This window comes from Bacillus sp. UNCCL81 (genome assembly GCF_900112535.1).
Classification (GTDB): Bacteria; Bacillota; Bacilli; order Bacillales; family Bacillaceae_G; genus Gottfriedia; species Gottfriedia luciferensis_B.
In genome coordinates, this window is record NZ_FOMF01000007.1 from 187,957 (window position 1) to 245,627 (window position 57,671).

58 protein-coding genes, 2 riboswitches and 1 other annotated feature (2 of these 61 only partly in view) are annotated in these 57,671 nt (G+C 33.1%); of the genes, 26 read left to right on the forward strand and 32 right to left on the reverse strand.

The window, feature by feature from the left end:
* Both BM319_RS16545 and pepV read right to left on the reverse strand, forming a co-directional pair.
* A protein-coding gene (locus BM319_RS16545) for an MFS transporter (RefSeq protein WP_175495631.1) crosses the window boundary here: on the reverse strand, nt 1-442 show its 5' portion. Its footprint begins 746 nt before the window's first position; only the first 442 of its 1,188 coding nucleotides appear in the window; it begins with the start codon at nt 440-442; its stop codon lies beyond the left edge, outside the window.
* 129 nt (nt 443-571) lie between these two features.
* On the reverse strand, nt 572-1,975 hold the full coding sequence (gene pepV / locus BM319_RS16550; protein ID WP_069034720.1) for a dipeptidase PepV: 1,404 nt from the start codon (nt 1,973-1,975) through the stop codon (nt 572-574).
* A 307-nt stretch (nt 1,976-2,282) separates the two neighbouring features.
* Here pepV and BM319_RS16555 point away from each other — a divergent pair, with 307 nt between their 5' ends.
* On the forward strand, nt 2,283-2,483 hold the full coding sequence (locus BM319_RS16555; RefSeq protein ID WP_056473526.1) for a DeoR family transcriptional regulator: 201 nt from the start codon (nt 2,283-2,285) through the stop codon (nt 2,481-2,483).
* Between the two features lie 82 nt (nt 2,484-2,565).
* Here BM319_RS16555 and BM319_RS16560 read toward each other — a convergent pair whose 3' ends face one another.
* Nucleotides 2,566-3,288: a pseudouridine synthase gene (locus BM319_RS16560; protein ID WP_091023712.1), complete on the reverse strand. Its 723-nt coding sequence runs from the start codon at nt 3,286-3,288 to the stop codon at nt 2,566-2,568.
* 204 nt (nt 3,289-3,492) lie between these two features.
* A complete protein-coding gene (locus BM319_RS16565) occupies nt 3,493-5,112 on the reverse strand; it encodes a putative polysaccharide biosynthesis protein (RefSeq protein ID WP_069034722.1) in 1,620 nt (539 codons plus the stop codon).
* A gap of 151 nt (nt 5,113-5,263) precedes the next feature.
* On the opposite strand from BM319_RS16565, the gene BM319_RS16570 reads away from it, so the two are divergent.
* Nucleotides 5,264-6,535, forward strand: coding sequence for a BaiN/RdsA family NAD(P)/FAD-dependent oxidoreductase (locus BM319_RS16570; protein ID WP_069034723.1), 1,272 nt, complete (start codon nt 5,264-5,266; stop codon nt 6,533-6,535).
* Nucleotides 6,536-6,769: 234 nt separating this feature from the next.
* Here the strand turns inward: BM319_RS16570 and BM319_RS16575 are convergent, their stop codons facing one another.
* From BM319_RS16575 to BM319_RS16600, 6 genes are all read right to left on the reverse strand, one after another.
* On the reverse strand, nt 6,770-6,985 hold the full coding sequence (locus BM319_RS16575) for a DUF2553 family protein (protein ID WP_069034724.1): 216 nt from the start codon (nt 6,983-6,985) through the stop codon (nt 6,770-6,772).
* 201 nt (nt 6,986-7,186) lie between these two features.
* On the reverse strand, nt 7,187-7,483 hold the full coding sequence (locus BM319_RS16580; RefSeq protein ID WP_254664613.1) for a rhodanese-like domain-containing protein: 297 nt from the start codon (nt 7,481-7,483) through the stop codon (nt 7,187-7,189).
* Between the two features lie 264 nt (nt 7,484-7,747).
* Entirely contained in the window at nt 7,748-10,165 is a 2,418-nt protein-coding gene (gene leuS / locus BM319_RS16585) for a leucine--tRNA ligase (protein ID WP_069034726.1), read from the reverse strand.
* A gap of 79 nt (nt 10,166-10,244) precedes the next feature.
* Nucleotides 10,245-10,461 (reverse strand) — a binding site (T-box leader).
* A 65-nt stretch (nt 10,462-10,526) separates the two neighbouring features.
* Nucleotides 10,527-11,729, reverse strand: coding sequence for an MDR family MFS transporter (locus tag BM319_RS16590; RefSeq protein ID WP_091023714.1), 1,203 nt, complete (start codon nt 11,727-11,729; stop codon nt 10,527-10,529).
* A gap of 219 nt (nt 11,730-11,948) precedes the next feature.
* Nucleotides 11,949-12,098, reverse strand: coding sequence for a glycogen biosynthesis protein GlgD (locus BM319_RS16595; protein ID WP_254664619.1), 150 nt, complete (start codon nt 12,096-12,098; stop codon nt 11,949-11,951).
* Nucleotides 12,099-12,159: 61 nt separating this feature from the next.
* Nucleotides 12,160-12,423 (reverse strand): DUF2524 family protein, encoded by a 264-nt coding sequence (locus BM319_RS16600; protein ID WP_069034790.1) that lies wholly within the window; start codon nt 12,421-12,423, stop codon nt 12,160-12,162.
* A gap of 193 nt (nt 12,424-12,616) precedes the next feature.
* Here BM319_RS16600 and mnmL point away from each other — a divergent pair, with 193 nt between their 5' ends.
* The 3 genes from mnmL (at nt 12,617) to BM319_RS16615 (ending at nt 14,827) form a co-directional block, all read left to right on the forward strand.
* Entirely contained in the window at nt 12,617-13,579 is a 963-nt protein-coding gene (gene mnmL / locus BM319_RS16605) for a tRNA modification radical SAM protein MnmL/YtqA (protein ID WP_069034729.1), read from the forward strand.
* Nucleotides 13,576-14,151 carry a tRNA 5-(aminomethyl)-2-thiouridylate-methyltransferase MnmM gene (gene mnmM / locus BM319_RS16610; protein ID WP_069034730.1) on the forward strand — a complete coding sequence of 192 codons (576 nt, stop codon included), beginning with the start codon at nt 13,576-13,578 and terminating at the stop codon, nt 14,149-14,151. The genes mnmL and mnmM overlap by 4 nt, the downstream gene beginning before the upstream one ends.
* Nucleotides 14,152-14,350: 199 nt before the next feature.
* On the forward strand, nt 14,351-14,827 hold the full coding sequence (locus BM319_RS16615; protein ID WP_069034731.1) for a hypothetical protein: 477 nt from the start codon (nt 14,351-14,353) through the stop codon (nt 14,825-14,827).
* Nucleotides 14,828-14,909: 82 nt separating this feature from the next.
* Here BM319_RS16615 and BM319_RS24775 read toward each other — a convergent pair whose 3' ends face one another.
* Nucleotides 14,910-15,074, reverse strand: coding sequence for a hypothetical protein (locus BM319_RS24775; protein ID WP_175403519.1), 165 nt, complete (start codon nt 15,072-15,074; stop codon nt 14,910-14,912).
* Between the two features lie 217 nt (nt 15,075-15,291).
* Nucleotides 15,292-15,720, reverse strand: a complete 429-nt coding sequence (locus BM319_RS16620; protein WP_091023716.1) for an RND transporter — start codon at nt 15,718-15,720, stop codon at nt 15,292-15,294.
* A gap of 976 nt (nt 15,721-16,696) precedes the next feature.
* On the opposite strand from BM319_RS16620, the gene BM319_RS16630 reads away from it, so the two are divergent.
* Nucleotides 16,697-17,860 carry a cation:proton antiporter gene (locus BM319_RS16630; RefSeq protein ID WP_069034734.1) on the forward strand — a complete coding sequence of 388 codons (1,164 nt, stop codon included), beginning with the start codon at nt 16,697-16,699 and terminating at the stop codon, nt 17,858-17,860.
* Nucleotides 17,861-17,957: 97 nt separating this feature from the next.
* Here the strand turns inward: BM319_RS16630 and tbcS are convergent, their stop codons facing one another.
* Complete coding sequence (gene tbcS / locus BM319_RS16635) at nt 17,958-19,052, reverse strand: tetraprenyl-beta-curcumene synthase (protein ID WP_069034735.1); 1,095 nt, start codon at nt 19,050-19,052, stop codon at nt 17,958-17,960.
* Nucleotides 19,053-19,205: 153 nt separating this feature from the next.
* On the opposite strand from tbcS, the gene BM319_RS16640 reads away from it, so the two are divergent.
* From BM319_RS16640 to speE, 5 genes are all read left to right on the forward strand, one after another.
* Nucleotides 19,206-19,733 (forward strand): gamma carbonic anhydrase, encoded by a 528-nt coding sequence (locus BM319_RS16640; RefSeq protein WP_069034736.1) that lies wholly within the window; start codon nt 19,206-19,208, stop codon nt 19,731-19,733.
* Nucleotides 19,734-20,069: 336 nt separating this feature from the next.
* Entirely contained in the window at nt 20,070-20,603 is a 534-nt protein-coding gene (locus tag BM319_RS16645) for a phosphatase PAP2 family protein (protein ID WP_069034737.1), read from the forward strand.
* Nucleotides 20,604-20,615: 12 nt separating this feature from the next.
* Nucleotides 20,616-21,767: a glycosyltransferase family 4 protein gene (locus BM319_RS16650; RefSeq protein WP_069034738.1), complete on the forward strand. Its 1,152-nt coding sequence runs from the start codon at nt 20,616-20,618 to the stop codon at nt 21,765-21,767.
* Nucleotides 21,768-21,980: 213 nt separating this feature from the next.
* Nucleotides 21,981-22,817: an adenosylmethionine decarboxylase gene (speD, locus tag BM319_RS16655; RefSeq protein ID WP_069034739.1), complete on the forward strand. Its 837-nt coding sequence runs from the start codon at nt 21,981-21,983 to the stop codon at nt 22,815-22,817.
* The gene (gene speE, locus BM319_RS24925; RefSeq protein WP_217493008.1) at nt 22,814-25,144 is read left to right on the forward strand and encodes a polyamine aminopropyltransferase; all 2,331 of its coding nucleotides are present in this window, start codon (nt 22,814-22,816) and stop codon (nt 25,142-25,144) included. Before speD ends, speE begins: the two co-directional genes overlap by 4 nt.
* A gap of 272 nt (nt 25,145-25,416) precedes the next feature.
* On the opposite strand, the gene BM319_RS16670 is transcribed toward speE, so the two are convergent.
* The 4 genes from BM319_RS16670 to BM319_RS16685 form a co-directional block, all read right to left on the reverse strand.
* Nucleotides 25,417-25,842, reverse strand: a complete 426-nt coding sequence (locus BM319_RS16670; protein WP_069034740.1) for an OsmC family protein — start codon at nt 25,840-25,842, stop codon at nt 25,417-25,419.
* 37 nt (nt 25,843-25,879) lie between these two features.
* Nucleotides 25,880-26,575: a pirin family protein gene (locus BM319_RS16675; RefSeq protein ID WP_069034741.1), complete on the reverse strand. Its 696-nt coding sequence runs from the start codon at nt 26,573-26,575 to the stop codon at nt 25,880-25,882.
* A gap of 200 nt (nt 26,576-26,775) precedes the next feature.
* The gene (gene fosM, locus BM319_RS16680; RefSeq protein WP_069034742.1) at nt 26,776-27,198 is read right to left on the reverse strand and encodes a FosM family fosfomycin resistance protein; all 423 of its coding nucleotides are present in this window, start codon (nt 27,196-27,198) and stop codon (nt 26,776-26,778) included.
* A 3-nt stretch (nt 27,199-27,201) separates the two neighbouring features.
* Complete coding sequence (locus tag BM319_RS16685; RefSeq protein WP_069034743.1) at nt 27,202-28,230, reverse strand: DUF2332 domain-containing protein; 1,029 nt, start codon at nt 28,228-28,230, stop codon at nt 27,202-27,204.
* 128 nt (nt 28,231-28,358) lie between these two features.
* On the opposite strand from BM319_RS16685, the gene BM319_RS16690 reads away from it, so the two are divergent.
* Complete coding sequence (locus tag BM319_RS16690) at nt 28,359-28,868, forward strand: DinB family protein (protein ID WP_254664614.1); 510 nt, start codon at nt 28,359-28,361, stop codon at nt 28,866-28,868.
* Nucleotides 28,869-28,920: 52 nt separating this feature from the next.
* Here the strand turns inward: BM319_RS16690 and BM319_RS16695 are convergent, their stop codons facing one another.
* Nucleotides 28,921-30,228 (reverse strand): amidohydrolase family protein, encoded by a 1,308-nt coding sequence (locus BM319_RS16695; protein ID WP_069034745.1) that lies wholly within the window; start codon nt 30,226-30,228, stop codon nt 28,921-28,923.
* Between the two features lie 73 nt (nt 30,229-30,301).
* A riboswitch (purine riboswitch) is annotated at nt 30,302-30,401 on the reverse strand.
* Between the two features lie 74 nt (nt 30,402-30,475).
* Complete coding sequence (locus tag BM319_RS16700) at nt 30,476-30,931, reverse strand: MarR family winged helix-turn-helix transcriptional regulator (RefSeq protein WP_069034746.1); 456 nt, start codon at nt 30,929-30,931, stop codon at nt 30,476-30,478.
* A gap of 160 nt (nt 30,932-31,091) precedes the next feature.
* Between BM319_RS16700 and BM319_RS16705 the strand changes: the two genes are divergently transcribed.
* Both BM319_RS16705 and BM319_RS24780 read left to right on the forward strand, forming a co-directional pair.
* Complete coding sequence (locus tag BM319_RS16705) at nt 31,092-32,066, forward strand: hypothetical protein (RefSeq protein WP_069034747.1); 975 nt, start codon at nt 31,092-31,094, stop codon at nt 32,064-32,066.
* A 101-nt stretch (nt 32,067-32,167) separates the two neighbouring features.
* Nucleotides 32,168-32,332: a hypothetical protein gene (locus BM319_RS24780; protein ID WP_175403511.1), complete on the forward strand. Its 165-nt coding sequence runs from the start codon at nt 32,168-32,170 to the stop codon at nt 32,330-32,332.
* Nucleotides 32,333-32,431: 99 nt separating this feature from the next.
* Here the strand turns inward: BM319_RS24780 and BM319_RS16710 are convergent, their stop codons facing one another.
* Together BM319_RS16710 and metK are read right to left on the reverse strand one after the other, a co-directional pair.
* Complete coding sequence (locus tag BM319_RS16710) at nt 32,432-33,412, reverse strand: NAD(P)-dependent alcohol dehydrogenase (protein ID WP_091023718.1); 981 nt, start codon at nt 33,410-33,412, stop codon at nt 32,432-32,434.
* Between the two features lie 151 nt (nt 33,413-33,563).
* Nucleotides 33,564-34,760, reverse strand: a complete 1,197-nt coding sequence (gene metK / locus BM319_RS16715) for a methionine adenosyltransferase (RefSeq protein ID WP_069034749.1) — start codon at nt 34,758-34,760, stop codon at nt 33,564-33,566.
* A gap of 209 nt (nt 34,761-34,969) precedes the next feature.
* A riboswitch (SAM riboswitch) is annotated at nt 34,970-35,084 on the reverse strand.
* A 312-nt stretch (nt 35,085-35,396) separates the two neighbouring features.
* Here metK and pckA point away from each other — a divergent pair.
* Nucleotides 35,397-36,983 (forward strand): phosphoenolpyruvate carboxykinase (ATP), encoded by a 1,587-nt coding sequence (pckA, locus tag BM319_RS16720; RefSeq protein WP_091023720.1) that lies wholly within the window; start codon nt 35,397-35,399, stop codon nt 36,981-36,983.
* 198 nt (nt 36,984-37,181) lie between these two features.
* On the forward strand, nt 37,182-37,712 hold the full coding sequence (locus tag BM319_RS16725) for a hypothetical protein (protein ID WP_091023722.1): 531 nt from the start codon (nt 37,182-37,184) through the stop codon (nt 37,710-37,712).
* 48 nt (nt 37,713-37,760) lie between these two features.
* Here BM319_RS16725 and BM319_RS16730 read toward each other — a convergent pair whose 3' ends face one another.
* The gene (locus tag BM319_RS16730) at nt 37,761-38,204 is read right to left on the reverse strand and encodes a carboxymuconolactone decarboxylase family protein (protein ID WP_091023724.1); all 444 of its coding nucleotides are present in this window, start codon (nt 38,202-38,204) and stop codon (nt 37,761-37,763) included.
* A 239-nt stretch (nt 38,205-38,443) separates the two neighbouring features.
* Here BM319_RS16730 and BM319_RS16735 point away from each other — a divergent pair, with 239 nt between their 5' ends.
* From BM319_RS16735 to BM319_RS16750, 4 genes are all read left to right on the forward strand, one after another.
* Nucleotides 38,444-38,932, forward strand: a complete 489-nt coding sequence (locus BM319_RS16735; protein WP_069034753.1) for an RrF2 family transcriptional regulator — start codon at nt 38,444-38,446, stop codon at nt 38,930-38,932.
* A 175-nt stretch (nt 38,933-39,107) separates the two neighbouring features.
* A complete protein-coding gene (locus BM319_RS16740) occupies nt 39,108-40,100 on the forward strand; it encodes an ABC transporter substrate-binding protein (protein WP_439097795.1) in 993 nt (330 codons plus the stop codon).
* 12 nt (nt 40,101-40,112) lie between these two features.
* Nucleotides 40,113-40,877: an ABC transporter ATP-binding protein gene (locus BM319_RS16745; RefSeq protein ID WP_069034755.1), complete on the forward strand. Its 765-nt coding sequence runs from the start codon at nt 40,113-40,115 to the stop codon at nt 40,875-40,877.
* Complete coding sequence (locus tag BM319_RS16750; protein WP_069034756.1) at nt 40,870-41,676, forward strand: ABC transporter permease; 807 nt, start codon at nt 40,870-40,872, stop codon at nt 41,674-41,676. Before BM319_RS16745 ends, BM319_RS16750 begins: the two co-directional genes overlap by 8 nt.
* A gap of 865 nt (nt 41,677-42,541) precedes the next feature.
* Here the strand turns inward: BM319_RS16750 and ytkD are convergent.
* Nucleotides 42,542-43,021, reverse strand: coding sequence for an RNA deprotection pyrophosphohydrolase (gene ytkD, locus BM319_RS16755; RefSeq protein WP_069034757.1), 480 nt, complete (start codon nt 43,019-43,021; stop codon nt 42,542-42,544).
* Nucleotides 43,022-43,187: 166 nt separating this feature from the next.
* Between ytkD and ytzI the strand changes: the two genes are divergently transcribed.
* Together ytzI and yidD are read left to right on the forward strand one after the other, a co-directional pair.
* Nucleotides 43,188-43,334, forward strand: a complete 147-nt coding sequence (ytzI, locus tag BM319_RS16760; protein WP_088013603.1) for a YtzI protein — start codon at nt 43,188-43,190, stop codon at nt 43,332-43,334.
* 24 nt (nt 43,335-43,358) lie between these two features.
* Complete coding sequence (yidD, locus tag BM319_RS16765; RefSeq protein ID WP_069034758.1) at nt 43,359-43,613, forward strand: membrane protein insertion efficiency factor YidD; 255 nt, start codon at nt 43,359-43,361, stop codon at nt 43,611-43,613.
* Nucleotides 43,614-43,646: 33 nt separating this feature from the next.
* On the opposite strand, the gene menC is transcribed toward yidD, so the two are convergent.
* The 6 genes from menC to BM319_RS16795 all read right to left on the reverse strand — a co-directional run bounded on the left by menC (nt 43,647) and on the right by BM319_RS16795 (nt 51,231).
* The gene (gene menC, locus BM319_RS16770) at nt 43,647-44,771 is read right to left on the reverse strand and encodes an o-succinylbenzoate synthase (protein ID WP_069034759.1); all 1,125 of its coding nucleotides are present in this window, start codon (nt 44,769-44,771) and stop codon (nt 43,647-43,649) included.
* Nucleotides 44,772-44,782: 11 nt separating this feature from the next.
* Entirely contained in the window at nt 44,783-46,225 is a 1,443-nt protein-coding gene (locus BM319_RS16775) for an o-succinylbenzoate--CoA ligase (protein WP_091023726.1), read from the reverse strand.
* Nucleotides 46,226-46,434: 209 nt separating this feature from the next.
* Entirely contained in the window at nt 46,435-47,253 is an 819-nt protein-coding gene (gene menB / locus BM319_RS16780) for a 1,4-dihydroxy-2-naphthoyl-CoA synthase (RefSeq protein WP_056473277.1), read from the reverse strand.
* Nucleotides 47,250-48,077, reverse strand: coding sequence for a 2-succinyl-6-hydroxy-2,4-cyclohexadiene-1-carboxylate synthase (gene menH, locus BM319_RS16785; RefSeq protein WP_139226541.1), 828 nt, complete (start codon nt 48,075-48,077; stop codon nt 47,250-47,252). The genes menB and menH overlap by 4 nt, the downstream gene beginning before the upstream one ends.
* Before the next feature lie 18 nt (nt 48,078-48,095).
* Nucleotides 48,096-49,835 carry a 2-succinyl-5-enolpyruvyl-6-hydroxy-3-cyclohexene-1-carboxylic-acid synthase gene (menD, locus tag BM319_RS16790; RefSeq protein ID WP_091023728.1) on the reverse strand — a complete coding sequence of 580 codons (1,740 nt, stop codon included), beginning with the start codon at nt 49,833-49,835 and terminating at the stop codon, nt 48,096-48,098.
* Nucleotides 49,825-51,231, reverse strand: a complete 1,407-nt coding sequence (locus BM319_RS16795) for an isochorismate synthase (RefSeq protein WP_069034762.1) — start codon at nt 51,229-51,231, stop codon at nt 49,825-49,827. Before BM319_RS16795 ends, menD begins: the two co-directional genes overlap by 11 nt.
* 154 nt (nt 51,232-51,385) lie before the next feature.
* Between BM319_RS16795 and BM319_RS16800 the strand changes: the two genes are divergently transcribed.
* The 3 genes from BM319_RS16800 (at nt 51,386) to BM319_RS16810 (ending at nt 53,732) form a co-directional block, all read left to right on the forward strand.
* Complete coding sequence (locus tag BM319_RS16800) at nt 51,386-52,309, forward strand: 1,4-dihydroxy-2-naphthoate polyprenyltransferase (RefSeq protein ID WP_069034763.1); 924 nt, start codon at nt 51,386-51,388, stop codon at nt 52,307-52,309.
* A gap of 100 nt (nt 52,310-52,409) precedes the next feature.
* A complete protein-coding gene (locus BM319_RS16805; RefSeq protein WP_069034764.1) occupies nt 52,410-53,159 on the forward strand; it encodes a TraR/DksA C4-type zinc finger protein in 750 nt (249 codons plus the stop codon).
* 108 nt (nt 53,160-53,267) lie between these two features.
* Nucleotides 53,268-53,732, forward strand: a complete 465-nt coding sequence (locus BM319_RS16810) for a TspO/MBR family protein (protein ID WP_091023730.1) — start codon at nt 53,268-53,270, stop codon at nt 53,730-53,732.
* A 58-nt stretch (nt 53,733-53,790) separates the two neighbouring features.
* On the opposite strand, the gene BM319_RS16815 is transcribed toward BM319_RS16810, so the two are convergent.
* Nucleotides 53,791-53,991, reverse strand: a complete 201-nt coding sequence (locus tag BM319_RS16815) for a cold-shock protein (RefSeq protein ID WP_056473269.1) — start codon at nt 53,989-53,991, stop codon at nt 53,791-53,793.
* A 472-nt stretch (nt 53,992-54,463) separates the two neighbouring features.
* On the opposite strand from BM319_RS16815, the gene BM319_RS16820 reads away from it, so the two are divergent.
* A complete protein-coding gene (locus tag BM319_RS16820; RefSeq protein WP_069034766.1) occupies nt 54,464-55,252 on the forward strand; it encodes a TIGR00266 family protein in 789 nt (262 codons plus the stop codon).
* A gap of 79 nt (nt 55,253-55,331) precedes the next feature.
* Here BM319_RS16820 and BM319_RS16825 read toward each other — a convergent pair whose 3' ends face one another.
* Both BM319_RS16825 and BM319_RS16830 read right to left on the reverse strand, forming a co-directional pair.
* Nucleotides 55,332-56,126: a lipase family protein gene (locus tag BM319_RS16825; protein ID WP_069034767.1), complete on the reverse strand. Its 795-nt coding sequence runs from the start codon at nt 56,124-56,126 to the stop codon at nt 55,332-55,334.
* Between the two features lie 63 nt (nt 56,127-56,189).
* Nucleotides 56,190-57,671: the 3' portion of a glycogen/starch/alpha-glucan phosphorylase gene (locus BM319_RS16830; protein ID WP_069034768.1), read on the reverse strand. It continues 927 nt past the right edge of the window; only the last 1,482 of its 2,409 coding nucleotides appear in the window; the start codon falls outside the window, past its right edge; the stop codon is at nt 56,190-56,192.

The window sequence follows — 57,671 nt, forward strand, 5'->3', positions numbered from 1 at the left end:
CAAAACCAATTGAGCCATATAATCGAATAGCTCCATAATTCCCACCAATTTTTTGGACATAATTCAGAGCAATACTATCTGAAAGAGGAATTAAAGCACTTTGTGTCATTGATAACATGATGACAACAAATAAAAGCATGCCATACGAAGTGATTGTAGAATAGAAAAGTGCAATTACGATTGTGGAGATTTGCGCTATAAGCAACATTTTTTTAGGATTAAGCGTCATGTCACTAACCATACCCCATAGAGGCTGTGAAAAAATAGCAACGATTGGTGTTAGAGACATTAATATTCCAATTTGTGAAGTTGATAAATCCAACACATTTTTAAAGTAAGAAGAAAGTAAAGGCCCTAGTGATCCTATTGCAAAAAATAAACAAAAATAATAGCTCTTAAAAATTAGTAAGATGCTATTTTTACGTGCTTTTAATGTGTTCAAAATTATTCTCAACTCCTAAAATACATAAAAAAGGGGAGGAAATCATCTCCCCTTACTCACTAACCGATAAACGCTCGCTTCACCTTATTGTCTCAATAAATCGGTCGTTTAATCAGTCTAAAACTATCATTACTTAACTAATTCAGCAATTGACTGTGCATAAATTGCAATTGCTTTTAATAAATCATCAATTTCAGCATATTCGTCTTTTTGATGAGCCACTTCCGGTTTCCCTAAGAATAATGGTCCAAAAGCTACACCTGCACTTAATGAACGTGCGTAAGTACCACCACCGATTGTTAACAATGTTGCTTCCTCACCCGTTTGCTCTTCATATACTTTTTGTAAAGTTTGAATTAATGGGTGATCCTTTGGAACATGGTGAGGCTTCGAATTTTTAATTTCATTAAATTCAAAGCTATATTTACTTCCACGTTCAGTAAGTGTTGAAATAACAAAGTCAATATCAGTTGTCACTGGATAACGTAAAGTTAAGCCAAATGAACCACCATTATTTTCTTCGTATTGCATAATTCCTAAATTAATTGTTAAATCACCAGTAATATCATCATTAAACGCAACGCCCATGTTTTTACCGCGAGAGTCACCTTTAAAGTTTTCAACGATAAACTTTAAGAATCGATCAGCATTAACATTAAATTCAAATTGATTTAAAAAGCTTGCTAATGCAATACCCGCATTCTTACCTTTATCAGGTTCCATTCCATGTACTGAAACGCCTTCTACTGCTAAAACTTGGTTTCCATTTTCTTCAGTAACTTCAGCTTTACATCCTAACTCACTAATATGTTTTGTAAATGCTTCTTGATCAAAGTTAGGTCCTGAAACGATAGCTTTTGCATAATCAGGTACCATATTTACTCTTCTACCTGAAGAGAATGAAACTAATTTATATTCACTCTCGTTATCTTCATTTAACTGCACTTGTTTGAAATTAATATCCAATATCCCTTTTTCAGCGTAAATAATCGGGAAATCCGCATCAGGTGCAAAGCCCATTGTTGGCATTTCTTCTTTTTCAAAGTAGTGATCAACACAACGCCATTGGCTTTCTTCATCTGTTCCAAGAATCATACGTACACGTTTATTAATTGGTAAACCTAATTCTTTAACAATCTTCATTGCATAATAAGCAGCCATTGTAGGACCCTTATCATCAATTGCGCCTCGTGCATAAATATTTCCATCTTTAATAATTGCATCAAATGGATCATGAGACCAGCCATCTCCAGCAGGTACAACATCTAAGTGACAAAGAATTCCTACTAGTTCTTCTCCGCTTCCCATTTCTAAGTGACCAGCATATCCATCAACATTTTTTGGAATAAACCCGTCTTTTTCACCTAAATTTAACATGTATGTAAGTGCTTCATTAATACCTTTACCCATAGGTGCTTCTTTTGTAATTGTCGCTTCATCATAAACGCTTTCAATATTAAGAAGTTCAATCGTTTGTTTTAAATAATCTTCTTTACGTTTTAAAACTTCTTCCATCCAATTAATTTGTGTCATAGAAATACCTCCTTTAATATAAATAGTTTAACATCTTTTAAAATTTAAACATAATTTATTCATAAATGGAACGAAAAAAGAAGGAATATGACACTCTTTGTAGAATATATTACCTTAAACTTGCAAAATGATTACGTTTGCGCAAATTTTCATTAAATTTTTGTATTATTTTCATAAATTTCGTTATGAAACTACTGAAAAAGAGTAAAATGAAAATATAAGCTTAACTAGTAATATACTTAACTAACCTGTTATGAAACAATGCGGTAGGTAAAGGAGTGGTTTTTTGAATTCTGGAACTTCTCGAATGCTGACTCGAATTAAAGCCATTTACATGTATATTAGTGAAAATGGCACCGTTTCTACAAAAGACCTAGTGGAGGAGTTTGGTATTACACCTAGAACAATCCAACGAGATTTAAACATTTTAGAGTTTAATAATCTAGTTTATAGTCCAAGTAGGGGAAAATGGGCCGTAACAGGGAAAAAAGTAAAAGCTTCTTCGTAAAAAAAGAAAAACAAAAACCTATGATTGTCTTGTCTGACGTCTAATCAAGGGTTTTTGTTTTTCTTTTGGCTCTCTATTAAATTTATTTCTCTTCGTTAACCGACTTTAATAGGTCAATCTCTTCATCAGTCAATTCTCGATATTCACCTAACTCTAAATCTTCATCTAGCTTTAAAGGACCCATCTCAAGTCTTTTTAAGTAAGTAACTTTCTTTCCTACTGCTTCAAACATTCTTTTCACTTGATGGAATTTACCTTCCATAATAACTAATTCGATCTCAGATTCTTCTCCTGATTTAAGAATTGTTAAATAACCAGGTTTCGTTAAATAACCATCCTCTAGTGTTACGCCTTTTTCAAATGCTTTAATATCAGCTTCAGTTACTACTCCATCAATCGTAGCATAATACTTCTTTGGTACGTGTTTTTTAGGAGAAAGTAATTGATGTGCTAAATAACCATCATTCGTTATTAATAACAATCCTTCAGTATCTTTATCTAAACGTCCAACTGGAAATGGCTCGAAAATGATATCTTCATATTCTAATAATCCGATTACAGTTTCATGCTCCGAATCTTCTGTAGCAGATATAACACCTGGTGGTTTGTTCATCATTAAATAAACAAACTCTTTATACTCTACTACCTCACCATTAACCGTTACAACTTGCTGTTCAATATCAACATGCTCTTTTGGGCTTTTTACAACATTATCTCCAATTTTTACAACACCTTGTTTTAATAAAGACTTTACTTCTTTCCTACTGCCATATCCCATATTGGCTAAAATTTTATCAATTCTCATTCATTAGCACCTTTTCTTTCTAAATAAAAGTTTAAGAAAACTCGCCGATTAGCGAGCTTTTTTAGCGAAGTCAGAGACGTAGTTGCATTTATATTTAATTCTTGAAAATCAGCTTCTACGTCGTTTTCCTCTCCGCTGTCAATTTAAACACTCTTAATGTGTAAAAAAAGGTGAACCACTAAAAAGAAGGTTCACCATATATTTTTATCCTCTTTTTCCAAACTTAAAACGATTCTTTAAACGAGCTCCTAAAATAATTTCAAATAAGTTTAATTTGTACGCAACCCCTAAATAAACAATAGACCCTACAATTGCTCCAATGATGACAAGGAACATTGAAATCATTCGACCATCTTTATAAGTCCACCAGAATCCTAATAAGTATTCTACAGCATAAACCGCTCCGGCCATTAAGCCAGATAAGATAATCATAAAGATAATCCTTCTAAACACTTTATTGAAAGAGAACTGCGCATTTTTACGAATATAATAGAAATTGTATACGATTGAAAATGAATAGCCTAATCCGGTCGCTAATACCGCGCCATATGTTTTAAATGCATAAATTAATGGTACATTTAAAACAATTTTTAATATTACTCCGCCTATTAAACCAATAATCGCATATTTTTGTTTATCTAAACCTTGTAAAATCGCTACATTTACCGTGAAAAGTGAATACAATAAAGCTACTGGAGCATAAAAGCCTAGTATACTTCCACCAAGTGTACTTTTTTGATAAAATGCACTATAAATTGGTTCAGCCAAAACTGAGATACCTACTACAGCAGGAAGAGTTAGGAAGAATACAACCTGGTAGGTTTGGGTAATTTGACTTTGTAGCTTTTTATGATTTTTATTTACGAATGCTTCAGTTATAGCAGGAACAAGTGTTAAACCAAATGCCGTTGCTAATGAAACAGGAATCATAACTAGTTTGTGACTTGTGTATGAAAACATTACATAAGTATTCTCTGCAATATCTTTTAATCCTATTGCTTCCATTGCTCTATTATAAGTAAACTGATCCACTAATTGATATAACGGGATAGCAAGTCCAACAAAGACATATGGAATTGAATAAGAAAATAATTCTTTAAACATTTCTAATTTAGTAGGATAGATTAATCCTTTTGATTTTGGAAGAAGTTCATCTAAATGAACTTTTCGCTTTCTCCAATACCATAGTAAATTTAAAATACCACCTACAGCACCAATTGTAGCTGCAAACGTCGATAACCCTACTGCTTGAGTAATGGTTCCACCCATAACTTTTAGAATGATATAACTTCCAACTAGCGTAAATACAATACGTACAATTTGTTCAATTAACTGGGATACAGTAGTTGGGCCTGTTGATTGATGCCCCTGGAAAAAACCTCTATATAAACTCTGAGAAGGTACTAATATTAATGCAGTACTTACTATTCGCATAACTGAAACTACATCTTCTACACTATTACCTTTTGTATCCTTTGGAATCATAAGAGGTGCAATATAAGGTGCTATGATATATAACGTTAAAAACGAAAATATACCTGTACATATTAGGAGTAGCTGACTTGCATGAAAAAGCCTTCTACTTGTTTCATATTCTTCAATAGCATTGTACTTCGAAACGAACTTTGCTACAGCTAACGGAACACCTGCAGTAGCTATACTGATAAACAAAGTATATGGAACGTAACCATAATTATATAATGCAGACCCTTTTGAACCAACTAACGCATAAAAAGGGAATGTATAAATCATTCCTAGAAATTTTATTAAAAACGTACCAGCAGTTAATATGAAGGTACCTCGTAGCAATTTTGAATCTGACATAAACTGCCTCCTACCAATTCTCGATCAAACTAACTAATCTATCTTACCATATCATATACAAAGAAAAAATTAAAAAATGATAAGAAGTTGGAGCTTACTTGAAATAATGGTAAACTGACTAAAAGAAATTTGTAACGAAAGTAGTGAAATAATGGTTTATGACGTGATTGTAATTGGTGGCGGAACTTCTGGTCTGATGGCTGCAATTAGCGCTGCTGAAAACAAAGCTAAAGTACTTTTACTTGAAAAAGGAACTAAATTAGGACAAAAACTCCTTATATCAGGTGGTGGTCGTTGTAACGTAACAAATCGCTTACCTATAGAGGAAGTTATTAAACATATACCTGGAAATGGCCGATTTTTATATAGTGCATTCTCTATCTATAATAACGAGGATATTATACAGTTTTTTGAAAACATGGGAGTCGCATTAAAAGAAGAGGATCACGGGAGAATGTTTCCTGTATCAAATGACTCAAAATCAGTATTAAATGCATTAATGCAAAAACTAAAAAAACATCATGTAGATATTCAGACCAATCGAACTGTTAAAGACGTACTCTATGAAAATGGTAAAGTAGTCGGAATCATATTGGATGATCGAACAGTCATTCACTCAAAAAGTGTTGTCCTTGCAGTAGGTGGTAAATCTGTTCCACACACAGGATCGACAGGTGATGGATATGCTTGGGCAAAAAAAGCTGGTCATACAATAACTGAACTCTTTCCGACAGAAGTACCTATAACTTCAAGTGAAGATTTTATTCAAAATAAATCACTTCAAGGCCTTGCATTAAGAGACATTGAATTAAGTGTATTAAATCCAAAAGGCAAAAAAGTGATCGCCCATAAAATGGACATGCTTTTTACTCATTTTGGAATTTCGGGCCCTGCCGCACTACGTTGTAGCCAATTTGTATATAAAGTACAACAAAAGTTTAAAACAAAAAATGTATCAGTTGCGATTGATTGTTTCCCAGAGCAAAACGAGGAGTCATTATTTCAAGACGTAAACAGAATTCTAAAAGAAGAACCTAAAAAAGCGATTAAGAACGTTCTTAAAGGTTATGTACCTGAAAGATATTTACTATTTCTGCTTTCAAAATGTGGAATTGATGAGGCAACTCCTTGTAATGAAATTGCTACGATGAAATTAAGAGAGCTTGTCCAATTATTTAAGGGCTTTTCATTTATAGTAAACGGAACTCTTTCAATTGAAAAAGCCTTCGTTACAGGTGGTGGCGTCTCAACAAAGGAAGTTCATCCAAAAGAAATGTCATCTAAAATCATGAATGGCCTTTATTTTTGTGGAGAAATATTAGATATTCACGGTTACACTGGTGGCTATAATATTACCGCTGCTTTGGTAACTGGTAGATTAGCAGGAGCATCAGCTGCGGATTACTCTCAAACTAATTTTTAAGAAATAAACAAAGGACCGAACGAATACATTTTTTCGCTAGGTCCTATAATCTTTACATATCGAAAAGCATAAGGATTGATTCTTAAGAAACTTTATAAAAGTAAAACTGTTATTCGCCAAGCTTATTGCCATAGTTGTATTCGAAAAACAATCAAACTGATTTTCTAGTTTTAACTTATGCTTTTCAATTATTATATTTTTCTTTGGCACAAATCCACCGTCCCTAATTTAAGGTCAAAGGCGAGCGTTCGATTGTTCGTGTTGCAAGTTCACTAATAAATAGAATCGTCCATCCTCTTCAACATACCCATCTGCCAATTGGAAAGATTGTTTTAAGTCTTTAAAGTAAAACTTTCCAATTAAATACTTTGAAGAATACAACTCCATATGCCCATCTTTAAATTTACCAATTATTTTATCGGTAATATCAATTTTTAATGTTTTAGGCAAATCAACCCCCTCCTTTCTAACAAGCAAAGACCTCAATGAAAAAATATATGAGGTTCTACTTTAATATATGTCACAACTCACGTGCTTAATATTCCTTATATTAAAAAACATTAGCCTAAATTAAACCAAATAAATAAAAAAATCCAACAAAAACGTTGGATTTCAGGTAGGTAGACAAAATATCGATACAGATAAATTTTTTTATTTGATCTCGCCTTCCCAGGCCATCATTCCACCTTCCATGTTGATCGCCTTATAGCCTAGCTCATTTAAATACTCACAAACATTCTCACTTCGAACGCCTGCCTTACAAATAAAAATGTATTCAAATTCTTTATTAAAAACATCTAATTTGCTAGGAATTTGCCCCATTGGAATATGAACTGCTTCCGGAATTTTCCCATACTCAACCTCATAGTCCTCTCGTACATCTACTAAAAATAGCGTTTCTCCTGATTCTAAACGCTCTTTAACTTCATTTGCAGAAATCGTATTCATCATTGCTCATCCTTTCTTTATAGCAACATCTTAACAACTAATTATTTTCTATGCAAAAAGTACGTTTCATTCTTTCCACCTTGATGGCGAGGATGAATTAGTAATTAAGCAAATTGATGAAATTTACTAACTCGCAAAAAGGGTGCATAAGTTAGTAGAAAAGTAATATCTCGAAATTTACTTACCCATAAAAGGACTTGGGTGGTAAAAAATCAATAGTAAACAAAGAAAAAACCTCAAAAGAGGTTTTTTCGAATTAACTATTTAGTTAGCAACAATATTTACTAATTTACCTGGTACAGCAATGATTTTTCGAACAGTTTTGCCTTCAACTTGTTCCTTAACTGCATCGTCTGATAATGCAATTTGCTCCATTTGCTCACGAGAAGCATCTTTTGCAACAAGTAATTTCGCTTTTACTTTACCATTAATTTGTACTACGATTTCAATTTCGTCTTCTACAAGTTTAGCTTCATCGTATGCTGGCCATGTAGCATATGCAATTGAATCACTATGACCTAGCTTACTCCAAAGTTCTTCACCGATATGAGGAGCTACTGGTGCTATTAATTTTACAAAACCTTCTACCATTTCTTTTGGTAATTGGTCAGCTTTATATGCTTCGTTAATAAACACCATCATTTGTGAAATTGCAGTGTTAAAGCGTAAACCTTCAAAGTCCTCTGTTACTTTCTTTACTGTTTGGTGATATGTTTTTTCAAGACTGCTAGAAGTAGCACCCTCTACAATTTTATCTGAAAGCTCTTCATTATCTGTAACAAATAAACGCCATACTCGGTCTAAGAAACGGCGAGAACCATCTAATCCATTTTCTGACCAAGCGATTGATGCATCTAATGGCCCCATGAACATTTCATATAAACGTAATGTATCAGCACCATGGCTAGCAACGATATCATCAGGATTTACAACGTTCCCTTTAGACTTAGACATTTTTTCATTATTTTCCCCTAAGATCATTCCTTGGTTGAATAGCTTTTGGAATGGCTCTTTTGTAGGAACTACACCTAAATCATAAAGGAATTTATGCCAGAAACGAGCGTATAGTAAGTGAAGAACTGCATGCTCTGCTCCCCCAATATATACATCAACTGGTAACCAATGCTTTAGTAATTCAGAATCTGCGATTGCTTCGTTATTATTTGGATCAATATAACGTAAGTAATACCAGCAACTTCCGCCCCATTGTGGCATTGTATTTGTTTCACGTCTTCCTTTTTTACCTGTTACTGGATCAACTACATTAACCCATTCAGAAATATTCGCTAATGGTGACTCTCCAGTACCACTTGGGCGAATATCTTCTGTTTTTGGAAGAATTAATGGTAATTCCTCATCAGGAACAACTGTCATAGTACCATCTTCCCAGAAAATTACTGGAATTGGCTCTCCCCAATATCTTTGACGAGAGAATAACCAATCACGTAGACGATACGTAACTTTTTTCTCACCTGATTTTGAAGAATCTAACCAATCTATTATTTTTTCAAGAGCTTCTTGTTTATTTAAACCGTTTAAGAAATCAGAGTTAACATGTTTGCCATCTCCAGCGTAAGCTTCTTTTTGAACGTCTCCACCTTCAACAACTTCAACGATTGGTAATTTAAATTTAACTGCAAATTCGTGATCGCGCTCATCATGTCCTGGTACTGCCATAACTGCACCAGTTCCATAGCTTGCAAGTACATAATCAGCAATCCAAATTGGAAGCTTTTCGTTATTTACAGGGTTAATTGCATATGCTCCTGTGAAAACACCTGTTTTATCCTTGGCTAAATCAGTTCTCTCTAGATCACTTTTCGATTTAACTGAATCGATGTATGCTTCAACAGCATCTTTTTGATCAGCTGTTGTAATTTGATTAACTAAATCATGTTCTGGAGCTAATACTACATAAGTTGCACCGAATAATGTATCAGGACGTGTTGTAAATACTGTTACTTTTTCATCGAATCCATCAACATTAAAGTAAACTTCAGCACCTTCAGAACGGCCAATCCAGTTGCGTTGCATTTCTTTTAAGCTTTCTGGCCAATCTAATTCTTCTAGATCTTCTAATAATCTATCAGCATAAGCTGTGATTTTTAGGATCCATTGCTTCATTGGACGACGCTCAACCGGATGTCCTCCGCGCTCACTTTTCCCATTGATTACTTCTTCATTAGCTAAAACTGTACCAAGAGCTGGGCACCAGTTAACTGGAATCTCATCTACATAAGCTAATCCTTTTTCAACCATTCTTAGGAAAATCCATTGCGTCCATTTGTAATAATTAGGATCAGTCGTATTAATTTCACGATCCCAATCATATGAAAATCCTAGTGCCTGAATTTGATTACGGAAAGTATTAATATTCTTTTCAGTAAATTCAGCTGGATCATTCCCAGTATCTAAAGCATATTGTTCTGCAGGTAGACCAAATGCATCCCACCCCATTGGATGAAGTACATTATAGCCTTGCATTCTTTTCATTCTTGAAAGGATATCAGTAGCTGTGTACCCTTCTGGATGACCCACATGTAATCCCGCTCCAGATGGATAAGGGAACATATCAAGTGCATAAAATTTCGGCTTGCTTGTATCGTCAGTCGTTTTAAACGTTTTATTTTCTAACCAATACTTCTGCCATTTCTGTTCAATAGAACCATGATTAAAACTCATATTATTGCCTCCTTTTTTCATGTATAAATGGCTCGGCTGTGGCCCTAGCGGTCTACAAATAAAAAAATCCTCCCGTCCCAAAAGGGACGAGAGGATTTCCCGCGGTACCACCCAAATTAATGTAAAAATACATTCACTTGTTTCCGTAACGTGGAACACGACATTTATTACTTGGTTAAAACCGTTCACAAATGTGGCTTATGGGCGAGTTCATGAATAGAATGGATTGACTTTCACCAACCGTCAACTCTCTAAACCTCTTCATATTCACTACTATTCCCAATCATTGCCGATCATTTAGATTTAATTTATACCATTTTATTATAACCAAAGAAAAAGGTCAATTATACATCGCCTATTTTTAAGAAGCAAAAGTTTGATTTTCAGCTTTTACTACTTTTTTAGCTAATCTTTCATAGAGCACAGAGAAAACCATGCTTATTAATAAAAAGACAACTAAAATGATAAATAATACTCTCATATTAAATGTATCAACGAGTGCTCCACCTATAACAGGTCCTAACATTCTTCCAACCGTCGCTGCACTATTTACAATCCCTTGATACATTCCTATACGATCTTTTGGAGCAAGCATGTTTGCAATTGTTGGTACTGCAGGCCATACGAACATTTCTCCAATCGTTAAGATGATCATACCAGTCATAAACATTGAGAACTGTTCAGCAGTACTTACAAAAATAGTCGAAACGATAAAGAATCCAATTCCAAATAACATTTGCTTTCTCATACTTAAATCATATTTGCGAATAGCAGTTGATATTACAGGTTGAGCTATAACAATAAGTAAACCATTTACAGTCCATAATTGGCTATATTTTGTTAAGCCCATGTGTAGATTTTGCATTTCTGAAGCAATCGTAGTTTGCCATTGCACATAAACTAACCAACATAAAACATACGCACAACAAACAATCATCAAAGCCTTCATTGAAGGAGTAAATGAAAATTTTTGTTTTTCTGCTTTTTCCACTTGAGAAGTTTCTTTTATTTCATTAGGTACTCCAATATCTCTAAATCCAAATAAAGCGACTAAGAAGAAAATAATATATAATAGCAAATTAGCGGAGAAAATATAATTAATATTAGCGGCAGCAACAACTCCACCTAACGCCGTACCAATCGCCACGCCAAGATTTTGAGCTACATAAATTGCATTAAAAGCTTTACGACCACCCTCTGGCCATGCCGCTCCAACCATTGCATACATTGATGGAAATACAATACCAACACCAAATCCTAATATTACGAAGAAAAAACTATAATATGCCCAAGAATGATTAATAACCAAACCTAATATTGACAAAAACGTAATACTAATACCAGTAAGGATTGACCTATATCCCCCAAATTTATCAAAAAGCCAGCCTCCTAGCATATTACCAAATACACCGGCCAATGAATTAAACATTAAAATAAGCCCCGCAACAGACAAGGACTTTCCTAAATATATATGGATGTATACTGTATTGAATGGCCATAAAAAAGAATTACCTGTTACATTTAAAATCATACCGATTAACAAAAACCATAGTTTTTTTGGCATCCCTTACTCCCCTCAAAGCTGTCCCTTTTTATCTATTTTTATCTCATTAACTCATTAATTGTAGAGGAGAATCGACCTACTTTCAAGAGGCATGCTTTGAGTGAGGAGAGATAACAAGGCCAAAAAACCTAGAAAATATTAGAAAAGCACCACATAACCCAAAAATTACCAAATGAAATAAAAAAAGGAAGGCATGCCTTCCTTTTCCCTTTTTCTACCTTACCCCTGCTTTGATCTTTGTGGTTGACCTTTTTTAGCGTTATTCATTTTGACTTGATCTACAGCTGAAAGTTCACCTGAGAATTCTGTTTTCGTTTGATTCTTTGTTGTTTGTTCAGGGTTATTACTTTTTGATTTCTTTTTTACCACTTTTGGATTCCTCCCAAGGATTGCATATTCTTGAACGTATTCTTGCATATTCTAATCTCCTTTAGTGCGGAGTAATAATCATTTGATGTTGTAGCTTTGTTAATTGTCTACGTAAACGATTAAATTCATCTCTATTTTCTAAATTTGCAAGGTTTTCAACTTTTTCTAACTGCATAATTGCTTGTTCAAGCCCTGCCTGTGCTTCAGAATACTCGATTCCGTTAAAATGCTCTTGTCGCATGCCAATTTCTAATTGTTGCACTGCATAATCATAGGCTTGTTGCGCTTGTTGTACTTGTTCTTGTCCGAAATTGCGATCTGTTATTCCCAAGAAAATACCTCCTTTGAGACTTTAATGAAGTATCCGATATGTAGGTTACCTCAAGGATAGTATTTCCGAACCTTTCAATCAGAGTACAATAATTTCTTTACAAATAAGAAAGGTTTTTCCATTTGGTTTTCTTAATAGAGCATGATAAAATCGATAATATTGACTTAAATTAAGGGAGGGATGAGGAATGACAAAAAACAATCCTTTTCCATATACAATAGATCATAAAAGATATCATTCATGGAATTATCACTTAAGACAACACTTTGGTGAAAAAGTTTTTAAAGTTTCAATCGACGCAGGATTTGATTGTCCAAATAGAGATGGTACAGTTGCGTTTGGAGGTTGTACTTTTTGTAGCGCATCTGGTTCAGGAGACTTTGCAGGAGATCGAGCTGAAGATGTTGTAACTCAATTTCATAAAATAAAAGATAAAATGCATGAGAAATGGCAAAACGGAAAATACTTAGGCTATTTCCAAGCATATACAAATACTCACGCACCAGTAGAAGTATTAAAACAAAAGTTCGAGCCAATTTTAGAGCAAGAAGGTGTTGTTGGTTTATCAATCGCAACAAGACCGGATTGTTTACCAGATGATGTTGTTGAATATCTTGCAGATTTAAACAAACGAACTTATTTATGGGTTGAACTAGGATTACAAACTGTTCATGAAAAAACTGCAAATATTATTAATCGTGCACACGATTATAAAACCTACGTAGAAGGCGTAGAAAAATTAAGAAAGCACAACATCCGTATTTGTTCACATATTATTAATGGTTTACCTCTTGAAACTCCAGAAATGATGATGGAAACTGCAATGGAAGTTGCTAAACTTGATATCCAAGGAATTAAAATTCACTTACTTCACCTATTAAAAGGTACTGCAATGATGAAGCAATATGAAAAAGGACTAGTTGAATTCATGGATTTTGACGCATATATTAACTTAGTCGTTGATCAACTTGAAATCATTCCAAGTGATGTAATCGTACATCGTATTACTGGAGACGGTCCACCTGACTTATTAATCGGACCAATGTGGAGCTTAAAGAAATGGGAAGTACTAAATGCAATTGATCGTGAGTTTGAACGCAGAAATAGCTGGCAAGGTAAATACGCAAATAATCGAGTAGAATTAACATGATTCTAGATCGTATTTTACCGTATGCTAGAAAGCTTCTCCAATCAACTGTTAAAGAAGGTGATATTACCATTGATGCCACAATAGGTAATGGTCATGATACAGTATTTTTAGCAAAATTGGTTGGTGAAACTGGTCATGTATACGGATTTGATATCCAAGAACTAGCGATTCAAAAGACGACTGAAAGAATAAATAATGAAAATTTAAGCAATCAAGTTACACTTTTGCAAACAAGTCATGCAGAAGTAAAAAAAGCAATCCCAGCTTCGTTACACGAGAAATTAAAAGGTGCAATTTTTAATCTTGGTTATTTACCTGGTAGTGATAAATCAGTTGTAACAGTACCCGAATCTACCATTTCATCAATAGAACAAATACTTGAAATGATGGCCCCAGAAGGGATTATCGTAGTAGTGATTTATCATGGACATGAAGGCGGAGAAATTGAAAAAGATGCATTAATGAACTTTGCTCAAAACATCCCCCAAGACTTGGCTCATGTATTAACTTATCGATTTATTAATCAAGCAAATAATCCTCCTTTTATATTAGCAATTGAAAAAAGAGCTTAAAAAAAAACTGTCTAATTTTAGACAGTTTTTTTATGTTGTCTCCCCAATTATTCAAAAGTACAATTATAGAATTTTATTCTGATCCCCTCATAACCATTATAAACACCTTAAAAATTCATTAAAATTTCATTAATGGTAAATTTTTCTTGAAAAATTGGTAAAGATAAAAAAATCAAAAAAAAGAAAGAAGGTTTTCAAAATGAAAAAAGCAATTTTTGCAGGTGCAGTAGTTAGTCTTTTTACACTTAGTACAATCACAGTAAATGCCGAAAACATCGCGGCAGCAAATTATTATGTCCATCCACATCATGATCATGATGCGACAACTGATGATGGTGAGCATCATAGACATCATCACCATCACAAAGCAAATAAAATGTTAGAAAACCACAAAAAAGAAGTTGTTAAGTATATTTCAAATTATTTAAACCAACCTGAAGCTAATATAAATAAAGCTGTAGAGCAACATAAAATGGAAATGAAGAAATTAATATTTATCGCAGTTGTCTCAAAACTTTCAAATAAACCTTTGGAAAATATCATCGCTCAAAAAGGTAAAACAAATTCATTTAAAGAAATATTAGATAATAATAATATTAAACGTGAGCAATTTTTTGAAGAAATGAAAAGAGTTCATCGAGATATATTTACTCAAATTGAACCAACTAAAAATTAAATTTAAAAGAGTGCCCCTTAAGTCATTATACTTATTGGGCCTCTTTTTTTGTTTAGGCTCTGTTAAAATAAAATGTTGATTTTTACGTACTAAAAAAGACTGTTTTTTCTTTTGTAGAAAATTCACGTGTTTCTTCAACTTTTTTTTGGCTCATATCTGGATCTAAAACCGAACCAAATGTTAATCCTTCTTTGAGACCTTTTACTACACCTTTTAATAAACCATCCTGTTTCGTATTTTCAGTCATTAAAATAACCTCCTCTCACTAATGATTGTATAAAATAATTGATCACTTTACTGGTAAAGAAAAATTGTCTAATGATGAAGTTGAAGAACTTAAAAGAGCAACAAAGTATAATCGTAATACTTAACCTTTATTTTAAAAACAGAATCTCCATGTAGAAGATTCTGCTTTTTCTTATGTAACTAGCGCATTAGTTAGTTGAATAAGAAAATGGAATAAGTTAACCTTTAATGCTCTTACTACGTTCAATAAGATTGGAAACGAAATAAGATATTATTAAAATCATCCCTATAAAGAAAGCGATAAAAAAACCAACCATCCCTTGAATACCAATCCATCCAACGGTGAATGTTAGAAAAAATAATTCATAACAAAAGCCAGCCATTATTATCGCTACAGGTACGTTAAAAGGAAATAATCGTTTCCAACCTATTGCTAATGAAGTCGAAATGACTAGTATCGCAATCGAAATGATTGTATGTAATAAGCCCCAACGAAATTCCATACGAGATTGTGCCTCTTCACCAAAAGTGGTAAGAGGTCTAGTATTTAATTCATAGACTGTGAGGATTACTGTAACAGCCCCTACAAACATAACTAGGATAAAAATAACCCAGTTTACCATTTTTAATGTGTTTTTATTCTTCACTTGATCCTCCTAAATTAAATAATTCTTCTCCCATAAAAGCCTCCGGTATAAAAATTTAAAATAATTGTATATCCATCTCGAAAAATAATTTTTACCAATTTTTTACAATTATTAATTCTATAAAAAGTTGTTTTCTCCTCTTTCATTGTTCAACTAAACTGCCAGTTAGTTCAATAAGAATATCAACAATCTTCTTTAACAGAGCCTTTGTTTAAATAACTTGTTTAGTAATGAATTTTATTAAACAGACGTTCATTTTTTTATTAAGAACATATCCCCAAATTCACAAAAAATTATTAATAATATCTAATTACGGCGTATTCATGGAATCAACTGAATATTATGTAAAGATATAACCACTTAATTGATTTGTTCATACAAACAAGTTCGTAGTTAATTGAGATAAACCAACTCTAGGGGCGTGAAGAGTTGACTACAAACCTAAACAATTTGAATAAAATATTTCGTAATGTTTTTCAGTTCATTTTACGGAATTCGAATTGGATATTATTATTAATTGGATTAATTGCGTTCATCAATTACTGGTCAATTTTTTACCTTGTTTCATTATATAGAGGATTTCATACAGAATCTTCACAAGTAAATCAGATGACTCTTTGGGTAATTTATGGGTATTTTTATGGCTTCTTCGGGAGTATGATTTTAATTTTTTTACACTCTTTTGTACTAAAACATATGTTGTTTTTTCGAAAAATTAAAAGTGCCATATCGTTTATATTCCTTCATTTTGCTTATTTTATTTCACTTATCTTATTAATTCTATTAAACTAATTTTCTATGTAATTGTTACCACTTTAATACTTAGGCTTGTTTTCTAATTCAAATATAGTTTATACTTAGATTAAATTTAATGCATTGTTCGGAGGAGCCTGTCACGATAGGGATAAGTATGTAATACTTTACTTACCCTATCGTGGCAGGTTCTTTTTTTTGCGATCAGACGGGAGATGAATTTATGCTTTATGTGCAACTTGCGATTATATTAATTGCCTCTAAAGTTTTTGGGGATTTAAGTACAAAGCTTGGTCAGCCTGCAGTTTTAGGAAAGCTATTAATAGGGATTATACTAGGGCCAGCTGTTCTGGGAATCATTACTGAAACAGAAACATTACATGAAATGAGCGAAATTGGCGTCATTTTACTTATGTTTATTGCAGGTCTAGAAACTGATCTTAATGAATTTAAACGAACTGGGAAAGCTTCATCTTATGTAGGGGTACTCGGAATACTATTCCCATTACTCTCAGGTTATCTTTATGGAATCTCCATAAACTTAAGTCAATTTGAAGCTATTTTTTTAGGGCTGGTTCTTTCTGCAACTAGTGTAAGTATTTCGGTGGCTACTTTAAAAGAAATGGGTAAACTTAAAACAAAAGATGGAGCAACAATTTTAGGTGCTGCCGTAATTGATGATATTGTTGTCATCATAGCATTAGCATTTGTAATGAGTTTCAGTGGTAGCGCCGTTAGTTTACCAATTCTTTTATTGAAAAAGTTTATATTTTTTACATTTGCCATATTAATCGGTTGGAAGATTGTCCCTTGGTTCCTAAAAAAGTTTATAAAACTAAATGTATCAGAAACGCTAATCTCTGCTGCATTAATAGTTTGCTTCTTATTCTCAGCTTTTGCAGATCAAACAGGGATTGCTGCAATAATCGGAGCTTATATCGCTGGAATTTCGATATCTGTTACTAAGTTTAAACAAGAAGTTTTTGAAAAGGTCGAAACGATTGCTTACTCTGTATTTGTACCTGTTTTTTTCTCTTTAATTGGAGTATCAGTTCAATTTACGGGGTTAAGTCATTCGATTCCAACTATTATTATTTTAAGTATCATTGCTATTTTAACGAAACTAATTGGTGGAGCACTAGGAGCAAAACTAGCGGGATTTCCAACTAAAAATTCACTCGGTATTGGTTCAGCCATGGTGTCACGTGGGGAAGTTGCACTGATTATGGCATCAACAGGTTTAGCAAATAATCTATTAACTAAGGAAATGTTTGCGATCCTTGTTATAGTGGTATTAATCACAACAATTGTAACTCCACCACTTATGAAGTTATTTTTCTCTGAAAAGAGTGAAACTTTAAATAAAAAAAGTGAAGCTATAAATTAATAAACGCAAAAAAGGATCGTTTGAAATTAACGATCCTTTTTTTGCTGAGTACAAACACTCAGTTTTCATAGTTATTTGCCAGCGTGGTGCTTACCTTTTAAACCGATTCCTTCACTCTTCTATTACTCGCCTTTAACTCTTTTAATTTAAAATATAACTTAGCATTTCCATAGAAAAAGAATGATGTTAAGCCACCGTTCTTAACAATCCCTCTTCTTATCCTTTTCATCTCATCAGGTCCTGCCATTTTTTTGTCGGCTAAGTAAATGCCTAGTAACCCTTGGCATATCATTCGATGAAAACGATAGTCTTTTAAATCTTTTAAGGCTTGATCACTTTTCGTTGAAAAATACTCAATCCTATTTAACATGACATCTTTAGACGGGTAATAACTGCAGAAATTTAAATCTCCGCCTTCCTCGTCTTCCTTTTGATCAATTACATAATCTAGTAGTATATGAAGTCCTTGTACATAAGGAAAATAACTCTTATAGACTTGTTCAAATAATTTTTCAGTAATCATTTCATTAAATGAATAAGAAACTAAACAAAAAATCCCAAGAGTTGAACCTGCGCACGCAGAAAATTCATACCATTCTAAGTCAGAAAGTTCTGGTTGATATTTTTCAAACCATTTTGTTAATCTAGGCACTCGCTCTTCTTTTTTTACATGCTTATGTATTTGTAACTTACAATAATAATCAGCAAGTTGAACTAAGTACTCTTTAATTCCCTCATAATGCTTCGATTGATTTAAACTACTATGACACTTTGAAACTAGTGCGCTTAAATATCCACCATCGTCTTGTTCTTCTCGGAAGCGATAATACATTTGATCGGATTTTTGGCATTTTACTGCATCAATCATTGACTCATGTAGTGCTTCAAAATCAACTGGATCAAGCGAAGTACTTCGATCGCATAAATTATCTAAGTAATCACTAATCGTTTGATATGCAACGATAAATTCTATTACTGGTTTCAAATTCTTTTCAGAAAGTAATGCTAAAATTGCACCACCTTCACAATGGAATGTTTTTGTATCGATACTCATTAATGCTTGTTTTCTAAGTTCTGGATCTGGGATTGTCATTGCAAAATTTCTCCAATAGTTCAATTCCTGATGCACTAAAGGAAAAACAGCTTTATAAACTTTCGGCATTAATTGGATCGGATTTTTAGGTAGTGACATTTTTTCACTCCTCCCTATTTTTCATTTATTACATATTGTTTAAATAAGTTATACTCATATTGAAGTAAATATTATGGAGGTGAACTACGTTGCCTTGTTGTTTAGACAATTTCAACTAAACAATCATCTCATTTTTCTTGGCAACGGTATAGTATGATATTACCATACAAAGGGAAGCAACCCAAAATCGAACCATCAGCTTTTATCGCTTCAACTGCAACTGTTACCGGTTCTGTCACAATTGGAGCAAATAGTAGTGTATTTTTTGGTGCAGTAATTCGTGGCGACGTTAATGATACAATCATTGGAAATGATGTAAATGTTCAAGATTTATCTGTTCTCCACCAAAGTCCAAAATGCCCTCTAATTTTAGAAGATGGCGTAACAATTGGACATAGTGTTATTTTACATAGTTGTACAGTTAAAAAGAATGCATTAGTTGGTATGGGATCAATCGTTTTAGACGGTGCTGAAATCGGTGAAGGTGCAATGATTGGTGCAGGTAGCTTAGTTCCTGGAGGAAAAATAATACCTCCTAACACATTAGCGTTTGGTAGACCTGCTAAAGTAGTACGTGAATTAACAGAGGAAGACATCATTGATATGGATCGAATTCGTAGAGAATATATTGAAAAAGGACAATTCTATAAAAAGGTAGAAGAAGAAAATCAGTCAAAATAATTGAAATTGAGGATTTTTCTATAAAACAATATAAAAATCAAGTTTTGTATTTCCACACTGAGAAGGAATTTATGCCTTCTCTTTTTATTTTCCCTGAATTTATTTTAGGGTTAATTCTTTCATTTTTTTTGCTTTCTGCTCAATATTTTATCTTGAATTAGCTGTCTTTTGCACTCTCAGACAGATGTGACTGTCCCAGCTACCTTAACCCTCCCCGCTTATCCGTTTAATAAAAATTTACATATCTAAATTATTCATTTACAAAAGATTCTATTTAAATCCATAAACCCTTTTTATAATGAAGTTACAAATATCTGCATTAATGGAGGATGAAAAATGAGCGCTATTCTTCAAAAGATACACACTTATGAATGTCAACTGTTTTATCGCGTTAATTCATTGTTCCAGAAGCGTTACTTGAATTTTTTCTTCCGTAATATTACACATCTTGGTGGAGCTACTTTTACAATTGCATCAGCATTAATTTTATTACTTTATTCCAAAGGTGAATTGCATGAAGCATCAATTTTATGTTGTTGTACCCTTTCTCTTAGCCATATTCCTGTTCATTTTCTTAAACGTTTTTATCCACGTAAAAGACCTTATCTTAAACTAGAAGGTACTTTTGTGTTAAAAAATCCTTTAAAAGATCATTCCTTCCCTTCTGGTCATACAACGGCAATTATTTCTGTTGCACTTCCAATTATGATTTATTTACCATTTACAGCATTTATTTTACTACCTTTAGTTTTGTGTGTCTCTTTCTCTCGAATTTATCTTGGCTTACATTATCCATCAGATGTGTTTTTCGGAATTTTACTTGGTATCTTTACTACATTTATTTCTCAATTTTTTATCTATCATTTGTAAGGAGGAGAAGTTATGAGAGTAGCTATTTTTACAGACACCTATATTCCTCAAGTGAATGGTGTTGCCAAAACTTTAAATCGATTTACAAATTATTTAAAAGATCATGGCCACTCATACCATGTGTTTGCTCCTGAGGATTACGGTTTATCTTCAACTGAAGATGTAACAAGATTAAAGTCTGTGCCATTTAAAATTTATCCTGAATGTAAAATTTCATTTCCAAACCTTTCTAAAATGAAAAAGACGCTTAAAGAATTTAATCCAGATATTATTCATATCGCTACGCCATTTACAATTGGATTGAGCGGTCTTCATATTGCTAAAAAAATGAAAATCCCTTTGGTTGCTTCATACCACACAAATTTTGATCATTATCTTCAGTACTATAACTTAACATTCTTAGAAAATATTTTATGGAAGTATTTAGACTGGTTTCATAAACCTACTCAAAAAATATTTGTTCCCTCCAAGGATACATTCAATCATTTAGTGACAAAGGGATTTAATAATCTCTCAATTTGGACACATGGCGTTGACTGTTCGATCTTTCGTCCAACTTTGAATCATAATGAGATTAAACAAAAATATAATATTACGTCTAAATATACGGTTTGTTTTGTCGGAAGAATTGCACCTGAAAAAGATTTAGAAACCTTATCGAAAATAATAAACTATACTAAACAACGTTTTAACAAAAATTTAACTTGGTTAATCGTAGGAGATGGTCCAAAAAAAGAAGAAATGATCAAGAAAACTGGTACTGATCAAATTATTTATACAGGCTATCTTCAAAAGAAGGACTTAGTTGAGATTTATGGTGTGTCTGATTTAATGGTCTTTCCTTCTGATACTGAAACATTTGGAAATGTAGTACTCGAAGCAATGGCATGTGGAACACCAGTCATTGGTGCAAATGCAGGCGGAGTTAAAAATATAATTAGAGATTATTCAACTGGTGTCCTTTGTGAGCCACAAAATACATCTTCATTTTGCCAGGCAATTGAGGATTGCTTACATGGAAGCGAGATGTTGAAGCATATGTCAAAAAAAGCAAGAGATTATGCATTAACACAGGATTGGAATAGTATCTTTAAAAAATTAGTAATGGAATTTGAACTAATCTTTACACCACAACCACCAATCCTCATATCTAAGAAGGCTTAAAAAAATTTTCATGTTTTTTATTATCTGAATATTTTAAATAAAACAACAAAGGATAAGATTGATTAGTAACTCCTCAATCATCAACTTACGTGAATAATGAATAATTCAAAAACAAACAATATATATTGAGTAGTTACACTAGCGACTATTGTACAGTCGCTTTTACTTTTTCGTACGTACTTTTTTAATTTTGCAAAATTAGGAGGACAATAGATGAATATTTCATCGTCAAATAATTTTCAACTTTATGGTTTTAATAACTTAACGAAATCTTTAAGTTTTAATATGTATGATATTTGCTTTACAAAAACAAAAGAAGAACGTGAAGCATATATACAGTACATCGATGAACAATATAACGCTGACCGTTTAACAAAAATTTTAACTGAAGTTACGCATATAATCGGAGCTCACATTTTAAATGTTGCAAAACAAGATTATGATCCTCAAGGAGCAAGTGTTACAATTCTCGTTTCAGAAGGTCCGGTTGATAACCCTTCATCTGAAACTTTTTCCGAATCACCTGGTCCATTACCGGAGCTAGTAGTAGCAGCTTTAGATAAAAGTCATATTACTGTTCATACCTACCCAGAATATCATCCGGATGATGGAATTAGTACATTCAGAGCAGATATTGATGTATCTACTTGTGGAGAAATTTCTCCTTTAAAAGCTTTAAACTACTTAATACACCAATTTGATGCAGATATTATGACAATTGATTATCGAGTTCGAGGATTTACTCGTGATGTTAGCGGTTATAAATTATTTATTGATCATGATATAAACTCAATCCAAAATTACATTCCTCAAAAAATAAAGGACATGTATCAAATGATTGATGTGAATGTATTCCAAGAAAATATTTTCCACACGAAATGTAAGTTGAAACAATTTAATTTAGATAATTACCTTTTTGGCTACACAAAAGAAAAATTAGACGCGGATGAAATTTCACAAATAGAAGAAAAAGTGAAGTATGAGATGGACGAAATCTTTTACGGTAAAAATTTATGGAATGGTCCTGATGTGGAGGATATTGATGGATGATGGATCACAGTAAAACACCGCTTTTAACTGAATTAGTCCGTTATGCTAAGGAAGATATAACAAGCTTTGATGTTCCTGGGCATAAAAGAGGTAATTCACTCGAGGAATTAAGAGAGCTTTGGAGTGATATGGCTCTTAAAATGGATGTCAATTCTTCAAAGCGTGTTGATAACTTATCGCATCCAACAGGTGTAATCCAAGAAGCCGAAACTTTATTAGCAGATGCCTTTCATTCAGATAACGCTTATATGTTAGTAAATGGTTCGACTTCTGGCGTTCAATATATGATTATGAGCGCCCTTGAACATGGCGATAAAATTCTCCTACCAAGGAATGTACACAAATCCGCAATAAATGCATTAATCTTAGCAGGTGCTAAACCAGTATTTATTGAACCAGAAATCGATTATGAGTATGGAATTGTAAATGGTGTTTCTGTAAAATCTGTTCTTCATGCCCTAGACTTAAATTCGGATGTTAAAGCCATCCTGATTATAAATCCGACCTATTTTGGAGCAACTTCAGATCTAAAACAAATTATCGACATCGGTCATTCCAAGGGGATTCCTGTTTTAGTAGACCAAGCTCATGGTGCTCACTTTTCGTTTCACCCTGATTTACCAACTAACGCTGCCCTTCTTGGTGCTGACCTTGTTACCCTTAGTTTGCATAAAACTGGTGGTGCTTTAACACAAGCATCAGTTCTACTACATAACGATGGGATCATTACTAAAAATAGGGTTCGATCTACAATTAATTTATTTCAAACAACATCTGCTTCCTATTTACTTATGTGTTCAATCGATGTTGCAAGAAAGAAATTAGTTTTAGAAGGTCAAGAGCGTTTTGAAAAATTACTCAATTTAACAAGAAAAGCTAAAGAAGAAATTAACTCCATAAAAGGATTAAAATGTATTACGCAAGATACATATCGTAATGGAGTTGGAGTATTCGATTACGATGAGTTAAAACTCGTCGTTAAAGTTTCAGATTTAGGAATGTCTGGTTTTAAAGTATATGACATGCTTGCAGAAGAATATAAAATTCAAATCGAACTTGCCGAACCTAATGTCATTTTAGCAATTATCTCGCTAGGTGATAATGAAGACACCATTCAAACCTTAATTGATGCATTAAGAGATATTAGTGACCGATATTATGGTAAACTTCCGAAACTTGAAACAGATATAAGTGTTGCATTAAAAAATCCTAAAATGGTCATGACTCCTAGAGAAGCGTACTATCATCCAAAACGTATTATTTCAATTCATGATGCTAGTGGATTAATAAGTGGTGAATCCATCATGATTTACCCTCCTGGTATCCCACTTTGTATACCTGGTGAACTAATTTCAACTGAATTGATTCAGCATTATCTTTATTTAAAATCAGAAGGAACGATCACAATCAACGATGATGATGATCCTTATATCATAAAGGTCGTCGATCGAAGTTTGGAGGAAAATTTAATGGATTTATGGTATACAGAGAATCACCAAGAGGATACGAAGTTCTCCATAAAGGTTCAAGAACATATTCATTCTGAAAAAAGTGAATTTCAACAAATCGATTTCTTTAGAAGTGAAACATTTGGAACATTCTTTACTCTAGATGGTTATATGATGGTGACTGAAAAGGATGAATTTATCTACCATGATATGATTACGCATGTATCAATGGCCGTTAATCCAAATATTAAAAAAGTACTAATTATCGGTGGTGGCGACGGTGGAACTGCTCGTGAAGTACTACGATACCCAGGTGTGGAAGTTGTTGATATGGTAGAAATTGATGAACGAGTAGTAAGGCTATGCCAACAATACTTACCTTTAACAGCCTCAAAATTAGATCAAGATAATCGATTAACCTTATATTTTGAAGATGGCCTAAAATTCGTACAAGAAGCTGATGAAGGTTATTACGATCTGATTTTGGTAGATTCAACTGATCCTATTGGACCTGGTGAAGGGCTTTTTACAGTTGCTTTCTATAACAATTGCAAACGGGTATTAAGTGAAGAAGGTATTTTAATTAATCAGCATGAAAGTCCATATTACGCTAGTTACGCACACGAAATGAAACGTGCACATTCCAAAATTAAAGAAACTTTTCCGATTTCAAAAGTCTATCAATTCCATATGCCAACTTATCCATCCGGTCATTGGTTATTCGGATTTGCTTCAAAAAAATACGATCCAATTAAAGACATTAAAGCTGATGAATGGAATAAGCTAGGGATCGAAACAAAATATTATAATACCGATCTACATGTTGGGTGCTTTATGCTTCCTACTTATGTAAAAAAACAATTAGATAATGAAGAGTAAGTAAAGAAACCAGCAATCTGCTGGTTTCAGACTGCCCGCCAAACGCTCGCTTTCTTCGTTACTTCGCCTTTCTGCGGTGCTCATTACCGTCTAGGGTAACTCCGCTCCTCACTAGGCTTCGCGCCTCGAAAGACAAGCGCTTGCAATCAGTCTGAAAATCAAGTTTAAAGTACTTTCTCTACACACTGAAACCAGCAATGTGCTGGTTTTTTAAATTGCAATTAAAAAAGCTGCCCCAAAAGTAGTTTTACTTTAGGGACAGCTACATTTTATTAAAGTACTTCCTCATCCTTCGTTCCATTTAAGGTGAAACTTGCCGTAATGTTAGCGTTTAAAGAATGAGCTACTGAGCAATATTTATCCTTTGATAATTTGATCGCTTTTCGAACTTTTTCTGCATCTAACTCTCCACCTAATATATAATGCAAGTGAATGTCAGTAAAACGTTTAGGGTGCTCCTCAGCTCGTTCACCATTTACTTCAATTTCGAATGAAGTTAGTTTTAATCTCATTTTTTCAAGGATTAATACGATATCAATTGCTGTACAACCTGCGACCGCATTAATTAAAAGTTCAACTGGTGTAGGTGCACTATTGTCTCCACCTAAAGACTCGGCAGTATCCATTTTGATTTCATGGCCTGATGGTGCTATTCCTGAAAAAGCTAATTTACCATCCCATTTAATACTTGTTTTCATTCCATTTTCCCCTCCATTGAATAGATCTTTTCATCTATTATTTTTTCATTTCTACTACTAAATAATGTGAAAAATCTTTTGATTTTATTTTAATATCTTCTTCAATTATTTTTGCAGCATCACTAGCTTCCAATAGTTCTCCATTCACAATGGCATTTCCTTCTAATAAGACTAAATACGCTTGTCGATCCTTTTTCATTTCAAAAGAAATTTCTTCATTTTCATTTAATGCAAGCGAGTAAATATTTGCATCTTGGTGAATTTTAATTGGGGCACTCCCTTCAACCGGAGATACCATATGATACCATTTTCCTTCTCTCTTTTCCCAATCTGAAATTAAGTCTCCGTAATTCGGAGTATGACCGGCTTTGTCAGGAATAATCCATAATTGAATTAATCTTAATAAATCCCTGCCCATATTGTGTTCACTGTGATAAACACCTGTTCCTGCACTCATATATTGTATATCGCCACGTCCAATTTCATGTTTATTCCCCATACTATCAGCGTGAGTCAAGTTCCCATTAATGACATACGATATAATTTCCATATCACTATGTGGATGAGTACCAAATCCTCTGTGTGCTTTAATTAAATCATCATTTAATACTCTTAATACACCAAAGTTCATATTACTTGGATCATAATAATTTGCAAATGAAAAATGATGAATTGTTTTTAACCAACCGTGATCAGCGTGACCTAATTGTTTACTATTGATTTTTTCGAACATTGTTTATCGCTCCTTTTATTTTTATCTTTAATTCGAGATATTTACAAAAAAATAACCTATCTAGATATCTTATAAATCCATTTGTTTAACACGATACTTTCTATTTCATTTTACCGACCTCTTACCTATATTGTAAAAAAAAATATCTTTAATTCAAGATATTTTTTGAAGAAAGTTTAGATAAACTTTCTATCCAACGACTAAATATAAAAATCCATATGTGGTTTTGTTTGCTTATAATATTCAATCCGATCTCGCATTGTACCAGTATGAAATTCAAATTTATGTCCATCTGGATCAGTAAAATAAATTGAATTTTTATCTCGTTTATCTCTGTCACGACCATTCAATATATTCACCTTAAGTTGAACTAATTTATCATACATTTTTTCGAATGAGTCTTCGTCTATTGAAAAAGCCAAATGGGTATATGATTGACGAATTTCATTTCTAGGTATACCCTCCTCTACATTTAAAGCGAGCCATATACCATTTAAATCGAAATATGCTGTTGTTTTTCCTTTCACTAAGAGAGTTGCATCAAATACATTTCGATAAAAATCAATCGATGTTTCAAGATTAGATACAGAAAACAACAAATGATTGATCCCTTTTATCTCCATTTACTAAATCCTCCATTCAAACCATTTTCCATGACCTTCCGTTTCTCCAATTATTTCTTCATATTTTATGCCATTAATATAATAGTCAAGATGTAGCATTCGATCCCAAATATTGTTATATAGATGAAACACATCCCTATTTTTACTAATATCTTCAATCGTTTTTAGTAAACTTTGTTTCCCCTCAACCGGTATTTGATTTGCGACATGTGTATGAAAAATACATAAAATTGTATCTTTTGATAATTGATTGACTACTTCTGGAAGTATTTTAATTCCGTTTGCTTCAATTAAATTGATTTCATTTTCTTTTAAACAGCTAACAGCTTTTTCAAATAGTTCTCTTCGTTCAAAATGCTCTGGCCAAATTAAGGCTTTTAACCACAAATAGTCTTCTTCGTTTGATAAATCATTTACGTGTAAATCTATTCCATATCGATCAACAACTGGAGGCGCTTTGCCTAATAATGCGAGAATAGTTGGGCCATTATCTTTTACCTCCGAATTGATGAGAACATTGGATTTTTTATTCCCATAAATAGTTTCACTTGAGCTATAAGAATACTTATATTGATCCCATAATAGTTGAAGTCCAGCACTAGTACCTATCTCTATTAACGAGATTGGTTTATTAACCTTTTGATAAATGTAAGAAAAACATGGATAAAGATAAGCACAACGTCTAACTTCATTTGTTTGGACAATTTTCGTTTGAATAAGCTGAATAATCTCGTTTCTAAATTTTCTACAAAAATCCTGAAAATATGGATAGGAATCTTCTAATTTCTTTGGTGTTTCTACTAGGCTTGGATAGAACTCTTTTAACCGATGATGATTACCATTCATTAATAAATAATGAATCGCACCTAATAATAAATTTGGAATAGGCTGACCACATTGCGCAAAAGCACATAAATCATGTATCTCTTCGTCTTCTGCAATTTTTAATGATAAATATTCATATAATCTACTAGAATTTTCACATTCATTTTTTGCAAATTGCTTAAAACGTTGCTTCAGTTGAATATTCATCTAATCATCCTTAATATTTTTATTTTTCAAACTTCTATTTACATAATTTTACCATACGATATAATTTCTTATTGTACTACGTGTTCTTTTTTGTTGATCTTAAATAAAAACTTTGGGGTGATTAATTGATGTCCAGACCAAATCCAAACGAATATAATCCACATTTTAAAGGTTATATTGAACTAGTTCCTGAAGGTGACTTACAAACTATTTTGAAGAAGCAATTAGAGGAATCAATCAGTTTTTTTAAAGCAATCTCGAAAGAAAAATCTGAATATCGATATGCGGAAGGAAAATGGAGTATTAAGGAAGTTCTTGGACATTTAGTCGATACTGAAAGGATAATGTGCTATCGTCTATTGGCAATTGCAAGAGGTGATCACACTCCTTTACCATCGTTTGATGAGAATGCCTATAATGAAAATGCTAATTTTAACCGACTTGAACTAGAGCAAATTATTTATGAATATCAAACTGTTCGTCAAGCCACTTTATCTATGCTAGAGAATTTATCTAATGAAACATTAGAAAATGAAGGTAATGTGCTAAATCACCCAACGACACCTCGTGCTATTGCTTATATTATTGCTGGTCATGAGTTGCATCACTTAAAAATTATTAATGATCGATATTTTTAAAAGTTGAAAGAGCAGGAAAATCCTTTTCCTGCTCTTCCTTGTATACTTACTTCTAAGCAAATCTACTCTGTAATCGATTTACTTCTGCAATTACTTTTTCTTCATCAATTGTTAAACTAATACGGTCTTTTACGATTGCTTTCCCATCAATGAAAACATCACATACATCACTACCACGTGCAGCGTATAGTAAGTGAGAATAGGCATTGCTTAATGGTTGTAAATGCTCTTTATCAAATGGATAAATTGTAATAAAGTCTGCCTTTTTATTGGCTTCAAGTGAGCCAGTATGTCCCATTCCTATAGCTTCTGCTCCACCTCGAGTAGCCAAAGTTAATGCAGTTTGCGCTGAGAATTTCGTAGCATCTTTATACATTCCTTTTTGTAGCAGTGCTGCTATTCTCACTTCTTCAAACATGTCAAGATTGTTATTAGATGCGGTGCTATCCGTTGCTATACCAACTTTTACTCCGGCGTCTAATAAACTAACCACATCAGCAACCCCAGAACCTAACTTTAAATTACTAATTGGATTATGAGCAACTCGTACATCATATTCCTTTAGTATCGCTCTTTCTTCATCATTTAGAACTACACCGTGAGCCATTACTGTCGGCTGATTAAATACACCTAATTTGCGAAGATGTTCAACAGGTCGGTTTGCATAACGCGTTTCAATATCTTGAATTTCATAATCTGTTTCGGATACATGAATGTGCATCATTAAATCATTTTCTTTTGCAATACGTGCACTTTCGATTAGAGCTTCTGGTGTACATGCATATGGACTATGAGGTGCAACCATCGTTGTTAGACGGCCATCAGCAAACCTTTTGTAGTCTTTTGAAAATTGCTCAGCACCTTTAAGATTCAATCTTTGCTCTTCTTCAGTTCCAAAGCTAAATATTGAATATGAAAATGCTCCTCTAATTCCAGTTTCACCAATTGTCTCCATGACAACATTTGGATCGATTCCATTTGGGTTAAACATATCTGAGAATGTTGTCGTACCCGATTTAACCATTTCTAAAATACCAAGCTGTGCACTTACAGAAGCAATTTCAGTTGTATATTGTCTTTCGATTGGCCATATTTTAGTTTCTAACCAAGGCTTTAGTAGCATGTCATCTCCTATACCACGTAAAAGCGTCATAAGAATATGAGAATGTGTATTTACAAGTCCTGGCATTACCCATTTCCCTTGAAGATTAACAACTTGCTCTGCATCCTTCATTAACTCTTCAGAATGATTTCCGACATAAGTAATGAATTGATCTTGTACAATCATCATACCGTTTTCAAAGATTTTATTTTCTTGATCCATTGTAAAAAATGTTGCATTTATATAGACAGTTTTCATTATTTTTCCTCCATAGTCATTTTCTTAATTGTGTAAAAAATAAAAAAATCCTGATTACGAAGAAGGATGTAAATAAAATTACATTCTTTTTCGTAATCAGGATTTTACGGTTCCTGGTAGAGACCCTCATACCATATCAATGAGGTTATACAATTTTTGTATGTTGTTATATTAAAACATAATAAATGATTAGTAAGGAATGTTCAAGGATTTCTATAATTTAACAAAAATAAAAGCTATATACTCTCTATTCTAATTTCCCAAGTATTCTTATGATTTTGTGCATCGAGTAGTCTAAATCAAGTAAGTCTTCCTCATCAAGTTGACCAATCCGTTCACAAAAAATATGATAAAAATCTTCCCATCGTTTTGTGACAACTTTTTTACCTTTTTCAGTAAGTATAATTTTTACACTCCGTTTATCATTCGGATCTTGAATTTTTGATACATATTCTTTTTCTTCTAATTTCTTAATTAATGGCGTCATTTGCTGTTTAGAAATGCTTATATTTTGAGCTAGCTCTGTAATTGAAATTCCATCTACTGTTTGAAACAGCTCTTCTAGTATATGACTTTGTAAATGAGTTAACTCGGACTGCTTATTCTTTAAAGAGTTTTTAGTGCCCTGCTTGTTAAACTTATTAAAAACTAGAGGAAGTAGTTGGATAAACTTCTCTGCAATTTGATTTGGATTTGAATTCATTTTATTACAAACCTTTCTAGGAAAAAATATCAAAATTGACACATAGTAAATAAAAGTTTATTATTTACCGGAGATATAATTCGATAATATCACAATTATATAAATTAAACCAATCTAATAAGTAAATAGATATTTACTATCTAACAAAGGAGTAAAGTAGATGAATTCAACTGGATTAACTTTTGGTATCTATCCCCTTAGTGTAGCTGGTACACCTATAGGATTAGCTACAGGTCCTGATGATAATTATGAAAAAATAGCATCTGCTCTTAAAGAGCTAAAGGGTAATGTTACTCAACTTTTACCAAGAATGTATGCTGTCTATATGGGACCTGAAACAGAGGAAAGAGTATTTAACGCTTTAAATCGATATAAAAACGCAGGTTTATTAGGCGATTTAACAATTGGCTGTCTTATGGATCCAAGCCTATCACTGGACTATTGGTTACATTTTGTTCGTAAAGTAATTAAAGAATATGGCACCTTCCTTGATTCAATTCAAATCACGAATGAGCCTAATTTATCGTTTATGGATGGTTCCAAACCATATGTATTAGAAGCGCTTGTACAAGGGGTTCTAACTGTAAAAGAAGAAATTGAAAAAAGTAATTTACCGATCAAAGTTGGATTCGGCTCGGTTCCTGAGGGAGAAAAGACAGTTCCACTTTTTTGGGAAAAGTTAATAAAAATGGGTGGGGATGAATTAATTCATTCAATTGATTATGTAGGGCATAATTTTTATGTGGATGTATTTGAGGAACCATTAAAAATAGAGGAAGTTGCTGTTTCAGTAGAAAACATACTTCGTAAATTTCGAAAAACATTGGATTGTAATGGTTTCCCTTCCACTCTTCCAATCCACATTACAGAGAATGGGTGGCCTACCGGGAAAAATCCATTTATACAAATCGAAAGGTCATATGAGCAACAATCGAACGTACTTGAGGTAATTATTCGAACAGTCTATTCTTTGCGTCAGGAACTAAATATTACTCATTATGAATTTTTTGGTTTAAGGGATGCCAATAGTTCAAAAGACGACCTATTTCATCAATTTGGTATTATGAAGGATGATTATACTATTAAGCCTGCTTATCTCACTTTTAAAAAATTAATAAATGAATTAAGCGAGTAAATCGATTACTTCTATAAATTTGAATGAAGTTAGTCATTTCGTTAAGACTAAAACAACGAGAGTTTCACCTACTTTCTACTATCTAAATGGAGGTAATAAAATTGAGCAAAAAAAATAACCCCATCAGAAACGAAGAGCAAATGAAAATACAAGCAGACCTTAATAATCTCGATCCAGGCCATTCCGTGGATGAGCACCGTAAAATTGAAACAGCCAATATAATATTAGCTGGAGAAGAAATCAGACAACAAAATGAAAATCTATAAAAGAACTCCCTCAAAAGGTCATTTTGAGGGATTTCTTTATGGTAATAGTAAAGCACATAAAGCCACAGCAACTAAGAAAGAGAGAATTTGTCAACAGTCTTAACTCCCTCTAATATTAATAACGACATTCCCCTTCTTATGCCCTTTTTCTACGTATCGATGTGCTTCAACAATTTGTTCAAGCGGGTACTGTCGATCAATAACAGCTTTTAACTTATCCGCTTCAATAAGTGCTTTTATATAGTTTAAATCTTCATAGTTCATATTTGCTACACCAAATATGGCTTTTTTATTACCAATCAAATTACTCCAAATTGCTTGGAAATAAACTGAAAGCTTCCATACAGCACTTAATAAATAGACGCCATCTTTGTTAAGCAATCTTTTACAATTAGAAAAGGAGCTTTTACCTACAGTATCAAAAATAATATCATAGGTTTTCTTACACTTAGCCAGATCTTCATTTGTATAATCAATTACTTCATTTGCCCCTAAAGCCCTTACAAATTCTAAATTTGATGTACTACATAATGCGGTAACTTCTGTACCAAAATATTTAGCTAGCTGAATTGCATATGTTCCAACACTTCCTGAAGCACCATAAATGAGTACTTTTTGTCCATTTTGAATAATACTTCTCCTTAGAAAGTGTAATGCAGTAAGCGCCCCAACTGGAACAGCTGCAGCTTGCTCAAACGACATATTTATTGGTTTTTTAGCTAGAACACCTTCTTCATGTAAAGAGATATATTCAGCATTTGCCCCAAAAGTAAATCCACTATATCCAAAAACTTGATCACCTGATTTAAAATTTTTTACGTTTTTACCAATCGTGACTATTTCTCCTGCAAGTTCACAACCTGGTATTTTATTTTTCGGCTTAGTAAGGCCAAACATAAGACGTGAAGGTAGCCAATACATATACGGAAAATCGGAACTTCGTAGTTTTACATCTCCTGCGGTCACAGTTGTTGCATGTATTTTTATTAATACTTCATCATCTTTTATTTTTGGTTTTTCAACTTCTGTTATTTGAAGAACTTCTGGTGGACCATATTTTGTACATATAATCGCTTTCATAGGTTCCTCCATTACAAACTTTAATTTAGTCATTTAAACCTATGAAAAATGATTTTTAAGTATACCTATATGTAGAATAAAACAGTGTGATTCGAACCAAAACAAAAAAGACTGAATATAGCATATGCCATATTCAGCCTTAATCATTTTATTATAGACCTGCTTCAGTTTTTAAAACTTCTGCTTTATCAGTACGCTCCCAAGGAAGATCGATATCTGTACGGCCAAAGTGACCATAAGCAGCAGTTTGTTTGTAAATCGGACGACGTAGGTCAAGCATTTTAATAATTCCAGCTGGACGTAGGTCGAAGTTGTTGCGAATTACTTCAACTAATTTTTCTTCTGAAACTTTACCTGTACCAAAAGTATCAATAGCGATTGAAACTGGTTTAGCTACACCAATTGCATATGCTAATTGAACTTCAGCTTTATCAGCTAAGCCAGCAGCTACGATGTTTTTCGCAACGTAACGTGCAGCGTAAGCAGCAGAACGGTCAACTTTAGTTGCATCCTTACCAGAGAATGCGCCACCACCGTGACGAGCATATCCACCGTAAGTATCAACAATAATTTTACGACCTGTTAAACCAGCATCCCCTTGAGGTCCACCGATAACGAAACGACCTGTTGGGTTGATAAAGAATTTTGTGTTTTCATCAATTAACTCAGCTGGTACAACTGGTTTAATTACAAGTTCTTTAATATCATTTTCAATTTGATCTTGAGTAGCTTCTGGACCATGTTGTGTTGATACAACAATAGCATCAATACGAACTGGTTTGTTGTTTTCATCATACTCAACTGTTACTTGAGTTTTACCGTCTGGACGTAAGTAAGAAACTGTTTCATTTTTTCTAACTTCAGTTAAACGGCGAGCAATTTTGTGAGATAATGAAATTGGAAGTGGCATTAATTCAGGTGTTTCATTAACTGCAAAACCGAACATTAAACCTTGGTCTCCTGCACCGATTGCTTCAATTTCTTCATCTGTCATGCTACCTTCACGAGCTTCTAACGCTTGGTCTACACCTAGAGCGATATCTGCTGATTGCTCATCGATAGAAGTTAAAACTGCACATGTATCTGCATCAAATCCGTATTTTGCACGGTCATAACCGATTTCACGGATTGTTTCGCGAACGATTTTTGGGATATCTACATAAGTAGAAGTTGTAATTTCACCTGCAACAAGTACTAAACCTGTTGTAACTGAAGTTTCCGCTGCTACACGAGCATTCGGATCATTTGCTAAAATTGCATCAAGAATTGAATCTGAGATTTGGTCACAGATTTTATCTGGATGTCCTTCTGTAACTGATTCTGAAGTAAATAAACGACGTTGTGACATTGAGTCCCCTCCTAAATTGAATTGACGGATCTCTTTTTTCTCAACATAAGAATAAAAAGTTTGTTCCTATTCCTATGTTTCCCATTTAAGATAAAGATAACTCAGTGTAAATTACGAAATTGCCACTGTATTTAAGTTTTGAGCAAAAAAAAAGCCTTCCTCTTATCAAATATTACATGAGGAAAGGTTTCTTGGTTATTTGCCTTTCGCTCTTATCGTCCAAGACATAAAAAAAAGTCTTGCATCAGGTTCAGCACCTTTCACTAAAAGTGAGGTTGCTGGGCTTCGTAGGGCCTGTATCCCTCCACCTACTCGGGATAAGAGAGTATCCGTATGAAAAGTATCATATTAAAATTTCACTTTCTTGTCAACAATTTTCATCATAACATAGACATAATTCTACAATAACTTTATCTCTACATTCATTTCTATTTAATGGGAAATTACTAATTATTATATTTACATTTAAATAACTTACTTCATTTAATAAGTAAATTTTACTCAAATTTATTTTTTAATCAAATTCATAACACATTTTGCTAACTAATAGTATACACTATTAAAATAAATGTGTTATACTATTTATCGAGATACCTACATGGCAGACAAATTATATTTAAAGGATGGTATTAGTATATGAAGACAGTTGATGTAAACTTTGAATTAAACGAATTACTTATTAGTAATCAAATGTATAACCAACTAAGCGTTTCTGAGTTAGTTGAAAAAGTCCTAACAAGACAAGAAGGAATTTTAACGTCAACAGGAGCAGTTAGCGTTTCAACAGGCAAATATACTGGACGTTCACCTAAAGATAAATTTATTGTTAAAGAGGCATCTGTTGAAAGTTTAATCGATTGGGGTTCAGTAAATCAACCAATCTCTGCTGACGTATTCGAAAAATTATATAGCAAAGTACTTAACTACTTAAAAGATCGTAACGAATTATTCTTATTTAAAGGATTTGCTGGTGCTGACACTGAATATCGTTTACCTATCCAAGTAATTAACGAATTTGCATGGCACAACTTATTTGCTCATCAATTATTTATTCGCCCAACTGAGCAAGAGCTTCAAACGCATGAAGCAGAATTTACAATTGTTTCTGCTCCGACATTTAAAGCAGACCCTGTAGTTGATGGAACAAATTCAGAGGCATTTGTTATTGTATCATTTGAAAAGAAAATTATCTTAATTGGTGGTACGGAATATGCTGGAGAAATGAAAAAATCTATCTTCTCAATCATGAATTTCCTATTACCACAAAATAATGTATTACCAATGCACTGTTCTGCTAACGTTGGTAGTGAAGGCGATGTAGCATTATTCTTTGGACTTTCAGGAACTGGTAAAACAACATTATCTGCAGATGCAGATCGTAAGCTAATCGGTGATGATGAGCACGGTTGGTCAGATAATGGTGTATTCAATATTGAAGGCGGTTGCTACGCTAAATGTATCAATTTAACATTTGAAAAAGAGCCACAAATTTTCTCTGCAATTAAATTTGGTACAGTTTTAGAAAATGTTGTTGTTAAATCTGATAGCCGTTTAGCTGACTATGATGATACAACTTTAACAGAAAATACTCGTGCTGCATACCCAATGCAAGCAATTCAAAATATCATTGAGCCGAGCGTTGCTGGACATCCACATGCAATTATCTTTTTAACTGCTGATGCATTTGGAGTATTACCTCCAATCAGTAGATTAACAAAAGAGCAAGCTATGTACCACTTCTTAAGTGGATTTACTAGTAAATTAGCAGGTACTGAGCGTGGTGTTACTTCTCCACAAGTAACATTCTCAACATGTTTCGGATCACCATTCTTACCGCTTCCAGCTGTAGAATATGCAAAAATGCTTGGTAAAAAAATTGAAAAACATAATGTAAATGTATTCTTAGTAAACACTGGTTGGACTGGTGGAGAATACGGCGTTGGTAAACGTATGAATCTTTCTTACACAAGAGCAATGGTTCACGCTGCACTTGAAGGTGATTTAAACAACATTGAAACTACACAAGATGAGTTTTTCGGTTTAGCAATTCCAACCCATGTACCTGGTGTACCTGATAGCGTATTAGTTCCTTCAACAACTTGGGAAGACAAATCAGCTTATGATCAAAAAGCTCTTGAATTAGTAACTAAATTCAAAGAAAACTTCAAAAAATTTGAAGGCTTTGATGCAAAATTAGCTGAACTTGGTGGACCTTTAAAATAATCTAATAATGTAAAATGTAAGGGCTGTCCAAAAAGTCATGATTATGACTTTTTGGCAGCCTTTTTTATTTAACAATCTCCAAATAACTAATTAAAAGGAAATTCATTACATTTAAAGAATAAGATTAAAGTATCATTAAATTTAACTGAACATCATTAATAATCACCAGTTATTAATCGAATTAAATGGAGGATTAAAATGAGATCCTTAAAGATATTAACCCTTATTTTTTCATTTACTGCAATTTTATTAACTACCTTTTTTTTATATAATACTAGTTCTTCTTCTAAAAAATTAGATAAGCATGATTCACTATCTTCTAAAGAAAGTGAACCCATTATTGAATCATTATCCAAAAGGTATTATGAAATCAAAGATTCTACGAATAATCAATTACTTTATGGAGTTGAATATTATTTGGCCTTATCAGTACCAGATCGTTATAAAAACGATATAAAAAATGCTAGAATAGAAATCCAACTACCTAAAAAAATCCAATCAATATTTGGAATCAATATTGAAGAAATAAATCATAATGAAGTATACGAAATTATAAATGGTAGAGCGGTTTTTAATCTCTCTAGTACTATTGCTACTTCAAATATAACAATAAATCAGAAAAATTATCTTAAAAATAACAATGGTCTCTACACTATAAAAATTTATTCTAATAAAAATAAATTAATAAAAAGCGATGTTTTAAAAGTACAAAATATTAATAAGAATTGAAAAAAATGAGCCAATCTTCGGCTCATTTTTTATTTTTTCATTAGATTCTTATTTTTCAGCTGGTCTATTCCCCATAGAAATAGAGATACGGTTCCAACTGTTAATTTGATTGATTATGAATACAAGATTTACATATTCTGCTTCGTTAAAGTGTTTACTTACACGATTATATAGTTCTTCAGATACACCTTTATTCGAAATTTGTGTAATATGCTCAGTTAACTCTAAAGCTGCTTTTTCTGCATCTGTGTAAAAATCGCAATCTCTCCATGCACTAATACAGTATAAACGTTGTTCAGTTTCTCCTATTTCTCTCGCTTCAGAAGTATGCATGTCAAGGCAAAATGCACAACCATTTATTTGTGAAGCGCGAATTTTAATAAGTTCACGAAGTTTATGGTCTATACCAGTTGCTTTAATAAATTTTTCCATTTCCATCATTATTTTAAGTGCTTCTGGTGCTAATTTTGAATAATTAATTTGTTTTTCCATTTTAATTCCCCCTAAAAAAGTAAATTCTAAAAATAATTAAATTAAATGTCGTTTTTGGAAATATATAAATTAGCGACAAAGTTAATCGTCGATTTATATTATCCATATTAAAACGTTTATTTCATTCTGTCAAACTTCTTTTAACTTAGAATTGCTCCTAAAAAGTAAATGTTTGACAAAGAAATAAAACATTTCTAAGATTAATTAAAAATAATCTCATTTATGAAGAAGGTGTTTTAATGCAGTATAGCGTTGGAGTTGAGTATGCACTTCATTGCCTTGTTTATCTAATTGACACTCCAGAAGATTCTCCGATTGGAATAAAAGACCTTTCCTTCTTTCAAGGTGTTTCAGATACATATCTTTCAAAGATTTTTAGCAAGCTATCTAAGGCTGGTATTGTCAGTTCAGTTCCAGGAGTTAAAGGTGGATTTAAACTAGCTAAATCTCCAGAAGAAATTTCTTTTTGGGATGTAATTGAAGCAATTGAAGGTTCTAAGCCTATATTTCAATGTAAAAATATTAAAGATAACGGCTATCTTTTTAGAGAAAAAGGTTGCACTCCTAGTGCCACCTGCACAATTAATTTAGTCATGCTCTCTGCCGAAGAAAAAATGCATGAGTATTTACGCAGTAAAACACTGTCATGGTTAAACAAAGAATTAGAAAGTGTTTTGCCTAACGAAATACGTGAAGATACTAGAAACTATTTTTCAAAGAGTAGATAAAAACCTCTCTAATTTCCTAAAAAGGAAGTAAGAGCGGTTTTTCTTTTTTAACCAGCTTATCCTGTACACCCTAGATAACCGGGCGATTTTAGCACAGTCAGTACTCCGCATTCACCCATTTTCTCCTATTGCATAGGCTAATTGTATATTTTCGATTAGGAGGGATTAAATGAAAATCAAATGGCTCGTTATTTTGTTTTTATTAGTTGCTTCTATTTTAGGTGGATGTTCGAAAGATAAACCTAAAGATGGTACCACAAAAGTGAGAGTTGCAGAAGTAACGCATTCATTATTTTATGCACCTCAATATGTGGCCATTAGTGAAGGCATCTTCAAAAAGCATGGATTGGATGTTGAAATAACAACTACTGCTGGTGGAGATAAAACGATGACTGCTGTATTGTCAAACGGTGCAGATATCGGATTAGTTGGGCCAGAAACAACTATCTATGTATACGCTCAAGGCGCAAATGATCCAGTAAAAAGCTTTGCCCAATTGACTCAAACTGATGGAACATTTCTAGTAGCTAGAAATCAAACTGTACCATTTAATTGGGATCAACTAAAAGGCAAAACATTTTTAGGTCAAAGAAAAGGTGGAATGCCACAAATGGTTGGCGAATATGTCCTAAGTAAACATGGGATCGATCCACATAAAGATTTGAACCTTATTCAGAATATTGACTTCGCAAATATTGCGAATGCATACGCTTCAGGTACTGGTGAGTATGTTCAATTGTTTGAACCTACAGCAAGTATTATGGAAAAAGAAGGAAGAGGTAAAATTGTTGCTTCATTCGGCTTGGAGTCTGGAAAAGTTCCTTACACTGCTTTTATCGCAAAAGAAAGTTATTTGAAGAAGAATGCGAAAACAGCTCAAAAATTTACAGATGCAATTTATGAAGCTGAACAATGGGTTGATACTCATTCTGCAGAAGAGATTGCAAAAAGCGTTGCACCATTCTTTAAAGATACACCTTTAGACATTTCAATTAAAGTTATCGATCGTTATAAGTCTCAAAATTCTTATTCAACAAATCCAATATTAGAAGAAGATGAGTGGAATAATCTTCAAAAGATTATGAAGAACTCTGGTGTATTACCAAAAGAAGTTCCACACTCAGTTTTAGTTGATACAAAATTTGCCGAAAAATCTACGGAGAAGTAGTAGGTTAACAAAATGAGTTATCTAACAGTTAATGATATTTCTCATGTATTTTTATCGAAGGAAAAGGCAATTAAAATATTGGATGGCTTAACATTTGAAGTTGAAAAAGGTGAATTTGTATCTGTATTAGGTCCAAGTGGCTGTGGAAAAAGCACACTTTTATCGATCATTTCTTCATTACTTACACCATATGACGGTTCAGTAAAGTTTAAAGGTAAGCCTTATGATATAAAATCGGGAGAAATTGGTTACATGCTTCAGCATGACTATTTATTCCCTTGGAAAACAATTAAAGAAAATATATTTCTAGGTCTTCAGATTCTAGATAAGGATACCGAAGAAAATAAAAATCGAACGCTAGAATTGCTAAAGGAAGTTGGATTAAAGGATTATGAAAATGCGTATCCAAGAGAATTATCTGGTGGGATGAGACAACGCGTTGCATTAGTGAGAACTCTTTCTACAAGCCCATCAATTGTATTATTAGATGAACCATTTTCCGCTCTAGACTATCAGAATAAAGTAAAGCTTGAAGAATTAGTTTTCAATTTATTTAAGAAGTTAAATACTACTGCTATCTTAGTAACTCACGATATTGAAGAAGCGGTAGCTATGTGTGATCGGGTTATTACACTAACAAATGCTCCTACAAAAATATCAAAAATTTTCAATTTACCAGAAGAATTACGTATTCGCTCTCCTTTTGAAACACGACACCAATCACTCTTTTCTTCTTATGTTTCTGCGATTTGGAAGGAGTTGGAGAAACGTGGATAAAGTAAATGACGAACTAAAATCTTATCACGCCAGTATCATCAAAAAAAATCGACGCAAAAAGCTACTCATATTTTTCGTCCAACTATTAATTATAATTATCTTTTTTATAGCTTGGGAGCTTTTAAGTCATCGAAAAATAATTGATCCATTATTGTTTAGTTCACCTACTAAAATTTTCGATTTACTCCGTGCAAAATTAGGAGATGGCTCTATTTATCATGATGCTATGACAACTATCACTGAAACACTCGTTGGATTTATTTTAGGAACAATTCTTGGGATCATTCTGGCAATCATACTTTGGTGGTATCCATTTGCCTCAAAGGTACTTGATCCATTCTTAGTAGTCTTTAATGCCATGCCAAAAGTCGCTCTTGGTCCAATCATTATCGTCATTTTTGGCCCCTCATATTCGTCCATAATCGCAATGGGGATCATTATAAGCTTTGTCATAACAGCGCTGGTAATTTATCAAGCCTTTTTACAGGTAGATGAAAATTACGTAAAAGTGATTAAAAGTTTTGGTGCTACAAAAACTCAAATCTTTAAAAATGTCATCTTTCCTGCTAGTATACCTACCGTCATTTCAACATTAAAAGTAAATGTCGGATTAGCTTGGGTAGGAGTGATTGTCGGAGAGTTCTTAGTTTCAAAAAACGGTCTTGGCTATTTAATCGTATATGGCTTCCAAGTATTTAATTTCACTCTTGTTCTAATGAGCGTATTAATCATAAGTGTATGTGCTGCTTTGATGTATATTATTGTTGAATATATTGAGAGAAAAACAATAAAGAAGTAATTTGGAGTAATATGAGAAAAAGTATAGGAACATAAAAAAGCTCACTTAATTTAGTGAGCTTTTTTCCACGCTGTTGAAAAACAACCTTGTCAATTAACTTACCAAATTTTCATAAAGGAGTAGAGTGATGTTGATTTCCACTACAGGATGCTCGCTTTCCATGGGGCGAGACCTGAGCCTCCTCGGCGAGCCTGCGGGGTCTCAGCCTTCCCGCTTATCCCATAGGAGTCGAGCACCCCTCCGTTCCAATCAACTTATTCATCAAAAAGAAGTCTGCAATAAAAAATAATCAAATAGCCTTTACTTAGAGTACACTAACAGTAATTTTTTAATCAGTTTGTAAGTTAATTAAGATTGAACATCAACTTAAAAAACAAAAAAGATAAATTGGCTTCTCATAAGGACTTCATGAGTATGTATATTAGCACAAACTTGATATTTGGTTACTCGTAAGGGCTCAATGAGTAAGTAATTAGCACAAACTTGATATTTGGTTACTCATAAGAGCTTCATGAGAATGTACAAAGGCAAAAACATGATAATTGGTTACTCATAAGAGCTTCATGAGAATGTACAAAGGCAAAAACATGATAATTGGTTACTCATAAGGGCTTCATGAGTATGTACAAAGGCAAAAACATGATAATTGGTTACTCATAAGGGCTTCATGAGTATGTATATTAGCACAAACTTGATATTTGGTTACTCATAAGGACTTCATGAGTATCTATATTAACAAAAACATGATAATTGGTTACTCATAAAGGCTTCATGAGTAAGTACAAAAGCAAAATTATGATAATTGATTACTCATGAATCTTATATTACGATGTAAAATTTATAATGAAACACTAAAAAAGCTCACTTATAAAAGTGAGCTTTTCTTAGTATTCAAGTAACTTAAACTTTGTGAAAATACTTCGTCGCGCATGATAAAACTAAATCGGCGATCTTTTTTTATGTTTGGTGGAAATTCGTCTAACAATACAGGGCCGTTTGTTTCAAAATAGTGCTTTTGTGTTAAAAGTTCTCCTATTTCGGCAAAATAAATATTTTTTATGATAATTTTATCCTTACCTGTAACACGGTATTGCCCTAAATAATTAATTTTAGATACATTTCCACCTGTTTCTTCTAAAACTTCACGTTTAGCTGCTTCTTCAGGTGATTCACCTTCCTCGACTTTTCCGCCTGGGAATTCGTATCCTCTTCTTTGATGGTCTGTAAGTAACCATTGGTCATTGTATTTACAAATAACCCAAACATGTTTTGGAGCGGGTGAAAATGGATGTTTCTCAAACGATAATTCAACTGTATTATGGTAAAAATCTTTAAATATGTACATTTTAACCTTCCTACATTCATACTTGTTTTTCCATTGTACTATTTCTATTAAAATGTTTCATCATTATTGAAATAATATTCCTGAAACTTTATGAAAATATTTGATTGCCTTGCAAATTGGACAGTATACTATATCATAGTAGTATAACTATTTAGGAGGATATAGTATGACTGGAGTATTTGTTGTTAGTGGAATTATTATCGTTGTTGTATTCGGTGCTTTCGTTCTAACTGTAAATAAAGGCTATGGTGTCCAACATAAAGTCGATAAGCTAGAAGACGTAAAAATGAAAAATAACCATGATGAGAAATAATTCTAGCAGACGAAAGGTTTGTATATGAATAAAATTTTAATTGGAATCATTAGATTTTATCAAAAATGGATTTCACCTGCAACGCCACCATCATGTAGATTCTATCCTACTTGCTCTAGTTATGGACTAGAGGCAATACAAACCCATGGTGCACTTAAAGGATCTTATTTAACGACTAAAAGAATACTTAAGTGTCACCCACTACATCCAGGTGGATATGATCCAGTACCTGATAAAATAAATAAAGAAACAAAAAAAGATACGGTCAAAGAAACTTGAAATGAATAACAAGTTTAATTTGATCGTATTTTTTTACTTAGTTATTTCAACTAAAGAAGTATATTTATAAATCTTTTTAGAAATGCTTCGGATTCTCTCTTCATCCACTTCTACCCCTAAACCAGGGCCAACTGGTACTTTAACTTTTCCATTTATTAAAGCTACCTCTGGAAAAATGAGATCATGCTCCCAATGTCTAGATGAAGCCGAAATATCTCCAGGTATTGTAAATCCGGGAAGAGATGCTAATGCAACGTTTTGAATTCTTGAAATCCCGGTTTCAATCATGCCTCCAACCCAAATTGGAATATTCTTTTCAACACAATAATCATGAATTTCAATTGATTTAGTTAATCCCCCGACTCTTCCAGGCTTTACGGTAATAATTTTGCAAGCGTTTAATTCATATGCTATTTGAATATCCTCTAATGAACAAATACTTTCGTCTAAACAAACTGGAGTAGAAATTTCCTTTTGAAGAATGGCGTGCTCGATGAATTGTCGGTCGCCGAAGGGCTGTTCTATCATTAACAGATTAAATTCATCTAATTTTTTTAGTTTCGGAATGTCTTCAATTGAATAATCTGAATTGGCATCAATCATTAGAGGGATTGTTGGATAGCTATTTCGTATAGTTGAGACAATTTCGTAATCATTTTCCTTTGAAACTTTAATTTTAAATCGTTCATAGCCTTCTGTTATATATGCACTAATTTGTTTCAACATTTTTATTGGCTCGTCTATACTAATTACAACCCCAACTGGTATCTCTGCCTTATTGCCCCCTAAAGCTTGTGCTAAACTGATTGAATTTAGTTTACTATACAAATCCCAAACTGCACCTTCAAGCCCAGATTTAGCCATTTGATTGCCTTTAAATTGATTGAATCGTGTAGCGACATCACTTGGATGATTAAACTGTTTTTTAAATAAGATCGGTATAAAGAAATCCTGTAAAGTATGAAGTGCAGTTTGAATCGTTTCCTCTGTATACCAAGGCTCTGAAAAAGCAACGACTTCTCCGTAACCACATATTCCATTAGCATCTAAAATTTTAACAATAATACTTTCACGTTTTTCATATGTACCATAGCTTGTTTTAAAAGGTACTTTTAGAGGCTGTTCTATTAAAAATAATTCAATTTGCCTTATCAACATGTTTATTCCCCTTATAGAAGCTTAAGTAGCTCTCTTCTAACTAACTTGTTTGTTGCATTTCTTGGTAAGTTGTCTACATAAAATATTTCTTTTGGAATTTTATACCCTGCGATTTTATCTCGACAAAACTCGATTAGTTCTTCTTGTGACGGAGGATTAGAGGATTTACTTACAACAAATCCAACAGGTACTTTTCCCCAATTTGGGTCTTCTTTGCCTGTTACACCAGCTTCAATGATATCTGGATGCGATAATAATACTGATTCAATCTCTGCTGGATATATATTCTCTCCACCGGAAATAATTAAGTCACTTCGACGGTCAACTACAAATAAAAAACCATCCTCATCTACATAACCCAAATCACCCGTATATAGATACTCAGATGAATCAGTTAACTTAGTAAGTTTATAATAACCTTTGCTCACGTTCGGTCCCTTCACTACAATTTCTCCTACTTCTTTTGGTAAACAAGTTCGTTGATCGTCTCTTATTTCTAGCGTACATCCAAATAAAGCTTTACCAGCCGAACCAATTTTAGAAAGCATATATTCAGGAGAAAGCGTTGCAATTTGTGAACAAGTTTCAGTCATTCCGTATGTTTGATAAACTGGCACATTTAATGCTCTTGCCTTTTGTAAAAGAGGTAACGGAGCAGGTCCTCCACCAAGTAAAGCTGCCCTTACATTGTTTAAATCATTTGTGCCCTCAACAATTGTCAAAAGGTCATTTAATACTTTTGTTACGACAGATAGAATTGTTACATTATGCTTTTTGACACAGTCCTTAATGGTATGTGCATCTGATTTATTCGTTAACACAATTTTCATGCCATAAATCGCACTTTTATATACAGTAGATAAACCACCTACATGGAACATTGGCAAACAGACTAGCCATACATCCTTATGATCTAATCCTAAATTTAATACTGAGGCAATTGCGCTGCTCCAATGATTAAAATAAGTTTGTAAAACTGCTTTTGGGAAACCTGTTGTACCAGAGGTGTACATCATAGTTGCGATTTTATCACCATCAAAATTAGACTTAATCGGAAATTCCTTTGATTTACTGTTCTCTATTTCATTTATATTTAACAGTTTTATATTTTCAGGAATCTTCACCGTATTTGATTTGGCTACGATCAAAAATTCAGAATCACTATTTTCTAATTGATAGACTATTTCGTCATCACTTAATCTTATATTCAGTAAAATTGATGTTGCCCCGATATAATGAAGTGCATAAACAACTTCTATAAATTCAATGGAATTATTCATTAAAACCGAAACGTGGGATCCGTCTTTTATGCCAAGATGGTGAAATTTATAAGCAAGATTTATAACTCGATTATGTAAATCCTTAAACGTAATTTCTTCCCCATCTGTTGCAATTGCTATTCGATTAGGAGTTAATCTGACTCTCTCAAGCAAAAAATTCGGAATTTGATTCATCAAAAACACTTCCTGACTATTATCAAAATTTACAAAAGTTTATTTTAAAAACGCTCTCCTATTGGTGAGCATTTAGACGGAGAGATGCGTAGTTATACTTATACTTAATTCATAAAATGAGCAACTACATTAAGGTTTCTTCTCCGTTGCAAATTTAATGTGCAAAAAAAGCTTGATGATTTCTCATCAAGCTTCTATCTTCTTTCAAATCAAGGAAAACGTGGGAATTTATCGAAATCAGGTGTACGTTTTTCTTTAAATGCATCGCGGCCTTCTTTTGCTTCCTCAGTTGTGTAGTAAAGAAGTGTAGCATCTCCAGCTAGCTGTTGAAGTCCAGCTAAACCGTCTGTATCTGCATTCATTGCTGCTTTTAAGAAGCGAAGTGCAGTTGGACTTTTTTCAAGCATTTCTTCAGCCCATTTAACTGTTTCAGCTTCTAATTCTTCTAATGGTACTACTTTGTTAACTAAGCCCATATCTAATGCTTCTTGTGCATTATATTGACGGCATAGGTACCAAATTTCACGAGCTTTTTTGTGCCCAACAATACGAGCTAAATAGCCAGAGCCATAACCAGCATCAAAGCTACCAACCTTAGGACCAGTTTGTCCAAATTTAGCGTTTTCAGCTGCGATTGTTAAGTCACATACTACGTTTAATACGTTACCTCCACCAATTGCATAACCAGCTACCATTGCAATTACAGGTTTTGGAATAACGCGAATTAAGCGTTGTAAATCTAATACATTCAGGCGAGGAATGCGGTCTTGTCCAACATAACCACCGTGTCCGCGAACACTTTGGTCTCCTCCAGAACAGAATGCTTTTCCACCTTCACCTGTTAAAATAATAACACCAATTTTTTCGTCGTCTCTTGCATAAGCAAAAGCATCAATCATTTCTGATACTGTTAATGGTGTAAATGCGTTATGTACGTGTGGACGATTGATTGAAATTTTAGCAATTCCATTATATGTAGAATATAAAATTTCTTCATATTTTCTTTCTTGTACCCATTCAATAGTCATGAAATTTCCTCCTCTTCACTTTTCAATAAAAACCCAATTACTATTGTAGCAAATTTTTTCGAATGTTCCACATGAATTGCATGGCCTGCATGTGGAATTTTAATAATTTCGCTATTTTCTAGCCTCTCGTTCATTTTCCCCATTATTAAACAAAACTTTTCATCATATTCTCCACAAACTAATAAAGTCGGTTTTTTAAATTGCTTCAAGTCACCCCATAGAGATGGTTGAATGCCCGTTCCCATCCCTTTTAGACTATTACTTAAGCCAATTGGTGACTGATTTAATCTTCCTTGTTTAATCTTTTGTTGTGAATCTGATGGCAAATTCTTTTGAGTTGAAAATAACGGAATGTTTTCCCAATAATTAACAAATACTTCAATACCTTCATTTAGGATCATTGAAGATAAATGATTGTCTTGTTCGATTCGAGCTAATCTTTCACTTTCAGTTTTAAGACCAGCCGTACAGCTTTCTAAAATAAGCGATTTAATTTTTGTTGGATAGGCTAAAGCGAAATAGAGGGCTAGTCTACCACCCATTGAATAGCCTAATAGATGCACAGAATCAATTTGCTTTTGTTCTAAAAAATCATGTAAATCTTTAGCAGCAAATTCCATTCTGTACCGCTCATCATTTTTCGGACAATCTGTCTTTCCATGTCCTAATAAATCAATTGCTATTACATGATAGTTTCGTTCTAGTTTACTTATTAAACTTCCCCATGTCTCCTTTGAACCTGTAAAACCATGCAATAATAATATAGTTTGCCCTTGGCCAGATTCAATGTATGAATATGTGACCTCATTTATTTTAATTTCCATGAACAAGAACACCTAATTTCATTTCTCGTATTCTGCTTTTACAATGCTCCAAACTTTTTGATGAAGATCATAATTTTCTTTCCGATTTGTCTGAATTTCAATTACATGTAATCCATTATTCTTTTTAGCTAATTCATCTTCAAGTTCAAACCAATTATGAATTTTTGTATGAACACCACCAAAAAGGGCAGTTGCATGCTCGAATTCCAATCCTAAAGGAGTTCCGAATAAGTCTTCAAAATGTTTTTCTTCTTTAGATTGAGGTAAAAATGAGAAGATTCCACCCCCATCATTATTAACAAGAATCACTCTTAAAGGTAAATGATGTAGTTTTGAAAGGACTAGACTATTTAAATCATGATAGAAAGATAAATCTCCAATTAATAATGTGACACTCTCTCCAGCTGCTGCCATCCCTAATGCGGTTGCAATTGTCCCATCTATTCCATTTACCCCTCGATTACAAGCAATTTTTAACTTTTTAGATTGATTATGTAAAAACGTATCCACATCACGAATAGGCATACTGTTTGAAACAAACAATGTACTTTCTTCAATTAGATTTTTTGCTAATACTTGAACGATTTTCCCTTCAAAAAGTTCATCAAACTGTTCTGCTTGTTGTAGTCCACTTTTTGTTTTTTCATTAATTGTTTTCCATTTATTCAACCAATCTAATTCTTGATTATTTGTCTTCTGATATGACTCCAAAATTGCATTACAAAATTGGATATCATCACAAGAAATCATTTGCGTTGCTTTTAACGTCGGATCCCTCCATAAGTCTCCTTCATCAATTACAATTAGCTCGCAATCTTTTTGCTTTTGTATATATTGGCTAAACGTTTTAGACACAGGCATTGCCCCGAATCGTACGATAACTTCGGAATCAAGCGAATCAACAATGTCTTCAAATCGAAGAAATGTATCATATGTATCAATTACATTCGAGTCTTCATTACCATTAATCGTTCTTCCATTTGAAAGAGGATCACATAGAACTGGGTAGTCTAATAAATTCCCTAAAGATTTAATCTTCTTTAAAGCGCCTTCTTCAACATAAGGTCCACAAACTAATAAGCCTTTTCTTTTTGATTGAAAAAGCTTGGTAAACTCATTACTTGTTTCATTTGAAATTGTCGCTAGAGTTTCAGTAAGTATTGTGTGAGCAGAATTTTTACGCTTTCCTGCTGAGAATAAGTCATCAATCGAAAAATTTGGAACTAGTGGTTCTCGAAGTGGCACATTCATATGTACGGGCCCCATTGGAGCGGTCACACATGAACGGTACAGTCGATTAACACTTGAACGCGCATATTCGTACATAGCTTCCGAAGCCTCTGGTAAGGCTAGCTCAATGAATTTTTTTACAAATGAACCGTATAATCCAATTTGATTCATAGCTTGTGGTGCACCTATATCTCTAAGCTCATGTGGCCGATCGGCTGTCAGTACGATCAATGGAATTCTAGATTCCTTTGCTTCAGAAATGGCTGGCATATAATTTGCAGCTGCTGTTCCAGAAGTACAGATCAAAACTGTAGGCTGTTTCGTACTTTTAGCGATTCCTAAAGCAAAAAAAGCCGCCCCTCTTTCATCTACTGCAATAAATGACTTTAATTTTGGATGCTCATTTACTAACATCGATATTGGTGTAGAGCGTGATCCAGGACTTATTACAACGTTTTTAATATTTAATGCACTTATTTCATCTACAAGAGCACCAATATACTTTGTTAGTGCTTCATTATCTTTCATTTCGTAACCCTCCTAATGCATTTAGCATTGGCAGAAACTTAACACCAGTTTCAAAAAATTCTTCCTCTGGTTTTGAATCTTGTACAACACCACAACCGGCATACAATTTTGCTTTATTTTCTTTAATTAAGGCACTACGAATCCCTACAGCAAAATCACCATTTCCGTTTAAATCAATCCACCCTATCGGAGCTCCATACCATCCCCTGTCCACAGGTTCAAGTTCACGAATTAATTTACATGCCTCTTCCTTAGGAAATCCTCCAAGTGCAGGGGTTGGATGTAATGCTTGAATTAATTCAAATAAAGAAACATGATTATATACTTTCCCTTCAACTGGTGTGAATAAATGCAATAAGCTTTTAGTCGCCATTATTCTTGGTGTTGAAGGTATTGATAATTCATTACAATATTGTTGTAGCGTTTCTCGAATATAGTTTACTACAAACGCATGTTCACCATTATTTTTTTTACTATTTAATAACCAATTGGCGGCTTCTGTGTTTTCTTCCTTAGTTATTCCTTTTGCGGCAGATCCAGCAAGACACATCGAAGAAACTGTATTATTTTTCTTAGAAATTAATCGCTCAGGTGTAGCACTAATAAATACAGTATCTTTTAATTGATAAGAAATAACATAGTTAACATTTCTTGTTGCTTCTAATTCATAAATTACATTTGTTGAATTTACTTCTGCAGAAAAGGTTGCATTTAAAGTTCGATTTAAAACAACTTTTTCTAATTCTTCGTTTTTCATTTGATGAATTGCTTCTTTTACGCTTTGAATCCATTCATTTGGTTCAAATTCATCTTTGTTAATACATTCTGATTGTGAAAAACTCGGTTGCTTCATACCAAACTTTTCTAAAAAGTCATCATATTCTTTATATTGAAGCAATAAATCCTCTACTGTAGTTTGTTCATTAATTTCATAGTTAGAGGTGATGAATGTCCCTTCGTTTGTAACCGTCACCATTAATTTAGGTACATAGAAATGAGAGGTACCAAAATTCTTCCAATCTTGATCATTTTTATAGTTATCAAAAAAAGAGAAACCCCCAAGAGCTATCGGTCCTGTACCAAAGCAATTTTCTTGCTCGATATACACTTGCTCTCCAAAGCGTTTCCATTCTTTTTCTATTGCAGAATACTGTTCTTCTGTACTATGATGAAAAGGAACTAAAGTACCAATTCCTGTGAGAATTAACGAGTTTTCTTGGTTTGACCAATAAAAGCGTTCAGTAAAACCCAATTCATGATAAAAATGGTAAACACTTAGGGGATGGATATTCATTATTTTTTCCACTTTACAAATGAAGCGTTTTGAACAAGCTTTTGCCTTTTGAAGAGAATGCTCAAAGAAGGCAATCGATTCCAGTTGACCTGTTCTAAGCATAATAGTTCCCCCTAGCTTAAATATACGTTAAATACATGATATAACTAAAGATACAACGATGAATGTAGACTGTCAATTTTATGAAGTTCGTCCATACTTTTTTAAAGTAAAATGACCTACATTTTCAAATAATATTAAAAAGGAGGATGTTAAAATGCAACCAACTGTTCAATCTCCAACTTCCTCAACAGGTTTTAGAACATGGTGGAATTTATTAAGACCACATACATTAACCGCAGCGTTCATTCCTGTTGCGATTGGAACAATGTTAGCGCACATAGCTCACTCATTTCATTTACTTTTATTTCTTTCAATGCTTATTGCAAGCTTACTAATCCAAGCCGCTGCAAATATGATTAATGAATATTATGACTATAAAAGAGGGCTAGATCATGAAGGTTCTGTCGGTATCGGTGGAGCAATCGTAAGGGATGGTATTAAACCTTCAACTGTTTTAAATCTTGCTTTTACTTTTTTTGGTATCGCTCTTCTATTAGGAATTTATATTTGTATTCAAAGTAGCTGGTGGATAGCAGTTATTGGACTTATTTGTATGGCAGCAGCTTATTTTTATACTGGAGGACCACTTCCAATCGCATACACTCCATTTGGTGAGTTAGTAGCGGGCTTTTTTATGGGAGTTGTAATTATTGGTATTACTTACTATATTCAAGCTGGAAATTTACCATCAAATGTGATCTTACTTTCTATCCCTACTTCAATTACAATTGGAGCAATTTTAACAGCAAATAATATTCGTGACCTAGATAATGACAAAGAAAATGGACGTAAAACACTTGTTATCTTATTAGGTAAAAAGAATGCAATTATCTTTATTGGTTCATTATTTGCAGTAGCATATGCTTTAGTTATTTTATTTGTTATCATGAATTTAATTACACCTTTTGCACTTATTTCATTAATAAGTATTCCTGTTGCAATAAAAGCAACAAAAGGATTTATTGGTAAGACTCAACCAATGGAAATGATGCCAGCCATGGCAGCAACAGCAAAAACAAATACTATAATGGGATTCCTTCTTGTTATAGGCTTAATAATTGGAAATATTTTTTCCTAATTAAGGCAGAACAATTCCTCAAAAAACTTAATTCATGTTTTCCTCCTTTTTGAACAAAATATGGATAGTCATATTCATTTACTTGAAAAGGGGGAGCATGATGCTTTCACAATCACAAATCCAAACATTTAAAAACGAGCTACTGAAACAAAAAGAACATATAGAAGAAAGACTAAATGATCCAGCTTTTACACCATACTCACTTAGAGATTCGGTTGATGAGCTTTCACTTGCAGACAACCATCCAGGTGATTTAGGTACCGAATTATTTGAACGTGAAAAGGACATATCTCTTCATGAGCATTTAAGAAACGAACTTGATGACGTTAATACAGCGTTACAAAAAATTGAAAATGGAACATATGGTATATGTGAAGTAAGTGGAGAAGAAATACCTTTTGAACGGTTACAAGCTCTTCCTACAGCAAAAGCGATGATCGAACATACTCATGATCAGCATATATCAAGTTCTAGTATAAGATACGATCGTCCTGTTGAGGAAGAAGTATTAAACCCTCCATTTAGTAGAGATCCTAAAGATCGCTCAATGATGTATGACGCTGAAGACGCACTCCAAGATGTTGAAAGATATGGAAATTCCCAAACACCGTCAGATTTTGAATTTAATAATATTGAGGAATATGGAAGCACATTTACTGAGAGCTATGAAAATGTAGGTTATGTTGAGGAATTCGAAAACTTTATCGGTACTGATATTTACGGAAATAATCGAACTGTCTATCCTACAAAAAAACATGAACAATATGAACAAGATCTTGATGACTATGAAGAACAAGCTTTAAACGGAGAATTATCAGAAATTGATGTGAAAGATATTGAAAAGTACTAAATGAATTAAAATTTCATTAAAAAACGATTACTACAATGTGGTCGTTTTTTTTATATTTTTAAATTAACTACATATACTGAATCAAGACAACTTAATTGAGGAGGTTTTATGAATATTAAGTTAATAATTTTATTTTTCTCTTTATACTGTTTATTTTTTATTTCTTCTATCTTATTTCCGATTGACTATGATTGGTATAGTCATCTAATTAAACCTAGCTATACTCCTTCAGGAAAAACAATCGGAATCATTTGGGCATTCTTATATTCTTTCATTTCTTTAAGCGTATGTATCATCGTTTCTTTAGGAAAATCCTTTAAAAAAGTAAAATGGTTTTATATTATATTTATTATTAATTATGTATTTAACCAACTGTTTAGCTATTTTCAATTCAATCAAAAAGATTTACTTATGGCTACAATTGACTGTGGACTTGTCTTTGTTACAGCTGTTCCTTTAACGATCTTCGCATATAAACATTCAAAAACTTCATTTGTATTACTCATTCCCTATTCTATTTGGTCATTATTTGCAACCTTTTTAAACTACAATATCTACGTGCTAAATAAATAGATTTTTAGATTAATATAAAAAAGGCATCCTATAAAGGATGCCTTGAACATAACAAAAATTATTTTTTGTTTACGTTAGCTGCTTGTGGTCCACGGTTTCCTTCGATGATTTCGAATTGAACTTCTTGACCTTCTTCTAAAGTTTTGAAACCTTCGCCTTGAATTGCAGAGAAGTGTACGAATACATCGTTTCCACTTTCAGTTTGGATGAATCCAAAACCTTTTTCGCTGTTAAACCATTTAACTTTACCGAATTCCATCGATAATACCTCCTAGAAATACATATATACACTATTAATGCGTGCATAAAAGAGGGGTAAAGAAAAAGAACGTCATTGTCCAATCGGTTTAGATTGCTACAACATTGAAAGTGGTCAAAACTTCTTTTCAAGACAAAGAAAAATGAGCGTTACTAAAAATTTTGTAGTGCAAATGTATCGTTAATTTCTTACCTTCAAATAAATATGCAGTTAATAGTAACTTAAATATATCATATCTAAAAAAGTGCGTCAATGACACTTAGTCTTAATTGAAAGAATTTTTTATATAATTCTTATAATTTATCTTTTATACATTTAGACCTACCTAGCTTCCTATAAAAATGGTATAATTTGTCATTAATTAGTCAAACTAAATGAGGATTCTGTAACAATTTATCAAATTTTTTATTATTAAATAACTAGATTTTAGTATTACAATATTTGTATAGTTAAACTAAAGGGAGGCATAAAAATGAAAAATTCTCATGAAGTTACATATAAAATTCATGGCCATGATATGCAGTTTGTACAAGTAGAGCTAGATCCAAAGGAAACAGTCGTTGCTGAGGCTGGAGCAATGATGATGATGGATGATGGTATCGAACTTGAAACAATTTTTGGGGACGGTTCGCAGCAATCAGGTGGTTTATTTGGTAAATTAGTTGGTGCGGGTAAGCGACTTGTTACAGGTGAAAGCTTGTTTATGACTAGCTTTACAAACCGTTCAAGCTCTTTAAAAACAGTCAGTTTCTCGGCACCATACCCTGGAACAATCATACCGTTAGATCTACATGAGTATGGAAATAAAATTATTTGTCAAAAGGATTCTTTTTTAGCCGCGGCAAAAGGAACTTCAGTTGGGATTGAATTTAGAAAGAAATTAAGTACCGGCCTATTTGGTGGCGAAGGCTTCATCATGCAAAAACTCGAAGGTGATGGTCTTGCTTTCTTACATGCTGGTGGTTCAATTTACCAAAAAACTCTTCAACCGGGTGAAAAAATTAAAATCGATACCGGATGTATTGTTGGCTTCACTGGTGATGTCAATTATGAAATTGAATATGTTGGAAATGTAAAAACTGCACTTTTTGGAGGAGAAGGTCTATTCTTCGCTACATTACAAGGTCCTGGAACAATTTGGGTTCAATCATTAACTTTAGCAAGATTAGCTTCTCGAATTGGTCAATACTTACCAAATTCTTCTAAGGAAGAAGGAAGTATATTAGGTGGCCTTGGAAATCTACTGGACGGTAATGATTAATTCAGACTTCTTTAAAAGCGTTTTTTTGTTTACATACAAAAAACTAGTCAACGAAATGTTGACTAGTTTTTTTGTACTATTAGATTACTTCTTCTTCTGCCGGTTCTGCCTCACGTAATTTGTAAGTAAAGGTTGGAGTATAATCATAATCCAACTGCATCTTCTTAACGCCTTCTATATAAGTCGATAGATGGTGACTATTCTTAATAGACCCTTTATTTAGTGAAAAAGTGATTGGATGTTTCACTTGAACGTATTCTAAATAAATGTTTAATGGCTTTACCTCTACTTTAAAGGGTGGGCTTAAAGGGACCATATCATATAAATTTACAAATCTTAAACTATGCCTAACATTCTCATCGTAGTTTTCTTTAAACTTTATATTCCCTACTTTTGGAGAGCCAAATGAATAGACATTTGGGTTACAAATTCCTTTCATTGCTATTTCATATCCTAATAACGTGGCCAATGAACCACCTAAGCTATGCCCCGTTATGAATATTTTTTTTGAAAGAGCCTTTTCCTTTACAATTGCTAAAAGCATTTCTCGACAAGATTGATAAATTGATAGAAACCCCGAATGGACACTCCCACCATTCATCACATAAGGAAATAAGTCTTGATCAATTTTCAAATCAGCTAACCAATCCAAATCTGATTTCGTTCCTCGAAACACAATGATTACGGATTCATCATTTTCAATAATATAGCCAAACCATTCTAGCTGGCTAATTGCACATGCTTTAATTGTATCTACTAATGAATAGCTTGCTGGAATCATAAACTTACCATCATTATCAAACTGAACATATGCCTGTTCAATGCAAAGTAATAGTTCTAAGGCCTTATCATAGTCAACTGAAAGGAATTTCAACGTATCTCTCCTTTCTTGCTTTTCATAATTATATGAAAAACCTCCTAATAATCTAAGAGGAGGTTAAGAATGGTGTAAAGTTCTTTGATGAATATTCCATATTTCAGATGCGTATTGACGAATCGTGCGATCACTCGTAAAAAATCCCGATTTCGCAACATTGTTAAGACTTTTTATAGCCCAATCTCTTTTATTTTGATACGTATGATTGATACATTCATGCGCTTTTACATATGAAGAGAAATCTCTAAGTAAGAAATACTCATCATTATAAGACATGAGCGAATCAAAAATTGGTTCAAACTCTTCTCTTGGTAACGGGAATAACCCGTGAAGCATTTGATCTAATACCTTTTTTATACGCAGATCATGATGGTAATAATCACTGCTTTTATAACCACCGTATTGGTAATAATTTAATACCTCGTCAGCAGTAAGTCCGAATGTAAAAATATTCTCCTCGCCAACTTCTCTTAAAATTTCAATATTAGCACCGTCAAGTGTACCAAGCGTTAAAGCACCATTCATCATAAATTTCATATTCCCAGTACCCGAAGCTTCTTTACTTGCTGTCGAAATTTGTTCACTAACATCCGCTGCTGGAAAAATAATTTCACCTAATGAAACTCGGTAATTTTCAATAAAAATTACCTTTATAAATTGACTTATATAACGATCATTATTCACAATATCAGCTACTGAATGAATTAATTTAATAATCTTCTTAGCAAAATAGTAACCCGGAGATGCTTTTGCTCCAAAAATAAAGGTTCTAGGATGCATTTTAAAATGTGAATCTTCCTTCAAACGATTATATAAATACATGATATGTAAAACATTTAGTAATTGTCTTTTATATGCATGCATTCGCTTTACTTGAATATCAAAAATTGAATCTGTATCTAATGCAATTCCATTTGTATAGTGAACATAATTTTCGAGAACTTCTTTTCTCTTTTTCTTTACATTCATAAATTGCGATAAGAATGCTTCGTCATTTTGATATTCTAATAGATTCTCAAGTTGAGTTGGTTCGTGTATCCAACCGTCTCCGATCGAATCATTTATTAAGCTACTAAGCTCAGGATTACATTGAAGTAACCATCTTCTATGAGTAATACCATTTGTTTTATTATTAAACTTGAATGGTTCATACTCATAAAAAAGCTTCATTTCTCTTTGTTTTAAGATTTCAGTGTGGATTTCAGCAACTCCATTAACGCTCTTACTGCCTACAATTGCTAAATGAGCCATTTTAACGACTCCATGAGCAATAATAGCCATTTGTTCAATTCGATCCCAATCACCTGGGTATTTGTTCCAGAGCTGCTTACAATATCTTTCATTTATTTCTTCTACAATCATATAAATTCTTGGCAATAAAGGCTTAAATAAATCAACTCGCCATTTTTCAAGTGCTTCCGATAAAGTTGTATGATTCGTATATGAAATCGTTTGAGTTGTAATTTCCCATGCTTCATCCCAGGATAACTTTTCAACATCAATTAAAATTCTCATTAACTCTGGAATCGCTAAAACTGGATG

Bases quoted from the DNA above. Each gene is read 5' to 3' on its own strand.
- BM319_RS16650 (WP_069034738.1), top strand. From the start codon at position 20,616: ATGAGAGTAGCTATTTTTACAGACACCTATATTCCTCAAGTGAATGGT.
- BM319_RS16800 (WP_069034763.1), top strand. From the start codon at position 51,386: ATGCAACCAACTGTTCAATCTCCAACTTCCTCAACAGGTTTTAGAACA.
- BM319_RS16815 (WP_056473269.1), bottom strand. From the start codon at position 53,991: ATGGAATTCGGTAAAGTTAAATGGTTTAACAGCGAAAAAGGTTTTGGA.
- BM319_RS16810 (WP_091023730.1), top strand. From the start codon at position 53,268: ATGAATATTAAGTTAATAATTTTATTTTTCTCTTTATACTGTTTATTT.
- ytkD (WP_069034757.1), bottom strand. From the start codon at position 43,021: ATGTACATATTTAAAGATTTTTACCATAATACAGTTGAATTATCGTTT.
- metK (WP_069034749.1), bottom strand. From the start codon at position 34,760: ATGTCACAACGTCGTTTATTTACTTCAGAATCAGTTACAGAAGGACAT.
- pckA (WP_091023720.1), top strand. From the start codon at position 35,397: ATGAAGACAGTTGATGTAAACTTTGAATTAAACGAATTACTTATTAGT.
- BM319_RS16615 (WP_069034731.1), top strand. From the start codon at position 14,351: ATGAAAAAAGCAATTTTTGCAGGTGCAGTAGTTAGTCTTTTTACACTT.
- menD (WP_091023728.1), bottom strand. From the start codon at position 49,835: ATGAAAGATAATGAAGCACTAACAAAGTATATTGGTGCTCTTGTAGAT.
- speE (WP_217493008.1), top strand. From the start codon at position 22,814: ATGATGGATCACAGTAAAACACCGCTTTTAACTGAATTAGTCCGTTAT.
- BM319_RS16725 (WP_091023722.1), top strand. From the start codon at position 37,182: ATGAGATCCTTAAAGATATTAACCCTTATTTTTTCATTTACTGCAATT.
- BM319_RS16745 (WP_069034755.1), top strand. From the start codon at position 40,113: ATGAGTTATCTAACAGTTAATGATATTTCTCATGTATTTTTATCGAAG.
- BM319_RS16820 (WP_069034766.1), top strand. From the start codon at position 54,464: ATGAAAAATTCTCATGAAGTTACATATAAAATTCATGGCCATGATATG.
- BM319_RS16640 (WP_069034736.1), top strand. From the start codon at position 19,206: ATGATATTACCATACAAAGGGAAGCAACCCAAAATCGAACCATCAGCT.
- ytzI (WP_088013603.1), top strand. From the start codon at position 43,188: ATGACTGGAGTATTTGTTGTTAGTGGAATTATTATCGTTGTTGTATTC.
- yidD (WP_069034758.1), top strand. From the start codon at position 43,359: ATGAATAAAATTTTAATTGGAATCATTAGATTTTATCAAAAATGGATT.
- BM319_RS16630 (WP_069034734.1), top strand. From the start codon at position 16,697: ATGCTTTATGTGCAACTTGCGATTATATTAATTGCCTCTAAAGTTTTT.
- BM319_RS16645 (WP_069034737.1), top strand. From the start codon at position 20,070: ATGAGCGCTATTCTTCAAAAGATACACACTTATGAATGTCAACTGTTT.
- BM319_RS16735 (WP_069034753.1), top strand. From the start codon at position 38,444: ATGCAGTATAGCGTTGGAGTTGAGTATGCACTTCATTGCCTTGTTTAT.
- menB (WP_056473277.1), bottom strand. From the start codon at position 47,253: ATGACTATTGAATGGGTACAAGAAAGAAAATATGAAGAAATTTTATAT.
- speD (WP_069034739.1), top strand. From the start codon at position 21,981: ATGAATATTTCATCGTCAAATAATTTTCAACTTTATGGTTTTAATAAC.
- BM319_RS16580 (WP_254664613.1), bottom strand. From the start codon at position 7,483: ATGAATACGATTTCTGCAAATGAAGTTAAAGAGCGTTTAGAATCAGGA.
- BM319_RS16590 (WP_091023714.1), bottom strand. From the start codon at position 11,729: ATGCCAAAAAAACTATGGTTTTTGTTAATCGGTATGATTTTAAATGTA.
- BM319_RS24775 (WP_175403519.1), bottom strand. From the start codon at position 15,074: ATGACTGAAAATACGAAACAGGATGGTTTATTAAAAGGTGTAGTAAAA.
- BM319_RS16565 (WP_069034722.1), bottom strand. From the start codon at position 5,112: ATGTCAGATTCAAAATTGCTACGAGGTACCTTCATATTAACTGCTGGT.
- BM319_RS16675 (WP_069034741.1), bottom strand. From the start codon at position 26,575: ATGTTCGAAAAAATCAATAGTAAACAATTAGGTCACGCTGATCACGGT.
- BM319_RS16670 (WP_069034740.1), bottom strand. From the start codon at position 25,842: ATGAAAACAAGTATTAAATGGGATGGTAAATTAGCTTTTTCAGGAATA.
- BM319_RS16695 (WP_069034745.1), bottom strand. From the start codon at position 30,228: ATGAAAACTGTCTATATAAATGCAACATTTTTTACAATGGATCAAGAA.
- tbcS (WP_069034735.1), bottom strand. From the start codon at position 19,052: ATGTCACTACCTAAAAATCCGATCCAATTAATGCCGAAAGTTTATAAA.
- BM319_RS16560 (WP_091023712.1), bottom strand. From the start codon at position 3,288: ATGAGAATTGATAAAATTTTAGCCAATATGGGATATGGCAGTAGGAAA.
- menC (WP_069034759.1), bottom strand. From the start codon at position 44,771: ATGTTGATAAGGCAAATTGAATTATTTTTAATAGAACAGCCTCTAAAA.
- BM319_RS16700 (WP_069034746.1), bottom strand. From the start codon at position 30,931: ATGAATTCAAATCCAAATCAAATTGCAGAGAAGTTTATCCAACTACTT.
- BM319_RS16705 (WP_069034747.1), top strand. From the start codon at position 31,092: ATGAATTCAACTGGATTAACTTTTGGTATCTATCCCCTTAGTGTAGCT.
- BM319_RS16805 (WP_069034764.1), top strand. From the start codon at position 52,410: ATGCTTTCACAATCACAAATCCAAACATTTAAAAACGAGCTACTGAAA.
- BM319_RS16570 (WP_069034723.1), top strand. From the start codon at position 5,264: ATGGTTTATGACGTGATTGTAATTGGTGGCGGAACTTCTGGTCTGATG.
- BM319_RS16685 (WP_069034743.1), bottom strand. From the start codon at position 28,230: ATGAATATTCAACTGAAGCAACGTTTTAAGCAATTTGCAAAAAATGAA.
- BM319_RS16555 (WP_056473526.1), top strand. From the start codon at position 2,283: ATGCTGACTCGAATTAAAGCCATTTACATGTATATTAGTGAAAATGGC.
- mnmM (WP_069034730.1), top strand. From the start codon at position 13,576: ATGATTCTAGATCGTATTTTACCGTATGCTAGAAAGCTTCTCCAATCA.
- fosM (WP_069034742.1), bottom strand. From the start codon at position 27,198: ATGGAGATAAAAGGGATCAATCATTTGTTGTTTTCTGTATCTAATCTT.
- BM319_RS16730 (WP_091023724.1), bottom strand. From the start codon at position 38,204: ATGGAAAAACAAATTAATTATTCAAAATTAGCACCAGAAGCACTTAAA.
- leuS (WP_069034726.1), bottom strand. From the start codon at position 10,165: ATGAGTTTTAATCATGGTTCTATTGAACAGAAATGGCAGAAGTATTGG.
- pepV (WP_069034720.1), bottom strand. From the start codon at position 1,975: ATGACACAAATTAATTGGATGGAAGAAGTTTTAAAACGTAAAGAAGAT.
- menH (WP_139226541.1), bottom strand. From the start codon at position 48,077: ATGGAAATTAAAATAAATGAGGTCACATATTCATACATTGAATCTGGC.
- BM319_RS16690 (WP_254664614.1), top strand. From the start codon at position 28,359: ATGTCCAGACCAAATCCAAACGAATATAATCCACATTTTAAAGGTTAT.
- BM319_RS16795 (WP_069034762.1), bottom strand. From the start codon at position 51,231: ATGCTTAGAACAGGTCAACTGGAATCGATTGCCTTCTTTGAGCATTCT.
- mnmL (WP_069034729.1), top strand. From the start codon at position 12,617: ATGACAAAAAACAATCCTTTTCCATATACAATAGATCATAAAAGATAT.
- BM319_RS16775 (WP_091023726.1), bottom strand. From the start codon at position 46,225: ATGAATCAAATTCCGAATTTTTTGCTTGAGAGAGTCAGATTAACTCCT.
- BM319_RS16710 (WP_091023718.1), bottom strand. From the start codon at position 33,412: ATGAAAGCGATTATATGTACAAAATATGGTCCACCAGAAGTTCTTCAA.